Genomic DNA, 44,049 nt, shown 5'->3' with positions numbered 1-44,049 from the left:
GTTAGGAGTTAGGAGTTAGGAGTTAGGAGTTAGGAGTTATCTTTCTCCTTGTCCCCTTGTCCCCTTGTCCCTTGTCCCTTTATCATCCTTAATTGATGACAAACAAACTTCAACCTTGGTACTGGCAAAAACTTCCTTTGAATGAGCGTACTGGTAGTGATGTTTTTGCTCGTTTATTTGTTGCTAATTGTGATATAGCGACTCTTTTAGAAAGTCCTTATCCAATTCAAGAAAATCCCCAATTAGCTCGCTATTCTATTTGCGCTGGTAATCCGCGAATAATTGACGGTGTTCGGCAGATGTGGACACCTAATGTCGGTGAAATATTACCTTTTCTTGAACAACTACTCACAAGAAAAACAGCAGATGATTCTTCTCCCCCTCTTCCGTTTACTGGGGGTTGGTTGGGTTGGTTGGGTTACGATGTAGCTTGGGAAATTGAAGCGCTACCCAGGTTAAAATCTGATACTTTACCGTTTCCAGTAGCTTTCTGGTACGAACCGGAATGTTTTGCAGTGTTGGATCATAAGCAACAAGTTTTGTGGTTAGCTGCGAGTAATACAGGTCAACTTGATGATTTAGTTGATCGTCTTGAGCAAGAATTGCCAAATTCCTATTCTCCACATTTACATGATACTCAACCTAGGCTGCAATTACTTACCTCTCAAGCTGATTATCAAGCGGCTGTTTTGCAAGCAAAGAAATATATTCAAGCAGGAGATATTTTTCAAACTAACTTATCCGTCCGCTTTCAAACTCAAACATCTGCTTCTGGATGGGAAATTTATCAAGCTTTACAAAAAATCAATCCTTCACCTTTTGCGAGCTACTTCAAAACTGCGATCGGTGAAGTTGTTAGCTGTTCGCCGGAAAGATTAGTCCAAGTATACGATCACCTGGCTCAAACTCGACCAATTGCAGGTACGCGCAAACGGGGTACGACTCCCGCAGAAGATCGGGAATTAGCGCAAGAATTGCTCAGTAACAGCAAGGAACGAGCCGAACATATTATGCTCGTAGATTTGGAGCGTAACGATTTGGGACGAGTTTGTGAATGGGGAAGCGTCAACGTAGATGAATTGCTGACAATTGAGCGCTACAGTCATGTGATGCATCTTGTTAGCAATATTAAAGGGTCTTTAAGATCCAGATGTACTACAATCGACTTGATTCGTGCGATGTTTCCAGGTGGTACCATAACTGGCTGTCCTAAAGTTCGCTGCATGGAAATTATTGAAGAATTAGAACCTGTAAGACGCAGTTTATTTTATGGTTCCTGTGGCTATTTAGATCGAAGCGGTAATTTAGATTTGAATATCTTGATTCGCACCTTACTAGTGGCTCCCGAAGCAAAGAAGTCTTTCAACCCTCTTGCTCCATCGGAAATTACACCATATCATTTATCTAGCTCCATCCAAGAGGTCAATCCTCAATCATCCAGAGTAAATCTACACTACCCAATTAATTCTGTTTGGGGACAAGTTGGAGCTGGTATTGTCGCAGATAGCAATGCCGAAAAAGAATGGGATGAATCTTTGCAAAAAGCGCAAGCACTTTTCAAGGCATTACAACTCTAAGGTAATAGTCGCGCTTTTATGGTTCTGCTTGATTCTGAGCATAAATCCATCGGTCAGTTAGTCAGTTACCCGGAGAGTAAATAGTAATGGCTATCGTATGTTGTTAATTTATTGTTAATATTTTGTACAAAAAATAGCTAGTAATTATGGCAGGATTAGTAGAATAAAGGCTTTTTTTTTGTGAAAAAAAGTTGCAAGCCATTTATGATTTCATTTGCTGTCTGATGGCACATAGATGCGTTTTTGTGCAAATAAATACCGTACCTGCCCCAATTTTAAACATAGGAAACAAATTTTTCGGCAATATCTTATTAGAGAAAGTCCGACTTTTTGTTTTTAACGGCGAAAAGATATATGTACTCGTACCTTGACTACTAAATGAACTCAGAAACCTCCGAAACTTACTTGAATCATCCAACTTGGGGACTGCTCTACAGAATTTGTATGGTAGATCAAAGCCAAGAACTTTTTACCACACTGTATGCTCAGCGGCTATTTTTTCTTGTGGCACATGATGAAAAAGGCATTAAGTTCCAGCCAGTAGGGCGGACAGAGGCGAGAATGATGTTGGAAAATCGGTTGCGTAACCTACGTCGCGGCGGACAATCTATTGAGTACGATCAACTCACTAATATTTTTAAACGCACATTCCAATGACTAGTTCGATCGCCGAACGTATCCGTAAGATTCAAGACTCGCTTCCTGAGTCTGTAAAATTGATTGCTGTTAGTAAGAAAGTTTCGGTTGCAGCTATGCGCGAAGCATATGATGCTGGTATCCGAGATTTTGGCGAAAGCCGGATTCAAGAAGCTGCAAGCAAAATTGACGCGCTACAAGACTTATCGGGTATTACCTGGCACTTTATTGGACATCTACAGAGCAATAAAGCCAAGAAAGCGCTTGCATATTTTCAGTGGCTTCATTCCGTAGATAGCCTGAAATTAGCACAACGCATAAACCTTTTGGCACAAGAGTTAGGAGTTAGCCCCAAAGTTTGCTTGCAGGTCAAAATTCTCCCCGATCCGGGTAAATCTGGCTGGACGATACAGCAACTATTAGACGATTTAAGGGAACTTGACCTTTGCAAAAATTTACAAATTGAAGGTTTGATGACAATTCCGCCATTGGGATTAGATAGCTCGGCAGTTATGAATGTGTTTAATCAAACACAACAATTGATGCGAGAAATTGGCGATCGCAACTTGTCAAACATCAAAATCAAGCAGCTTTCAATGGGAATGTCAGGAGATTATCAGCTAGCAATTCAATCTGGTGCAACCATGATTCGTTTAGGGACAATTTTGTTCGGAGAACGGTCTGTATAAGTCACGACATTTAGGCAGAAAAAGCTAAAAACCTTGATATTGTTCGGTTTTAAGCTGGGAGAAGAAAAATCTGCTTTCTTCACAATTAATCTACCTTTTGATAGATAAGCCGCGATTCGCCAGCACTACATTTAAAACTGGCGAATGTCTATCATAGGGCAATTATTCGTCCGTAAACCCCATAGAAAGCATTGTCATTTGATACAGAATAATTATTTAGTACGCTAGTTGCAAAAGCAACAAAAGATATAGTATTTAGCAAATAATAAAAAATAAAATAAGGGGTAAAAACAGCTTTGCATTGTATAAATACTAGGATATAATCTTGACTCATCATTATACGTAGTTAGAGTGATAACGTTGCTGTGACGTTATGACAATCCAAAACCGCGTAAAATATGCTACAAATAGCGATGAATTGTAACAATTATTTTCTATTTGTAGTGGTAAAAGTTGACAAAAGCAATTTTTACCTTCTCAATGAAAGATGATTGGCACCAGGAGCGTAACAATGAATAACATATTTTCCAGATTGAGAGACTTTGTTGGCTTAAACGAACCAGTAGAGTATGAGTATTACGAAGAAGAACCAGATGCAGATGGTTATGAAAATCTGTATCAAGAGCAGCATCAAACATCACCTGCTCCTCAACCAGAAAGTGTTGCAGTTAATCGACGTTGGCGCGAAGGAGTGCCTACAATGGGAAGCGATGTAGCGTCTTCTTCTACCGCAAAAGCTATGAATAATGTTATTGGTATGCCGGGAGTATTAAACGGTATTTCTGAAGTTTTGGTGCTAGAACCACGCACCTTTGAAGAAATGCCCCAAGCGATTCAAGCATTGCGCGAACGTAAGTCGGTGGTACTAAATTTAACAATTATGGACCCAGACCAAGCTCAGCGTGCTGTAGATTTTGTTGCAGGAGGTACTTACGCCCTTGACGGACATCAAGAGCGCATTGGCGAAAGTATATTTCTGTTCACACCTAGCTGCGTACAGGTCAGTACTACTGGTGGAGTACTTCACGAAGTTCCTCAACCTCCAGTGCGTACCCGTCCTAATCCGCCAAACCAAGCTTGGGGAAACGAACCGAACCACATGGCACAATAAAGATAAACTAGTCATTAGTCATTAGTCATTAGTCCCTTTTCTGCCTGATGACCAATGACGAATGACCAATGACGAATAGTGGGCAATGACAAACAAAAAATTTGGCTTAATTGGCGGTGGGGTAATGGGTGAAGCATTATTATCCCGGATTATCAGTTGTGGAATATATCAACCATCGGAATTTATTGTCAGCGAGCCACTTTCCGAACGTCGAGTTTATTTAGAGCAAGAATACAAAATTTTAGCGATCGCCGATAGCAGCAAGGCGTTTGCTCAAGCCGCAGAAGTAGTATTTTTAGCAGTAAAGCCTCAGATATTCAGTGCAATTGCCCAAGAGTTGGCAGGGGTGATGGAAAGTGGTAGTAAACCATTAATCATTTCTATTTTGGCAGGAGTACCATTAAATCAATTAGAAGCAGCTTTCCCCGGTTTTCCGGTAATTAGAGCCATGCCCAACACCCCCGCTACAGTAGGTGCGGGAATGACTGCAATTTGTAACGGTGCTTACACTAAAACCAAACATACGGAAATAGCAAAACAAATTTTTGAGGCAGTAGGACAAGTAGCAGAAGTACCAGAACATCTAATGGATGCAGTTACCGGGCTTTCCGGTAGCGGTCCGGCTTATGTAGCATTAATGGTAGAAGCCTTAGCTGATGGTGGAGTTGCAGCAGGTTTACCAAGAGCGATCGCCAGTCAGATGGCATTACAAACTGTATTGGGAACGGCACAATTGTTACAAGACAGCCAAATGCACCCAGCAGTATTAAAAGATCGAGTTACCAGCCCCGGAGGTACAACAATTGCCGGGATTGCCCAATTAGAACGAGCCGCATTTCGTTCTGCATTAATTGAAGCAGTCAAAGCCGCTACTAAGCGTTCTGGGGAATTAGGAAAGTGACGAATTGGTAATGGGTAATGGGTAATGGGTAATAGTTAAAAATTTTATTTTGTTTCCAATTACCAATCCCCAATGCCCCATTGCCAATTCCTATTAACTTGTTTTTTACGAAATGTCGAGAAAGTTATTCAAATTCGATGCGGTATAAGTATAATACGTGTAAGTCATGTAAGAGAGATTGATTGATTCGTGCTTAATACGATTTAAATCATATAATTTAAAATCAGTTTGGATGCAATTAAAATTTGAGTGAATTATCCTGCTTTAACCCCAGATGTTGACCCGAGTTCCGTTTTTTCTTTTCAACTGGATCAATTCCAACATGATGCGATAGCTTCTTTGAATGCTGGACGTTCGGTTGTTGTATGTGCGCCCACGGGTTCCGGTAAAACTTTAATTGGGGAATACGCGATTTATCGGGCGTTGGCCAGAGGTAAGCGAGTATTTTATACTACTCCCCTCAAAGCGCTGTCAAATCAAAAATTACGCGATTTTCGTTCCGAGTTCGGTTTGGACTCGGTGGGGCTGTTGACTGGAGATGCTTCTATTAATCGAGATGCTCCAATTTTGGTGATGACTACGGAAATTTTCCGTAATATGCTCTACGGTACGCCGATTGGACAAGTGGGTACTTCTTTAATCGATGTGGAAGCGGTGGTGTTGGATGAATGCCACTATATGAATGACCGTCAACGAGGGACAGTTTGGGAAGAGTCGATTATTTACTGTCCGGAATCAATTCAACTTGTAGCTCTGAGTGCAACTGTTGATAATAGCGGTCAACTAACTGATTGGTTGAATCAAGTTCACGGTCCAACGGATTTGATTTATTCGGATTATCGTCCGGTTCCTCTAGATTTTCATTTTGGCAATAGTCGGGGGCTGTTTCCTTTACTTAATAAAGAGAAAACTCAATTAAATCCTCGGCTCGTAAAAAGAAAAAGGGAAAGAAGCAAACACGTTGCTAGACAAGAATCCCCCAGTATCAGCTTTATTTTAGATCAGTTGCGGCAAAGAGATATGCTGCCAGCAATTTACTTTATTTTTAGTCGCCGGGGTTGCGATCGCGCTGTGGCTGATGTAGGCGATTTATGGCTGGTGAATGGAGATGAAGCCCAAAGATTACGTCCTCAAATTGATGATTTTCTAGCTCGTAATCCCGATGCAGGTCGTGCCGGACACGTAGGTCCGCTGTATCGAGGAATTGCCGCTCACCATGCCGGAATTTTACCCGCTTGGAAAGGTTTAGTAGAAGAATTATTTCAACAAGGTTTAATTAAAGTCGTATTTGCCACGGAAACTCTCGCTGCTGGTATCAATATGCCTGCAAGAACAACCGTAATTTCCACACTTTCTAAACGTACCGATAACGGACATCGTTTACTCAATCCTTCCGAATTCTTGCAAATGGCAGGAAGAGCCGGTCGTCGGGGTATGGATGAAGTCGGTCATGTGGTAACGCTACAAACGCCCTTTGAAGGTACGAAAGAAGCCGGATATTTAGCGACATCTAAACCAGATCCTTTGGTCAGCCAGTTTACACCCAGTTACGGCATGGTGTTAAATTTGCTACAAACCCATACATTGGCGGAAGCGAAAGAATTAGTCGAACGCAGTTTTGGGCAATATTTAGCGAATCTGCATTTACAGCCGCAGTATAACAAGATTTCTGAGGCGAGACAGCAATCAGCAGAAGTTCAGGCGCAAATTGCTCAAATTAGTGACGAAGAAGTCGCACAATATGAAAAGGTGCGTCAGCGCTTGAAAGTGGAACGCAAGCTACTGAAAACTTTGCAAGAGCAAGCAGCAGAGTCCCGAAAGGAAGAATTGAGCATGATGCTGAGTTTTGCCGTTTCAGGAACGCTATTAGGTCTTAAAGGTAATGTTGATTCCACACCAGTAACGTCAGTATTAATCGGTAAAACCCAAGGTTCCGGGCAAGCACCTTTCTTGGTATGTTTGGGACGGGATAACCGCTGGTATGTAAGTTCTGTTAATGATGCGATCAATTTGTACGCTCAGCTACCCCGCATTGACGTACCCCCCGATTTGTTACCACCAAAGTCATTGTCATTGAAACCGGGAGAATCCTGTCGTGGGGATGAGATTACAGCCGCGATCGCCGCACAAATCCCCCAGCCAGGGGATGATTTATCTATGGCTCCGGAAGTGTTAGAACAGCTGCGTTTGGTAACGAGCTTGCAAGAACAAATGGAAAGCAACCCTTTGCATGAATTGGGAAATGCTGCAAGCGTATACAAACGTCAAACCCGCGCTGCGGAATTAGAAGCCGAACTCGAAGAATTGCAATCCCAAGTAGAACAACAGTCGGAACATCATTGGGAAGAATTTATTAAATTAATCGAAATTCTGCAATACTTTGAAGCTTTGGATAATTTAGTACCCACTGAATTGGGGCAAATGGCGGCTGCGATTAGGGGAGAGAATGAATTATGGTTGGGTTTAGTGTTGGCTAGCGGTAAATTGGATCAATTAGACCCCCATCATTTTGCAACTGCGATCGCGGCTTTGGTCACGGAAACTTCTCGTCCCGACAGCAGGGTATTTTTTGAACTTAGCGGTGAAGTTGCCGATGGTTTAGCTTCATTGCGATCAATTCGGCGTAAGGTGTTTCAATTACAGCATAGATACGCCGTGGCTTTACCCGTATGGTTGGAGTTTGAATTAATTGCCTTGGTTGAAAAATGGGCGTTAGGAATGGACTGGGTAGAACTATGTGAAAATACTACCTTAGATGAAGGAGATGTAGTAAGAATTTTACGTCGTACCCTAGATTTGTTATCGCAAATTCCCCACGTTCCCCATTTACCACAAGATATTAAGCGTAATGCTAAACGTGCGATTCAGTTAATCGATCGGTTCCCGGTGAATGAAGTGGTTGAGTAGATTGGGGATTGGGAATGGGTAATTGGGAATGGGTATTAGGTAATTATTTACAACTAGTATTTACATTTCTCTGTTTTTTGTAATAAAAGTTATGGAATTTTGTAATATTTATTGAGTTAATTAAAGGGTTTGTGGGTGTGAAAAAAGAGCTAAAATTATGGCTATGCACTCTGAATGTCGAATTGATAAAGTGTGGCTAGCTCTATCTAGAGGGGAATTTATCTGCTTTCCCGTTGCAAGTTTGTAGTGTTTATGGTTTATTTGATGCACCTAAAATCCGCAGTGTTTCTTGTGTCGCTGCTGTTAAACCGTTAGCACTTTGAATATTCATTTTTTCGTAAGGTTTAGGAATTTTTAGAGTTTTGATGCACTTGAGTGTAGTAATATTCCAAAGTTTGATGGTTTCGTCTTCACCGCAGCTGAATAAAACATAGCTGCGTAGCTGCTTATAAATAAACCTCTGGATTCTTCACACCAGAGGTCAATAAACATTAACTTAGATTATTATGGTACGGACAGATGCTTAAACGAACTATTTTTCAACTGCTGATTTAAATCCTCAGCATAAGCATCAAGTTGTGAAGTTGTCATTGCTTTTAGAACACGCTGATTACCAGAAGGAATTTTAAGCTGATCAATCAACCGCATAATGTCTTGCATTAAATAACCACGTCTCTCATCATCTCGTTTTGCCTGATTATATTGCTCAGTTGTCTTGACTAAAGCAAGAGCGACTTCCAAATGTTTAGTTTTTTCAGGCAGAGAATCAGGAAGATAGGTAACAGCTTCTACTAGATTAACAGTCCATGAGCTATCATTAATAGATGTAGTTTTCATTTTTCGTTTATTCTATTTGAGTACGAGTTTTGAAATTTTACTTACGAGCAATTTAATTAAATGAAGTTAATAGCTTGTCTTAAAAGCTATCAAAAAGGTAAGTGAAACTAAGGGCATTCCAATGGAGTTGGGTGCCTTTTCTATTATGTACAAATACTAATCTGAATAAAAATAAATATCAATAAGCATTTTTACTTATTGCTATTTGTTATCCTATAAAGGAGTATACAGCTACAGATGTATACTAAAACTATGAAGTAACTTATGGTAAGTCAAAAAGATATCGAGCAACGTTTACAGCAGTTAGATTGGACGCTTTACAGGCTGGCAAAGGAATTTGCTGAACTTCGTGCTAATCGTGCAGGGGAAAAAGAAGCCCCTCCTGCATCGCGCTATCACACCTCCCTTGGCAAAGCTATAGATAATCCAGGTACATCCAAACTAGAAACCATTAAAGATATAGTTCAAGTTCTCAACGGAGAGTTAACTATTTTATGGGAATCGGGAAAAGTAGTTACTATTCGACTAGAAGATGAAACCATAGATGCTTTAAAGCTGAGAGCCGAAAATGATGGGAAGACTGTTAATGAGATAGCCAAGCAACTTTTGTTACAAGCATTAACAGGATTTACTGGGCAAAAGTCAAAACAACTCAATTTAGTTATGGCTGAAGAAGCCAAGATTTATCGCTCTTTTCATCCCATTATTGCATCTGCTTATTCTGCTGTAGATCAATGGTTGTCAGAAATCCCAGAAGCAAAAGGATACAAAGAACTTGATTACTCAAAGGATATTTCACATTCATTAGATAAAGCAGATTTAAAAAGTGCAGCATTTCAGTTTTATGCTCTCTTTGCTCGAAACTACTTTGAAGCGATTCATATTTTAGATAATGTCATTCATTCAACTATGCTACTTCATAGCATTAAATATAAACCACGCATTTACTTGGTAGATATTGGTTGTGCAATGGGTGCTGCTACCGCAGCTTTTATTGAAAAAATTTTAACTTTGCCAAAAGAAAGAATTAAATCAAAAACTATAGAAATTTTTTGTGTAGGTATAGAACAAAATATTTATAGCTATGCCATTTATCAAAAGTTGATGCAGGAACTCAAAAAGAAGATTGAGCCATTTAATATTTCATTAACTTTTAAGGCAATTAATGAGCCTTTTTCCCAAGCAATTTTAACTACGATTAGTCTCTTACAAAATAAGTTAAATAATAAAGATTCTTCCGTAAAAGTTTTATCTAATCTTTTTATAACGCAGCTAGATACTGCTTCATGTATTGGTAAATATGATGTTCAGAAAAGAGAAAGAGATAAAAAACTCAAAGCTTTAGGATTAGAACCAGGAAATGATTCAGAAATAGAAAAAGAATTTTGGCAAGATGAAGCACTTTCTTTAAAAAGGTTATTAGAGGAAGTACCTGTTGAAAAATTACATTTGATGACAATAGGAACAAAAAACTTAGAACAATCTCTTCAAAAAATAATTCAAGTTAATGACATCAATCAAGGAATCAATGCTATACACACATCTGTTAACAAATTTATTGGTAAAACCCATAATATTTCTTCTGTTATTGAAGGTAAACAAGTAGTTTATTTTGAAAATCCTGTAAGTAGTTATTGGCAAGATCAACATATTTTAAATCATACTGCACAATTCTATGGTGTTTGTCAAACAATCAAAAATCGCGAACTTGAAGAAGACAATGAATGGAATAGACTAATAAGTCTAGAAAATATAGAGTTAGCTTGGGTCAAAGCAAGAAATAACGTGTTTAATGAATCTTTTTATGATGAAATAGAAATACGCTTGTTTGAAAGCAATCTTGATGAAAACTTACAAAGTCTTGTTGATAACTTAGTTGATAAATTATACTCAGATAATTTTCTTCCTTTTAATCAAGATATAGATTATAAATTTGTTAAAGGTAGAGCAAAAGGTCGTCCAAAGCAGCTAACTCGTTTAGAAGAAGAGATATTAGCTATTGCTATTTTACAAACTATTGGGCAGAAAAATAACTTTGAATTTAATTCATATAAACTTAAATTAGAGCAAACAGAAGATTTATATGAGGATTATTTTCCTAAGTATAAACAGTTTTTAAAGGCATCAGAAAAAAGCGCTAAACTTTATCAAGATGGTGCTGTTTTAAGAACTGATATACAATCATATTACGTCACAGTTATTCAAGAACAGTTAATTGATATTACTGAAAGAGAATTACAAATTAGTAGTATACGGATTCAGTGGTTACTCACTAAACTTCTCAAACAAAACTTGAATAATGGACATCAAGACGGAATAGGACTTAAACAAGGAACTCTGACATCAGGTTTTTATGCCAATTTATATTTAAAAGTTGTTGATGATTATTTTAATGACAAGGAGCGGAAAAATAAAATACAGTACCACCGTTATGTTGATGATATTATTGCAGTTTCTCGACATATTAATTATATCCAAGAATTTGAAACACAATTAAAAATAAAGCTTGAAGAACTAGGACTTAAACTTAATAAATACAAAACTGAACATTATGAAAACATATCAGAATTTTTGCCTAGCGTAGAACTAGATACCGATCTAGATAAATTAAACGAGGAATTTAACTTTACACTTTATCCTTTATGGATAATGGATTACGATTACCGCACTCAGTTTGAATTAGCTAATAGCAGTTATGATGAACAATCATGGTGGAAGTTAATCAGAATTTATCAGCATTGTTTATATTCATTGGGAATTTATGTCACAGAAATACGTTTAAGCCGCAAAATTCATCAAAAATTAGTTGTACAAAATTTAGATCCTAAAAAGCAGTTAAAGTTAGCATCTTTTCCTAACGAACGTAACTTTATCATTATTTCAAAATGGAGTACTCAGTTTCAAGAACTGAATCGTCCTTGGATTGATAGTAAAAATAAAATAAAGTCTAAAGTCGTGAATCTTTTTCAAGACAGCTTAAAAGAATTACTACAAACTTCAGTATCTATTAAGATTAAAGCTGATTCTATCAATGAAAAAGAAAGACGAGAATTAAATATAAAGCAGAGAAAATTACAAACTCGGATTAGATCATCCGTAAATAAATTACTAATATTAGGTTTCGATCAAGTTTGGCAGGAAATTGTTGACCTAATTTGTAACCCTGACTTATTTGTTATTCGCGATCTATTAGATGTTATTGTTGGTTTAGCTTCTCAAGGACATACAGATGCAATTAAGCAACTGTGGGAATACTATCAAACTAATGAAGTTGCGATGGAAGAATCAAGTGAATATATGCGTGCTATTCTTCTCGAAGCATTTCGCTTTCTCCCAATACTTGAATTAGCTGATTGGCAGTTAATATTTAACTCTTCAACAGCAGCTAAATCCGATATTGAAAAACTTAAAGCTACAGAGACTTGGCTATATTTAGGTAAACTTGCCAAGCCATTTATACAACCACAAGATTTTCAAAATATTATCAATGCTTTAAAAAGTGTACCCGCTCCATTTACTCGGCTTAAGAAAAACTACATATTGATTCTAGGAATGTATAATTACCACTTGCCAGATAATATTCCATTTTCAGATGAAGAGAAAAACGATTACTTAATTCAAGATGCTTTAAAACTTGCAGAATCAGGAAAAGTGTCAGAAATCTTCACACAAATTGAACCAGCAAGAGTTAGACAATATTATAACCAAAATCAAAAATCAGTTAATAAAGATAAACATTACTCACTGTGAATAATAAAGATAGTTCAATTTATCGCTTCAAATGCTAGCAAATAATTTACCAGAATTTGTGATCGCGGCTTTGGATGATTGCTAAAAAAGCCAAAATTGATTAACTTACCCTTTAAAGCGCGATCGCTTCCAACCAACTATCCAAATCGGACATCCCTTGAAAATCAAGCAAAGCTTCCCCCAAGTTTTCCAACTGTTCCAAGGAAAGAGATTCGACACGCGATCGCACTTCTTGAGGTAATTCTCCTACCCGTCGAGTTAATTGACGAAGGATGATTGTTTTGGCTTCTGATTCCCTTCCTTCTTGCTTGATTTCCCGGTAAACTCGTGTCTCTTGAAGTGTAATTCCTAGCATTTCTTCTACCTCCCTTTGGGTTAGCTCAAATAGTAAAGTTGGCGATTGTTGAAATAGTTTATAAAAAATCGAATCTCGACGCATGAAAGTTTTAATTTAAAGATTGCACCTTCTGAATTTTACGTTAAAAGCAAATAAATAACTTAATTCCTCTCTCCCAAATCAAACTGAACTCGTCGATATAACTTCTCGACTGCAATAGAAATTCCTACACTTTCTAAATTTAAAGTATCTCCTTCTCCATAGGTATGCAAAACCCATAAACCTTCATCATTTTTACGAAAGCATTCCACAGCAATTTCATCAGATTCAATCAAAACGTATTCTTGCAAAGTAGTTGATTGACGATAGCGAGTAAATTTTTTACCTCGATCAAAAGCTTCCGTTGATGGGGAAAGCACTTCGACAATTAAGCAAGGATATCTAATCATATCAATCGCTTGTTTATCGCGATCGTCACAAGTGACTACCACATCAGGATAATGATAAGATTTCGATGTGACTTTTAATTTAACATCACATGAATAAATTTCACATCCTTTCTCGATTAAAAAATCATTTAATTCAATATAAAAATTTAAACAAATGCAATTGTGTATTATTGTTTTTCCCATCCTTACAAACACTTTTCCGTCAATGTATTCATAACGGAGTTCCTGAGTTTTTTCCCATTCGAGGTATTCTTGGGGACTCATGTATTGAAATTCAGGATTAGCAACCATTGATTATTTCCAAGTGATGATACGGCTTATATCAATTTTATATATTAATCGCGATCGCAAAGAAAGAATTAACTTTTACTACAGTTTTCCAAGTTCCTACTTCCCTCTCCTTAATAAGGAGAGGGATTGAGGGTGAGGTTTTATTTTTACTAAGAAAAGGGATTGAGAGCGAGGTTTTATTTTTACTAAGAAGAGCCATTGAGGGTGAGGTTTTATTCTTACCAAAAAGACGGATTGTGAGTGAGGTTTATCTCTAATTATTAATCAAACAAGCTTCTTCTAACTCAAGTAATAACTCTTTATCAATCGGTTGAGTAGCAAGAATATCATGTTTTAAATCTCCCCATTTCTTCCCAGATTTAGCTTTATATAAACTGATAATTTCCGGAATTTGCGAAGACACTATGACTCTTGCTGATTCTAATTGTTCTAATAGTCTAGCTCGACGATAATGATGCGATTTTTGTAAAGATTCTTCTAATTGTAAGGCGATTTCTTTCGGATTTAATTTAGCAGTATCAACTAATAAAATATAGTGTTCCTTGGGATATTTTACAGGTACTAAAGTTTTAAAACAGGCTTCTTCTAAAGGTAAAGTTTCTAGAACATCTCGAACAAATTGGGAATGCAGTTTTTCCCCAACTAAATCGCTGACTTCTTTTTGTCTTCCTACAAATTCCAAACAAGGTGTATTTAAGTATGAATGAGTAAAACGCACTCTATCTCCGATCCGATAACGATATAATCCTCCTTTTTGAGAAATGATGATTTCATAGGTGTTTCCTTGTTTTAACTCATGGAGTTGATAAATAAATCCGCTTTCATCTAGGAACTCGAAGAATACTTCATTGAGTAAGGGTACGCATCCCTTTGCGGGAATCAAGGGAATAGTCATTGGTGCTTCTGTAGCGAGAAGTCCTTTTCCCTGTATCAATACTTTAGGAAATAAGGAACGTAAAAAATCAGCACCATCAGCAGCGTTTGCGCTATCCCAACAAGATATTAGTTTTAGTTCGCTCCATAATAAATGCCAAGGTATTTTATCTCTGTTAATTTGGCTTAATTCTTTATTTGTAGATACTTGTGGAAATAAATGAGGTTGTAACAGCATTAACCGTCGTTTTGCTGACATTTTAGTCGCTAATTCTAAAGCCAGTTGCTTGCGGTTATTCTGAATGTAATCAAGGATAACTTTGAGAAAAGTTGGACTCCAAATTGAGATGATTTCGAGATTATCTGAGCTTAAAAGTGACTGAGCAAGTTGATGTTTAAATTCCTCTGCATTGCTTAACTTATTTAATCCAGATGGGGAAACTAAAAACTGACTCATTATCCATTGTAACCAACCATCTAAATATTCGGAGTCGTCTTGTAGAGATGTAGCGGATGGTTTTAAAGAAGATTTATTTTCTCCTAATTGCGGTGAAATACAAAAATATAGTTTTCCACTGGTAAATTTTGGCCCATGCTTAATTAAATCGTGCGTCCATATACAAAACATTTGATTGAAAGAACGTCGTAAAGAATTTGTATAAGGAATAAATTTAGCCGCACCACGACTTCCAGAAGTTTTTTCATAAAAAGCAACTTTTTCTGAGGTAAGTAGATAAGTGTTATCTTCCTGTTGTGTTTGAATCCAATTTTCAATATTATGGTATTCTACAATCGGAATGCGATGCCAGTCGTCAATAGTTTTAACGCGCAAATATCTACCATAATCGCTTTTAATTAAGCTCTTTAATATTTCTTCTCGTACCTTTTGCTGTGCGGATTGAGGATTTTCTAAACTTTGATAAAAATCACGGCTAGCGGATTCAATTAGTTTACCAAAAAGTTGGATGATTAAGCGCATAATTAATAATAATTGTATAAATAATTTATTTGTTAATTTTTATTCTATGGATTTGGTTAATTATTAAAAAGTTTAATTCTAATGTTTAACTTTATTAGACTCCGTATGTTTGATGCTTCCTATTCCCTCGTTTTTTGTAATTCATTTTCTATCACTATATTTGGATACAAACGGCTATCAGCACAAACAAAAGTTTCATCTTGAACAATTACACCAGGAGCAAGATAAGAACCCGCTCCGATAAAGACATTGCTACCAATTTTTACTTTTTTGACATACAGCATCAAATCCTGTTTTTTGGGTTTAATTGCATGAGATAAAATACCGCAGCTTTGACCAAAAACTACGTTATCTCCGATTTCAATTAAGGAGCGATCGGCTATTTCTAATTTGGGAGTCCAATAAACATTTTTACCAACTTTTGCTCCCCATAATCGCAACCACAATGAAAATGTACCGGGAATTAAACGTAATGCTGCTTCTAAAAAGTCGAAGGTGATATATATAGACTGTATTTGATGACTTCCCCACCAAGGAGAATATTCTTTACCTTGTAAATAACTTATTCCTTCTTGAATGGGATAAAAATGGTTGTGGATTTTATGAATTAATAAAGGAAAACCGTATAAACAAAATAAAAAAGTAGCAACGCTAAAAATTCCAGGGGAATAACAAATCCACAGGAAACAAATAAATCCCAGAACCATGACAGCAGATGGAAAAAAGGAAAGTATAGTACTTCTTAAAGTCATAAATTTAAATCTGGTAGTAGTGCATGGTATTTAGTAAATTGAGTAATAATACCAATTCCTTTAAAGGTAGGTATAAATCCGGATATGGATACGTTAGACTACAATGTCTTTACATTTGGTGGCTGTAATATGATGAAATTAAAATGATGAATTATAGGATAAAACCTCACCCTCAATCCCTCTCCTTGGTAAGGAGAGGGAAGCCGAAGGTAGGGTGAGGTTTTGCATTCAATCATTCCAAGGGTAAAAATAGTTTTTTGCTCAAAGATAGAGAACTATTGATACCTAACGAATCTGGGACTTGATCGGATTTATGATAAGTTTTATGAATTTTATCCCATAGCTTTAAATTTGCACCGTAGTTTCCTTGAATAAATTGGGAGTGATGCCAAGCATGGTCTTGGGGTAAAATTAACCACGGGGATAAACAGCGATACAGCCAGGAATTTACTGTTGGACTAAAACTACTGTGTCGCCATAAATCCAAAGCTGAACTCAAACTGATGCCTAGAATATACCAGTTTGGTTCTTGCAGTAAATAGATGAATAACGAATGAATCCATAGATAAACGATAAAAAAGCTCGTCCACAAGGTATTGCGGGAAGTTCCCAAAACATCCATTTCCGTTACGGTATGATGCACCTGATGGATAAACCACAGTTTCCGAGTATGAAATAAACGATGATTCCAATAGTAGAGATAATCTACAAATACAAAACTGAGTAAGAAAGCTGCAATGGGATAAAGATTTAGTGAAGCACGAGTATCTGGCAGCAACAACTGGTAAAGTTGAAAAACTACAGCTATTTGAAAAAACGGGATCGCAATTCCCTGAAAAAATAAGCCAATACCGTCTAATATCCAATCCTCACGACTCTTTTTCAAGATTACAAAGGTTTGTTTGCTATTTGTAACAGTTAGTGCTAGAAGAATTACGAATGTAAAGAAAACCAACATATTAATAAATCAGTTTCAATTTATACGATTTAGATACTATTTAATAGCTATACTTTCTTCAGGTTCTACCTGGGAATTTTTTGGAAGTGGCTGCGCCACTTCTTTTTTTATGTATACTCAGTTAAACCCAAAATTTTACCTCTACTAATTTATCGGGAAGTGTTCTTGGATCTTTCCCTGCTGCAATATAATTGCGAATAGACTCGACAAAAATATGGATAGTGTCAGCGGGTGTATTTGTAAATTGCGTACCATATTTTTCGATGACTTCCCACTGAATCTTTAAAGCTTCGATATCTTGACGAATAATATATTGTGTAGTCCAATGTACAAATGGTTTTACGAGTTTATTCCAAATGCCGTAGTTGTAGGTAATACAGGTGTAAACCAGAGTAGATTCCGTTTCGGGAATGCATTGACTGGTGATAAAAAGTTTTCTGTTGGGTGACATATCGTACTCAACGCTGGTAACATTCGGCATCCTGTAGCTATCGATATGACGGATTTTATAACCTTTATTATTAAGAAACTTTGTAAACCATCCTAGATTAGTCGTTTCATTACGGTACTCTGCAAATACACAACCGTTACGTCTTTCCACAGTCATTTCTAACTGTTGTTGAGTTGGTTTACGAAAGATTCCTGGATGAACGGAAGTGGTATGAGGAACATCGATAAAATTTTCAGCACAGTTAGTAACGTTGTTGTGAAAACGATTGATTACTTTTACAGTTTCCCATCCCGGTTGTTGGTAGTTAGGCATTTTGAAGGGTGGAAATTCCTCAACAGGTGACGACAATCGCACGTAAACCAAACCATCTTGTTCTAAGGTTTGATAAACCTGGGATTTCCGCATTTTGCTTTGACAGAAATTTTTTCCTTCCGAAGGTACGGTGACAACCGTTCCGGTATGATCGTAAACCCATCCGTGATAAGGACATTGAATCTTACCCTGACAAACTTTACCTTTAGATAAACGACTATTTCTGTGAATACACCTATCTTGTAAAGCCACAGGTTTACCATCTTCCCCACGGAATACTGCTAACCATTCACCTAAAATTATGCGTGAAAGGACTTTATTTGGTTTTAATTGGTTGCTTAATGCAGCGACGTACCAAAAGTCTGCAAATTTCATTAGTTATTAGTTATTAATTGATAATTTTAATATAGTTAGTTACCTGAATTTGACAAGCTAATCTTGCGTGAGGATTTTCCGGTGCTAAGATTTCTAAAACTTCTTTTTCTTCTGCTGATGGAGGTGGAATATCACCTTCTATAGTTACAAGACAAGTCCCACAAATTCCGGTTCGACAACCGAAAAGTATTGGTGAATTTTCTATAGTTAAATGTTCGGCAAGATTTTGATTTTGTTCTAAACTAATCGGTGGATGATTTGTGTTTGGGAATTGGATTTGGTAAATATTTTCATTCATAATGTTATTGATTGTAAATTGCCGCTGTATTGAATTAAACAAACTTTTTTATTATACAGATATAAATCTAAAATCTAAAATTCAAAATCTAAAATTTCTTGACCATATAGAAGGTTGAAGCTGATTTACATAATTCATATATTTAACCAGCGGTTCATCAATATTTAAAATAGCGTTAGGATTATAGCGAATGTTGTCATAAATCATGCCGTCTTCACCGCGCAAAAAATAGTAAGCTAATTTTGTTAGTAATAATAAAAATCTACTGATAAACCAACCAAGAATTCCTGCTCTTTTTTTAGTTATATAAATAGGCTGAATTTTCGTTCTACCTTCTAAAGGTGTATAAGCGTAAATCATCCGTAAAGGTGGAATGAATCGCACTTTTTTCATGATAGTTAGTAATCCTATACAGCCATCGGCATATCTCATAGTGTATCCATAGTTATTACCAAGTATTCTTCTAGCAATCTTTTCTCTAAATGTAGTTTGAGGAAATTCACCGCTCAGGGTAAAATCAATCATATTCCCAGATTTATTTGACTGCAATGATAAATTCATTTTAATGTTTAATTTATGTACTGTTTGTAGATGTTGAGCATCAATTCCGTTCATCATACATATGTGGTGATGACAATTACGCTCGAAAGCTTTATCGGATGTTGTCACAAATTGATTTTTTAACTCATCAAATTCTACAATTTCCGGTGCTTTTACATCTGGATAAACCCAAATAAAACCATATTTTTCATCAGTTGCATAAGCCTGTAAATCAGCTTTTTGAGGAATATTTGATTGACAGGGAATATCTTGACATTTACCTTCACCATCAAAAGCCCAATGATGAAAGAAACAGCGAATTAAGTTACCATCAACTTTCCCGATCGCTAAGTCGGTTCCTAAATGTGGACAGTAAGCATCTAATGCTCTAACTTTGTTATCTTCACCGCGAAAAATTACAATTCTTTGTCCGCAAATATTAAAAGATTTCGCTTTATTTATAATTTCTTTACTTGGACAAACTATATACCAACCCTTTGCTACAACATCCCAATTATTGAATATTTTCATTTTAATTAAAGGTTGGGTATTTTGGTTTTGTAATGAATTCATATATTTAAGATATGTTTTTTAACGCAAAGTAATACAGAAGTTTTTTATTCATATATTAAATTATTATCATATATGTGAAAATGATATTTCCCATTTTTTTAAAGCTTTTCTTTGCCGATCCAAATATTTAGAAATCGAATTATCACCCATCAAAGACATTTCACGATTACTTTTCCATAGATAATCTAAAGGTTGCAGATAAGCTTTGTAAGATTCCATCGCTTCATTATGAGTTTGAAAGCTGTTGTGTAACGCTTGTGTCTCTTCCGTAAAACAACGAAGCATCATGTGTTTTGCTTCTGGATCGCTCATATTGAAAATGCGCGATCGCAACACTCGATAAATTGCCGAGTATAGTGCAGCATCGTACCAAAATATACCGTTAACTGCTACAGAACAATGATAATGGTCTTTTTGACAACCTTGTATTCCTAAGTTTGCAACTAGTTTCTCAAATTTTGTCGGAGGTTTAATACAGTCAATTACATCATGGGAAATAATGGTAGAACTATTGAAATGAAAGCTTTCATCCATAAAGTGATAGTAAGAAATTTTCGCGGGGATGGGTGCATTTTCGGGATTGGGATGTTTTTGATAGTAATTACTGAGTTTGTGTTGAACTAACTTACCGTTGAGAGTACGTACTCCCCGCACTGTAAAATATTGACAAGCAAGGAACGTATTATCCGCAGAAATTAATCCAAAGGCTTGTAACTGAAGTTTTTTCCATTGACGCTTGAAAAAGTTTGTATCGGCAAACACCATTGTTTCACTATAAGGTCCGCGCATTGGATAGCTAAATATCCGTTCTCCAAACAATTTTGATTCAACTTCTTGAGAAATAGTTTTAAAAGCGTTGATATGAGCGCGTTCCTGTGCGGATTCTAAATCGAGCATATCGCATATCAGCCGGAAGTCCTCTTGAGCATAGAGTCCTGCTGCACTAGTTTGATTAAAAAAGATCGTCGCAATTTCAGCGGAAATGATTTGAGAATAGTAAGCAACCCAGTAAAGTTGATTGAGAATAATTCTTTGACTTGGGGTTGCTTCCGACCATAAAGGTGTACCAAAAAGTAAGGAAAATTGCTCTGGATTCCAGTATTCATTTTCGCAATCATTGTACTTAAAATCCGCAGTAGCTCGATCTAATAACTCGGTACAGTCTTGCTGTTTATTTCGCTGATAATTAATTTGCAGTTTGCGACAGACTTGTTGATTTTCTAAAAGTGTATTTTCTTTATCAAACATATGGGGAGTAGGGAATAGGTAATAGGGAATAGGGAATAGGAAAGAAGGAATTATTATTAGGACTTACGCAAATGGCATATTTTTCTTGTAGGGGAGGCGGTTGAGGGGGCGTAGATAATATCCCCCTTTATTGCCGTTGCTAGTACACAGACTAATTATCAACCTAGTAATAAGACGGTGAGTGTACGGCACCATCCGAGTTTTGTGACACTTGCGGCCATTCCTGATTATTGTAGGGTGTGTGACTAGGCTGTTGACTCTGTAGGTTTTTGAGTGCTAAAAAATCATCACAAATCCCTCATCTCCAATCTAGCCTAGACCTCACCCCCTTCCCCTCTCCTTATTAAGGAGAGGGGTGTCCGGAGGATGGAGTGAGGTTCAAAATGTTGTGATTATAACTGACATAAAAGTTGCATGAATAAAAAGTAGGAAAATACTATCAAAGTCAACAGCCTAGTGTGTGACGCTACGATAAATTCTGTACGTGGTTATACTACTTGTAGTGTCACGCACCATTGATAGATTGTGATTTCAAGAATATTTTTCTACTCCCTATTCCCTACTTCCTTCTTATAAAACACATTGATTCGCTTTCAAAGGTTGAAAACACCCCTTATTTTGCAGATTTTCAACTATATTTATAGTGTTGGGTAAATGCATTAAACTGCGTAATAGTTTCAAGCGACTTCCACTATGATTTTCTGTATCAAGCTCTGCAAAAATATTGATTTTTTCTACTTTAGATAAATCTCCTTTGACCTTTTCAATTGCTGTGACTACACTTTGAGGTCCTAATTGCACCATCTGCAAAAATATTGCCAGAATATCCACAATGTCTTGACTTAATTTACTGGAAGATATCTTTTCAAACAACGTTACTCCGGTAGCGTGATGACGACTTTCATCTTGTAAAAAACCGCGAATCACCGAACTTAATTGAGGATGTTGGCAACTTTGAGCAATACTGCGGTAATGAGTTAAACCCCATCCTTCTAAAACCACCTGAAGCACAAACAATAAAACAGTTTTATCATCACTTTCCACCACATCTTCCAGCATATTCAAAAATGGGTTATTACTAAGTTTCGGAGTTGGTAAAAAACGCTTAATCTGTGATAAATGACTAACCTCATCTGCTCCAAACAAAGCATAAAGCATTCTTTCCTCAGTGGTTTCCGCGAATAAAACCATTTTTGCCATATAACCCACTCCAGCTTTCTCTATAAAATAAGCTTCCTCCAAAATTCCCAAATTACAAAGCTGTAAAATCGAACTTTGTTCTGCGGGTGTGGACTCACGAAATATTTTAACTTGATCGAGATTGAAATATTCTGCATTCCAGTAGGGGAGAAAAGTTTCAGAAATTTTGCTTTCATCTCCCATCGTTTTTTCAAGCGCTGAAGATAAAATTCGATGCAGTTTTTCTTCTTGATTTACATCAGGTAGATGCAATCCAGCTATAGAATATTGTTGATTCATAATTGATTGATTAATAGTTTTATTTATTATCCACCAGTAAATGTAATTCCCAGTTTGATAATGGATTAATAAAAGATTTTTGATAACTCTTAACTTCTAATTTTATTTACTTTTCTGATTGCGGACAGGTCAAAACAATCATCGGATGGGAATCTGAATCGAAATCCGGATTTTTCGGTAAAACCATTGGATCGGGATTTTCTTGGTTTTGAGATTTCACGGCATCATTTCCTGGTATAAACATCTTTGAGTCTACATTTGAACAGATTTCAGCTTTTTTCTGAGCATTTGCACCACAAGCAGCAAAAATAACTACTAGCAACGAGTTGAAAAGCATCGAACGAATTGTCAAAACTTTTTTCATGATTAAAAATTTGTCTCATGTATTTTTCATAATTCTTGTTCTTAGATGAATTTTCAACTCAATTGTTTCAGTTTCGGTAACGCTCAATCTCCAAAAATGAGAATAGGATGTATCATCATTGTTAGTTGCGATTGCGAAATCAACTCCTAACTCCTAATTCTTAACTCTTTCAGTCATTCGGTTCTCCTTTGGATTTAACCATCTCAGCTTTTTGCTGCTGTTTTTTTTCTGCTTCTTCGTTTACAGCTTCCCAACTTCCCCAACTTAGGGCTTTTTGTTTTTCCACATTTTGAATAAATTGCAATATAGAATTATCTGCTTTAGTTGGTGTTTTCAAATCGAATTTAATCGTTTGAAAAATCTGAGTATCTCCTTTTGCAAAATAGTTACCGACCTGATTTGTCAGCCAAAGTACAACTTTATTAAACAGCCATCCAAAAATCCCCCGACGTTTTTTAGTTATTAAAATTGTTTGTCCTTCCGCTTTTCCATCTTCAATTAAACGCAAAGCAAACATAATATGAAAATGGAGAAAATCGGGACCCAAAGTTACAGTACCAATACTTCCGTACCAATAACACATACTATAAGTAATAGCTTTTTTATAAAAAGGACGGATTAATTTAATCAAAAAAGAATCTTCCCCACCCCATGTAACGTTACTAAAAATAACGGCATTTTCGTTGAGTTGTTCTTTGCGAAAAACAATTTCTAAGGGTAAATTGTGAACCGTATTAAAGTGATGAGCATCAATAGCATTAATCATCAACACGTTAGGATGGCAGTTTTTAATAAACTGAGAAGTTAAAATACTATCGCATTCCTCGTTCTCTAATTCTGGAACAAAAGGTAAAGGCTGCAATGGAGTTTCACCCGTCCAAACCCATACCATGCCGTACTTTTCCGCAACGTGCCACGTTTTTAACTGTAGAGGAAGCGGTGTTCCCAAACAAGGAACATCAACACAATCACCTTTGCGATCAAACTTCCAATTATGAAACAAACAACGCAATCCCCCACCTTCAACTTTACCTTCTGCAAGGTGAGCGCCCATATGAGGACAGTAAGCATCAAAACAAACTAATTCACCCTCAATATCGCGGTAAATTACCAATTCTCTACCTAATAAAGAAACTGCTTTTACCTTTCCTTTTCTAAGCTTTCTCGAAGGGATAGCCCAATACCAGCCTTCAATAAAACGTCTTGATCGATTAAATATTTGGGTGTAACGATATGAACTAATATTGCTTGATACAGCTTTCATGTAATTTTTACTGCCGGATTTTCGGGCTTCTAAATAAATTGTATTTAAAGGCTTTATACCAAAAATAAATAGTTTTTATTGTGTTGAAAGCATCACCCCGAAACTATTTAAAACTTCCTATTTCAACCCAACTACGTTTTTTATTTTAAACCGGAATTTGATCTACAGAGTTTGTTCTAGCAAACCACATTCTACGTCCGGCACGGGTTAAGTTTTCCTCGCAAATCTCCGTAGAACAAACTAACTCATCACCATCAAAATGACCGGGGTTGAGCGTCTGGAAAAAGCGAATGTGGGGGTCTTGCAATCGCTCAGCAGGTATACCCCGCAATCCATCACGCAGTATGTGAGGATGAGCAAAACGAACCACACCCGTTTTAATATCGTAATTTTCGCCAAAACGTTTCACAGCCAAATTCTGTATCAAGCACAAAATATTCTCTGGAGTTGCCGTATCGTACCGAGGATAAAACTGCTGCCAAAATAGCGGTAAAAAACGATAGGTGCGATAACCCCCAGAAATTAATAGCCAGTAAAGTCTGCCTTTACAGTATTCCCAACGCAGCTTATTTATCGAAGATATCCAGCTAGTAGATAGCGCCGAACTTGACCAAGCACTAGGGTCTACAATCGTGTCTCCTGAAAACACAATACTAATCGTTTCACCTTCAAAACAGGTGTCATACATTAGGAGTGTAGAAAAACCTTTTAACTCATTTGTTTGCTCATCTTTTATCAAGATTACCCAGTTTTTATCATCTAGATCGTTGTTAAATACATCTCTTTTCACTCCTTGGAAATGATTGCTTAAAAGTACAAACATTTCCTCTACATCCAGAGGAGATAATTCCTCAATGCGAATTAATTGGCTATTCATTTTTATCAATATATATTTGTATGCCCTTATTCTTAACTATAGATTTATGCTTTGCAAATTGATGAACTGTATGTGTCAGAAAACTATCTGTCTGAGGTATTTTCTCAGGAGTTGTTATCTGCAAAAAGAGCTAAAATCCTCTTTGTACAAAAACTTGATTGGATACGCATTAAAATTTATATAAAAAAAAATAGCTTATTAAAAGCATGAAATATTGTAAACTTCTATCTACTTCATATTGCTTCATCCTCGTTCGCTTATCTTTCATTAATATCCGCTCAATTGATGTACTAATTGTTTATATAACAAAAGCCTGATTCCACCAAGAAAAAACCTCTATATTAGATTTGTAGCCAAACGATCGCAGCAACAAGTAATAGGAGTTACAGCCCGGTATGTTAAGCCATGCAAATCAAACGCTATTAATAGGTAAAGTACAGAAACTTAGTGGAGTTCCAATTCGGACAATTCGCTATTACGAAAGCTTAGGTTTGATTAAATCAGCGGCAAGAACTGAGGGTGGTTTTAGATGCTTCACCGAAGATATATTGACTCGTTTATCATTCTTAAAAGCGTTCAAAGACTCGGTTTGACTCTAGAATAAATCGGGGATATTCTCCAGATTTGCGATGGTGGTAAACCAGCTTACGATGAAATACAGCACAAATTATGATCGACAAATTGGTGATTTATTAACATTGCAGGGTGAATTAAAAAGCTTACTTTTGGCATGGAAAAGCTTGTCTAAAAAACCCAAAGATGCAATTTGTCCAAATATTCAATAAATATCTTTATAGTTTAGTATTTGATGCTACGGTTGATTACAAAAGTAAAATAAAAACACAAATGCATACTAATTTACGAAAATGTCTATCCCGTGTAAATTGCGCTACAATAATTGCAGCTTTAGCTGACGACATAATTTAACTTTCAATCGTAAGAAGTCTCACACCTACCCGTTAGGGAGGTGTTGAGATGAATTACGAACCGGGTTTAGATTGTCCTTCGATGTATTTCCGCAAAGTTGAAACAGTTACACCGCCACAGGAAGCTACGAAATAAGAACCGCTCCAAAATACTTCTTTCCAGTAAATATCAGCTAGGTGTTCTGAGTATTCTTGACGCAGTTTCCTGGACGACACTGATTTTAGATTATTGACTAACTTGCTCAACTCAATGTCTGGGTGATACTGAAAAAGACAGTGTATATGGTCATCTTCTCCGTTGAAATCTACAAGTTTACAATCCCATTTTTCCAATAGTTCTTCTATGATGACGTGAAGTCTATCTAACATCTTTATAGTAAAGGCTTTACGCCGATACTTTGTGACTAAAACCAGATGAACTTTTAGGTCACTAACAGAACGTCCTTTAGAAACAAAATCATTTTTCATAGTAATTTTGGAATATTTGCACCAATAGGTGTATACTCAAATAGTAACACTGACCAAATAACAAGGTGGTGATGAAGAAGTGCGTACATCGTATCAATACCGATTAAAACCGAATAAACAGCAGCGAGAAATTATTGATAACACGCTCGATATGTTGCGTTGTCAATATAATTATCAGCTTGCTGAAAGGTTTGATTGGTATGAGCGTTGGGGTTGCTCAATCGATAGATGTCCGCTTGTTTGTCATTTACCAGAATTAAAAGATAAAAAGAATCGCTTTAGTCAACAAGCTTCCTTAAAACAATTAAAAGTTGACCGCCCTTGGTACAGACAAATTCATTCTCAAGTATTACAAGAAGTACCTAAAAAAGTTGAGATTGTTTTTGATAGATGGCTGAAGGGCGACGGTAATGGTAAAAAATCAGGTCGTCCAAGGTTCAAACGTGTAGGGAGATATAAAACTTTTACTTATCCCCAATTTAAACAACATCATTTTGTAGGTAACAAAATTACGTTATCCAAAATTGGTGATGTAAAGGTAATTGTTCATCGGCCTATGCCGGATGGATTCGTGATTAAAACCGTATCTGTCACCAAAAAAGCTAACGGTTATTATGCAACTCTGAGTCTTGACAATAAAGAAGTGCCAACAATTAAGCCAGATTTCAATGCTGATAATATTGTTGGAATCGATGTAGGGTTGATTGATTTTTATGTTGCTTCTGATGATACCCGGATTGTTGCACCAAAATATTTACGCAAAGCTGAACGTAAATTAAAGTCAGCACAACGTAAAGTGTCTCGACGTAAAAAAGGTTCTAATCGTCGTAAAAAGGCAATTAAAAAGCTAGGCGTTAGACACAAAAAAGTAGCTGATACCAGAAAAGATTTCCACTTCAAAACAGCAAAACAATTATTTTCTAAATACGATGTAATTGCTGTTGAGAAATTGAATGTAAAAGGACTTGCTAGAACGCGATTAGCTAAATCTGTAAATGATGCCGGATGGAGTCAGTTTATAAATATACTTGAGTTCAAAGCCGAAAATGCTGGATTAAAAGTAATATTTGTAAACCCAAATGGGACTAGTCAAGAATGTTCTGGTTGTGGTCATAAAGTAAAGAAACCATTATCCCAAAGAGTGCATCGATGTCCTAATTGCAATATCAGTTTGTGTAGGGATCTAAATGCTTCTATAAACATAAAGGAGCGTGGGACGCACGCCCTAAAAGCTCAGATAATGTCTTCAAAGAAGAGTCTCTGAGAAGCCTACACTCTATCTGTACTCAGATGGGTGTGGGTATGTCACGTGCATCTACTCTTAATATCAGGGTAGCATCTTTTACCTTTCATCAAAACCATTGCTGAGCAAGCTTTTAAGCCACCGCTGCGGAATTGCAAATTATTTTCGATTATTCGACTAATTCTATGTACTACTTAAGTATTACGATGGTAGTATAAAGTAGCGGCGAAGGTTGGTTGTTTAGGAATCTGACTTTTTAGATTGCGATCGCAATTATCGGAACTAGTTTTAATCGATTTACTTGTAAAAACGCACTTTTCCACTGGTATCCGTACAGATGCATTAAAATACATTTCAGTTGGCTTACAAGATACTGAGTTCAAAATTATAGTACATATAATTAACTTCAGCATTTAACCAATATTGAAACATATTATAAAGAATTTCTTCGTATCGCTTAGGTGTTAGCTCTGCGGGTATATAATCTTCAACTATAAATAGATGGTAGCCATGTTCAGTTTTGATCGGGCCAACCAACTGTTTTTGTGGTGCATTAAATACAAGCGCTACGATTTCTGGTGAAATTGCCCATCGATACATCTTTCCTTCATATCCACATTTGTATCTACGGTTTTCATCAATATCATGAACGCGAGCTGCTTGATAAAAGCAAATTTCACCTTCTTCAATCTGATAGTACAATTCTTGAGCTAGCTTTTCATCTTTGACCACAAATTGGTACAGAATCACTTGCTCAAACTCTAAGCGATTTTGCATAAAAAACTGTTCTACTTCCTTCGCAAATAGTGCTAAAGCTAGCTTTTGGGTCAGCAGACGGTTACGAATCCCCACTTCCCAATCTAATGGGGCTAACATTTCTTGCTCAAGCCACCTAACTGTATCACTAGCTTTTTCCAAACGCTTTTCTCTACGCTGACGATCTGCTTCAATTTCAATTTCTTCTGTTGTAACGTTTATACCTTTTTCTTGTGCAACTTTTTCGATTATTTTTTGGGATGCAATATTTATACATATATCTTTTAATTTGATTTCGCTTTTGAGGAAATTTACAATCTCTTCTGGTTCCATCAGTATTTTTAAATGCTTATTCATGGGAATCTACTCTACAAAAAAAACTCTTATAAAATACAGCTATTGGCTCTAAAATAAACTAGAAATATTTTAGAAATAATCTAATTAATATACTCGTATAACGAATGGCACTACTAATGATTTTTAGCTTGATTTCTCAGCCAAATCCATCAATAGCATCATTTTTTCATTATTAAGCATTTGAGTATTTTATTTTTATTTTTAGCAAAATAAATATACTGCCTTATAACGATCGCGCATCTTGTATCAGATGTTTCATTTTATTGACTTCCTCCTAAATCTCTTGGTAATTAGCTCCAATAAAAATAGCTTCTCTCAAATTTGTATCTCAAACTTAATAAATATCAACTGTAGAAAATACTGAAAGATTAATAAATAGTGATTATATTAAATAACTAAAATATTTGAAGATATGTAGAGAATACCGAAAAAAAACTGGAAGCTAATTAATTTTGTCAGCTTCCAGGTATTAAAATTATAAATTATCAGTATATTTCAGGAGAAATGATTCGAGAAAAGGACACTTACACTTTTCTATATATACATAGATTTATTAGCGATGAAAATACTTTTATCCTTACTTATTCGTTTTTCGCTAAGCCAATAGGTCTCAAATTTTATTAGCTTTAGTTAAAAGAAGTTTTGCAATTGTTAAAGGTTTAGTAGGGGGGAGGTAAAACTCTAACTAGATTAGATTGGGGAAATTCGCCGCTCTAATTGATTTGCTTACTCTTCGTGAAAAAAGAACCACCATTAGTAACGATAAGCTATAAATATCAACTAATTTCGTTATATGCCCCGTTGATTGATTGCCTGCTCAATCAAGCTAGCTATTTCTAGTTTAATAATTAGTCATTACTTTTAACCTCATAAACAAACTTTTTTTAACCGTCTTGATTGTTGCTATTTATAATTTAATGTATAAAAGAGAATATTATTTGCCATTTTGGCAGATTTATTCTGAAGTAGCTATGAATAAATCTCTAATAGATCTAGCTATTTACAATAGATATGATCAGAAAAATAATCTCAAATATCTATCTCTAGATACTAGTAACAAAAATATAAAAAATAAATAAACTGCTTTTTCAGTTATCTATTTAGAGTCGATTTGCCCTTAAAAATGCTTCTTTAGTACATACAGCAAGCTGTGTGTATCGGCAAAAAACAATGATTTAATTACTGTGGCATAATTATTACCTTTTATAACTAGAGTTGTTTACGCGGGTCGTCTTTTTCCTCTGTTCCCTATTCGCTGTTCCATCTTGTACGGCTATAGGGTTAAAATAATTCGTAATTCGTAATTCGTAATTGAGTTTTGCAACGGGGATTTTACCCCGACGCAAAACGTGCTGCTTGTAGAAGCAGGGGACTTTAACCCCCAAAGTTGGTTAAATATTTAAATTAGGAAAGCATCGCAAATTAACAATATATTTTGTCATTACGCGACTTACTAATGACCATCGATCTACTTGATATATTGGCGAAATTACGATAACCCAGATGGATTGTCATACTGCTGCTATTGTTTGCGTGTAACTTATTCAAATCAAAAAAATATTTTCTTGATAACTTGATATTTATCCTTTGATTTTGAAGATTTTAGTGCTACAATATAGAACCCTACAAGAAAAGATAAATTTAAGTCCGAAAAAACTTTATGAAGTAAATACGCTATCTATAGAAGAGTCTAGTAGATAAAAGAAAACCCGTCATCTGGATAGTAAGTCCATGACAGGTTATGAATAACTATTGTCAATACAGATTGTGTATTCCCAGAATTTAATTAATTAAATTCGCAAAAATTAAACTGAAAATCTCGCCTTTCTTCCGGCTGAAAATCTGATTTCATTGATTGGTACTCGCGGACTTGGTTTTCTAACCATCCAAGATTAGAGCCACCACGAATTTCTGTCTTCTGTTTGCCAACTACCTCAAGATAAGCTAAGTCTTTAATTTTATTTAAACAACTTGGCGACATATTGCCATCTTTTCTGGTGTTTGGAATCTGCTTTACTATCTTTCTATTTTCATTGTGTTGCGTGCTTGATTTTTTGGGCGAATGTTCTTTAATCAATCTATTGTAAGTACGGTAGGGAATGTAATGTAGAGGATTGTAGCCAGCAAAACGCAGCATCAAAACACAAGCCCAAGAATACTTACCTGCTAAAATTGCCTCAACTACTTGGTCAAATTGTTCTGGATGTATTGTCTTATCTAAATTGCTACTAATGCCAGAAAGGTCTTGATTCATGGTGTTAGTTGTCTCGAATTAAGTAAATTAGCCCGCTTAAGTTGATTTGGTTGAGCAGTCAAAAACAATTTTGAGTTGTTAAAGGAGCATCCGGACAAAATGGTGCCTGACAATGAGTACATCAACTGCATTATTAGTTTTTAATAAAACAGCTTGCTTGTTATTAGCCATGTTATTAGTTATTGTCTACCCCACCATAGCAATTCAACTTGATAAGATTTTGCGACTCCACGCATGAACTTACAACCATTATTGCGATCAAGTGCAAGTTTAATTTCAACTTGTGCAGGGCAATAATATGCTTACAACAATGCATGTAAGAATCGTGTTTTCCAATTGCTGCTTTAAATGCCAGCAAAATATTACATTTTGTATTTGCCGTATCTAGAAAAGCCTCTATTAGTGAGGAAAAATTCATCCCCAAAGCGTTCTGGGGAGCTAAATGTCCGCTAGGATGCAAACTATGCTGGTTCATCCCTACAATGCCCGATAGGCAGAAAATTTCGACTGCATTTAACCTGATGATCCTTTCCATTAATTGAACCTTTGACCAAAAACCCGATTTTCCTGCGACCGGAACGGATGGTTGCGACGGCTGAAATATCTAAATTTCAGTGGCAGTAAGTTAGTAATATTACTACCATGTTTCAACATCTACTTAAAGTCATTTCAGATGACTGGTAATAAAAAATTTACGATAATTACGATAATGCACTTAGTAGATGCTTTGTCTGCTTTTTTCTAATTCCCTAAACTCCTAATCTTTTTACTTTACCCTGATAATATTTTGTATAAATAGGAACTACTTTACTTTAGGAGTATTTATGTGAATTTTCTTGTTTTTAGTATAGCAAACAAAAATTCTTCATATTTAACCATTGATCGTAACATTAGTATTTTTTGCTCCAAATGTCATCTGCCTAGGAAATCAATTTCATCCACTAAATTTACTTAATATAATTATACGAATACTTAAGTATTGTGCAACTTTAATTTTTGTCCCTTACTTATTAGTTAATGAGGGGTGTAACCCCCTATTTTTCTACAATATAAAAGCTGTAATTTTTCTGAGATTTCAATTTAGTTTTTGTAATTACCTTCATACAACTGGCTAAAGATTGTTGAATTTACATAGTATTATAATTATCAAAATTTAGCTATCTAATTAAGTTTTTTTTTAGCAATATCTTCATTTTCCATCTAAATTTTTGGAGCTAAATCTATATATAGAAGTAGTTATAGCCGATGAATCTATTGACATCATTTTTAAATTTCTGATAAAGTTTATTTCAATTACTAGCAACTGAGCGGGATAAATAGTTGCAATCAATACAGTTTGTTGGTATTATCTATCAAATTGAATATAAAGTTTTCATATAACATCATAAAATACACTTAACCAAAACGTAAGTCTAGTATAAAGCGATGTGTTTTTGTCCACATAATTTCACGTAACTATAGAATAGTTAACGTTTTTTATGTGATGCATGAAGATTTTTATTTGCAAAAGATTTGCATTTACTAATTAATTATTAGTCATTGATATGGGCAATATTAGCTATTTAATTGCTGCTGTACCAAGCTGGGATAAACTGTAGTTTTTCTCATTAATTCTTCATGAGTGCCTTGGTTGATTAGAACACCTCGGTCGAGAACCAAAATAGTATCGGCATTCAAGATGCTGCGAAGATTCGGAGTCACGATAAAAGTAGTGCAAAATGTGGATAAAGTATCAGTAAAGGCAGGATTAGGGCGAGCTAAATTTTGGTTAAACTTATACAGTGAATCAACGGAACTACTAACTTCATCCATAATTAAAATGCGAGGTTTTTTGATTAAAGCCCGAGCAACAGCTATTTTTCGCTGCTGTAACCTGTCGAGACTCATTCCTGCTTCTCCAATGATGGTGTTGTAGCCTAAAGGTAGTTCCTGGATAAAAGCGTGCGCTCCAGCCAACTTTGCGGCATTTTTAACTTCTTCGAGGCTAAATTCTCGATTGTACAAAGTGATATTTTCTTGAATAGTTCCAGAAAACAGGAAAGTTTCTTGCGGTACTACACCTAATTGATTGCGTAAAGAATAGGAAGATACCTCAGTGGTATCATGTCCATCAATGAGAATACGTCCGCTATCGGGACGATACAAACCAGCAAGCAATTTAATTAAAGTGCTTTTACCAGAACCGCTTGCTCCAACAATCCCGATGGTTTGTCCGGGTTGAATGTGAAAAGAGATATTTTGCAAAATTTTCTGGGATGGGTCTTGGGGATTACAAAAATTCACATTCTCAAAATGAACTTCACCTTGAATAGAAGGCAATGTTCTTAAGGGTTTTTGCGGATTCTCTGCGGATGGAGTAGCCAAAATATCATCAAGTCTTTCAACAGAAATTAATACTTCCATGAATTCATCCCACAGCTTTACCAATGCCAACATTGGGTTTATCGTATTGCCAGTCAGCATATTAAAAGCGATAAATTCACCTATGGAAATTTGAGAATTTATTACCATTTGGGTGCCGTACCACAATACCGTCGTATTACCGAGGTGATTAATCGAACTAATTGCCAGTTGCAAACTATTACTTAACTTTTGACCTTTTTTACGTATCTTGATCGCGTGGGTGAAACGTTCTTGCCAACGCGATCGCAAATTATTCTCAGCAGCAGCTGTCTTGATTGTGACAATACCGGCGATAATTTCTACCATTGCCGAGTTTTGAGCGGCAGAATCAGAAGAATACTCTCGCTGCAATTTTTTCAAAAATATATTTGTACCGGCACTTAAACACATCATCAGTGAAACGAAACTCACCACCACAAAAGTAAGTTGCCAACTGTAATTAGCCATCAACCCAAAGTAGATAATCGTCATTAACCCATCCAAAATAGTACTTATGGCTTCACGAGTTAAAAAACGGTGAATTTTAGGGTTTTCTTGAATTTGGCTGAGAATGTCTCCCACTCTGCGAGACCCAAAAAAAGATAGTGGTAAATTCAAAGTATGACCGATGGAATCACCAATCAAAGTTAAATCCAAGCGATTAGATAAATAGTCAAGCAGATGCCGACGGACTGCTGTTAAAGCGATACGTCCAAAGCCAAACACAAGAAAGCCGAGGGCAAAAAGATTTATAAAATCAAGCTTAGAATCAAAGCCTTTAACGGTTACGACTGCATCAATTACAGTTTGAACTATTATTACTGGAACTATTCCTAAAAGCGATAATAGGATCGAAACAATAATTATTTTTCCTAATACAAAACGATAATCCCTAAAAGATTGCAGCAAACGATTCAAAGAGATTGTCTCGCTTTTGCGTTCGTAAAAACGCTCGGTTGGAGATAAAAGCAAAGCATATCCTGTAAAATTTTTGGCGAATTCCAAACAAGAAATCCATTGTTTATTTACAGATGGGTCTGAAATTAATACACGTTTACCCTTAACTTGCCAAACAACTACATAGTGATTACCCTGATAGTGAGCTATCCAAGGTAATTTTTGAGACGCTAATTCACTAAAAGCACCTCGTACTGCTAAAGCCCGATAACCCAAGCTTTGAGCCGCATCCGCTAAATCGTTAAGCTCCGCACCCATACAGTTGATGCGTGCTATAGAACGCAGAGTATTCAGGCTAAAACGCTTACCCCAGTATTGACTAATAGTTGCGAGACTTGCTGCACCGCAATCTGATGAACTTTGCTGTTGAATAAAAGGGTAAGTCCGAAACCACCGTCGGGGAGGAAGTCGATCGCAAAATTGTTCGTACTCGGTGCAATTTTCCTCCTCAGCTTCCGACTCAAGATGATTCTCTAGGTTGTTTAGGTGTGGCTGTACTTGTTCATTTTCTTGCTTTAGCTCCGGTACAATCTCCGCTACTAAATCGAAGTGTTCTTTTGATAGATAAAACAGCGATAAATTGGTTATGGATATCAAATCCGGTGGGATCGGATCGGGATATCCCCAACACTCACCCACAATTGGCAATCGTTGTTTATCTGAAGCGCTACCAATTTCACCCTTAACCAGCCAAAAACGACCCTCCGACGGAGATGATGCGATCAAAGATGAACCAGCAGTAATCTCGATATTGACAAAATAGTGCAGTAATTTTTGCAGAGTTGGGGTATTTTGCGATCGCAATTGTGTCAGTGTCTTAAAGAAAATTAACGCTTGACGCGATTTACTTAGTTGCGAAAAATAATTATATAAAGCAGGATAACGCTGCAACCAAATATCAAGATTTTGTAAAGAAATTTGCGCTATAATTCCGCTACTAGATGCAACAGCCCGATACTCTAAATCTTGTTTGCAGAATGCACGATCTCCTCCAAAAATTTGATTCGGATTGAGCAATTGAATCGAAACTTCCTTTTTTAAGGATGTATCAAACGCTAGCAAGCGGACTTTACCCCGACAAACTAAATAAACAGCACCATCGCTAACTGCTGAATCCTGGTTGCAATTGTACTGAGTCAGTTCATCACCTAATTTAAACTCACGAAAAATCCAAGCTTGGTTAAACTCAGATGTACAATTAATATCCCCAACAGCTTGCTTCCAAAGTTTGTCGATCGCAGATGAAACTGCAAGGGATATATTACTTGTATCAACGTCGGCTTCCTGAACTCCCAACTGTGGGTACGAGTCCATCGTTTAATCTCTAATTAATGGTAATTTTATTGACTCTAATTAAATCTTGTAGCAGTATTTTGAAAGAAGCTCTAAATACTTTCACTATCAGGTTTTATCCTAACTTTAACCACTGGATAAGCTCTTTACACTCGTATTAATAATCACTATTTATTCATTCATTTTGCTGATATTAATATTTAGTGGTTCGTACAGCGACCGAAAGTAAAACATTTTTTTTACCAAACCCAAGTTATTACTTTAGCAGAGTATTGATTACCATTAAATGCGTTCTGATTAAATTCAGCCCCTACCTTCAATAAACATCTTATACTTTATCAAAATTTTACTTCCACTTTAACTTAGTGTTAATTCTGTTAAGTAGATAATTATGTATTTTTAGGTACAAAGTTTAGTTAGAGAATAATTTATGATTAGATACTTTTGGCACAGAAAATCTTGGTAAAAATACGATTTTTTAATCAAAAATATTTCTTTAAGTCGGGTTTTTTGTTACAAAACTTGTTGAATGCGAACATATAGCATGAGTTATTAGTTGTGTTTATGATTAAAGCTAATATCATTTGCTTTTTAAACATGAAGATTTCATATTGAGGATTGGGCATTTTTTTCCTCAGAAACAGTAAGGGAACTGCTCGGCTCCCACTACAGATAAATTTATAATTTCTAATATGATTTCTTGATAATGCGCTTAATTCAGCCCACGCAGGTGGTGAATCCACCCCCGTGCGCGGTGAGTGCTGTTGGCGGTGTCGGTTTCCGTCCCGCCAAACTGCCGAACCCGAAGGGGTTCCCCACGTTGAGGGCTAGGCGTTATAGTTTGGGTAGCCCCACCATAGCCAGAGTGAGGGTGATTTAGCGCTCATACAGAATTGGTATAACTCCTAACTCCTAAGCTGATGTGCAGCTAAATTGGATAATGCGAAAATTTGAAAAGGTTGTAGTGCGAGCATCTTGCTCGCTAGTACTATACAAATTAAATGCGTAGCAGCTTAATCAAGCATCAAATAAATTCCCCAAATTGCCATAGCTCGTAGATAAACACAAGCGCGAAATGTACCAACGGCTGTAATGGCTTCAGGGGTGCGGAACTGCAACCCGTTTTCGTAAATTTGATTTACTACAACTTCTGTTAACTTAAATGCTTCTGACTTCATTCCCATCTGGATTAAAAAAGCAGCAATTCCAAAGTTGATTCCCGTCCAAACTTCTAAAGGATGAGTTGCATCGGGATTTTCAGGAGAACCATCGGCAAGCAAACCGTTAGCAGCACCAAATTTACCGTCGTTGAATTTGAGGAAGCAAGCATCATAAACGCTATTCAAAGCTGAAAGAGTACATTCGTTGGGTACAATATCCGGTAGCTGCAACAAACGAGCGTAAAATTGTCCGCATAATTGATCGGCCATGACCACATCGGAACCGCTTTCACTATCAAGACGATAGAATTTTCCATTCCAGAGCTTTTCTTGATAAACGGGACGAGATTGTTCTAACCAAGCTTGGTAAACGGATTTTTGCGCGGCTAAATTCTCGATTTGTACTTTATTAGTTAATAAGACTTCGCTAATCGCGATCGCCGCTTCTAAAGCTGCTAACCATAACCCCCCACAGTAAGCGCTGACACCTTGTAACCGCCAATCGTCAAAGGTTTGGTCTGGGGCCCCGGAATTTTCTGGAATCCCATCTTCATCCCGATCAAAAGCTTTGAGATAGTTTAAAGTTTCCACAATTGCATCCCAACAATCCGCGAGAAAATTAATATCGGTACTACCCGTAAAAATAAAATCGCGATAGACCTGTAACACAAAATCGCTACCTAAATCTTTCCACTGATTGCAGTCTTGGTAGCTGGTGTAATTTGTTTGAACCCAAACGTGTTCGTTGGGTGCGCCCAAATCATGGGGTGTAGCACCGGCGACTTTACGGACTGCCATCGGGCTTTCTGCACCAATGGTATAGTAGTAGCCAATTACACGAGTATTTTCATCGCGATCGGGAATAGCTCGCGCAAAAGCACGAATTACAGCTTTCTCCAGTTCCGGAAACAACATCAATAAAGCAAAAGAACCATAAAGCCTTACATCCAAACTTTCGTACCAGCGATAGTCCAAACACTCAAGTACGGCAAATTGACCTACAGGGTCGCGAGTGGAAGCCGCACTCCACAGAGTACCCCCAGCAGTAAGGTGATAGAGTTCGTTAAACAAAGCCATTTTGAACCAATTGGGCAAATCTTGACGTTCAATAATTGGTTGTTGCCAAGCTTGAATTTGAGAAAGCCAACTTTGATATTCCTGGAGAGCAGTAGTTGCGATATTTAGAGCATTCTTGCCATTAACGCCAAAAAAATCCGTATATCTGCGCCTATATGTAACTCCAGAAGCAAATTCTGTTACCGGGAAATCCCACGCAATCGCAAAGGGAATTTCTAAAGTTTCTCCCGGTTCGAGAGTGAAACGCACTGCGATCGCTGCCGCAATCTGTTCGTTTTCAACTGCGGGAGTTTCATCGGAAATATTAGCTAAAGAACCATTATCGGCAAAACTTCGCCAAATATCTTCGCCAGTACTTGTAGGATTCCAGCGATTATGGTGGAATATTTCGACTCGCGGATGTTTTGAGGTGGCAATACACCAAGTGCCTTCCCCTTCTGCTGGTTCGGTAATACCGACTTTATTTAATACACAACCAATGTATTCAGAATTTGTAATTAACTGATTAAAATTATCTTTACTTTGGTCTAAATTGGGTTGATAATCATAAACCGGACTACCATCATCCCGCATTTCCACTTCGGGGGACTTGACAGTATTAGTAAACCACCCCACCATATTTTGCCAAGTCAGCATAATACTTAGAGTAATCGGTGCCGAAGTAGGATTATGAGCATTCCAAACAAACACTGCTACCGGGTAACTAGATTCTTGGTAATTATCAGCCCAAATCGGAGAAAATTGCTCGCAGCTTAACTGTGCTTGAAATACATTTTCGTATACAAACCAACTGCGGGGATATAAAGCATGATAGGTTCCGGTAGAATCCGCTGCGGATTTGGATTGAGGATAAAAATTCCACGCTGACAAAGTAGCATCATGATTTGCTTCGGTAGATAATGCATAAGCAAGATCTTGATTATTGCTACTTTCAAAAACGCTAAACTGACAAGCAGGGATATTTTTCCAAGTATGTTCGCCACCATCGATATGCCACAGATTAAAATCTCCCCGTGAAGAACGACCCATACAGCCAGCACCAAAACCACCGAGAGGCATTCCGTGCCAAGGTCCATCATCAATATTACTAGCTTTGCGAACGGTATAAGGCTGTTCCCAACCCAAACCGATAGCACGATTCCAGGCACAGTTCGGAATTGCTTTATAGGAAAGATTTTTCATCATGTAATTTTTGCAGCATTCAGTCACGACCATGAAGTATGCCGTGATGTGCGATTTTTCTCAAGCCCCAGTTCATACTAATGAGGGATAGGGAGATGGGGAGATGGGGGGATAAAAAGAATTTTGACCTTTGACCTTTGACCTTAATTATTCTCAATCCAACATTCATTGACCCGCAAGGGTCTTCTCGTAGAGTAATTAAAATCAAAAATTGGAAAAGTGCGTTCTGAGCTAGAAATACGTTAAAATTAAATACCATATACAATAAGCAATCCAATCTATGCCATCCATTATGTATTGCTCTAAATCCTTGGATATAGTCCGGATAATAAACGATATATATTTTTGGCAAGTGAAAGCTATAAATTAAAAATAGTTTGGTAATTCAAATGTAGAGGCTTAATATTATATTGTGTCTGTACTAATAGTAATTAGTCAGCTAAAAAATAAGCAAAAATTATACTTAGTCCATACAATGCTTTGAGAAGGGAGGGGAATAAAAGTGGATGTATACGGGCAGCCCCTACAACTGATGGTTAGTTAAAGTTAGAAAAATTCTAGGGAAGTGTTTATAAATTGCCTTCTATATAGATTTAAAAAAAACTTGAGCTTGCCAGAGTCAGTCCGAGCCTAGGTAGGATCAAGACCAGGAGTTGCCGTCTTAAATTATTTTTTTATCCCACCATCAACCGTGGGGGTATCAAAAAAATACAGGTTAAGCTAGAGGAGAGAGTTCGCGTATGCCTAAACCTAGGCTAGGCAAAAAGCAATACTCCCATTCCTCAAATCCCCGAATTGTCTCTAGGAAAGCATAGTCCTTACTCCATGCTGCGAATTATTAATCAGCAGGCAGACGTTATAGCAGAATTGCAACGTATCTGCGATCGCACTAATGACGAACAGGTGCTTCACAAAGAAGCCACGGTGCGGGAAGTACTGCAAGCGGTGAAGCGTCAAGGCGATAAAGCAGTACTACATTACACTGCCGAATTCGACCATCAAATCCTTAATTCTGAAGAATTACGAGTAAGTAAGTCGGAAATCGATGCAGCTTACAAAAGTACCTCAAAGGATTTATTAGAAGCAATCAAGTTGGCTTGCCACAATATAGAAACATTTCACCGACAGCGAGTTCCTAAAAGCTGGGTAAACTTCGGTGAGGATGAAATTGTTTTAGGTAAAAGATATACTCCTGTAGATACTGCGGGATTATACGTACCAGGTGGTCGAGCTTCATACCCAAGTACCGTATTAATGAACGCAATTCCAGCCAAAGTGGCGGGAGTCCCGCGTCGGGTTATGGTGACACCACCAGGAAGTGAAAAATCAATTAATCCAGCAGTACTGGTCGCTGCACGAGAAGCCGGAATCGAAGAGATTTATCGTGTTGGAGGGGCCCAGGCGATCGCCGCTTTAGCTTACGGAACTCAGACAATTCCCAAAGTTAATGTAATTACTGGCCCGGGAAACATTTACGTCACCTTGGCGAAAAAGTTAGTTTACGGAACCGTTGGCATTGATTCGTTAGCAGGTCCTAGCGAAGTACTAATTATTGCTGATGAAACCGCAAATCCCATACACGTTGCAGCAGACTTATTAGCCCAAGCAGAACACGACCCAATGGCAGCAGCAATATTGCTAACTACTGACGCTGGTTTGGCTAAAGATGTGCAAGTCGCATTAGAAAGGCAACTAATTGACCATCCAAGACGGTTAAATACGGAAAAAGCTATAGCCCACTACGGCTTAGTAGTAATAGTAGAGTCCTTGGAAGTAGCCGCCAAATTATCCAACGAGTTTGCTCCCGAACATTTAGAGTTAGAAGTATCCGATCCTTGGGCATTACTACCTTTAATTCGTCATGCTGGAGCAATATTTTTGGGTCATTCCACACCAGAAGCCGTAGGAGATTATTTAGCTGGACCAAATCATACTTTACCCACTTCCGGTGCAGCCAGATATGCTTCAGCATTAGGAGTAGAAACTTTCTTAAAACACTCTAGTATTATTCAGTATTCGCAAACTGCATTGGGTAAAGTCGCTAATGCAATAGATTTATTAGCTACCGCAGAGGGCTTACCATCCCATGCTGAATCGGTAAGACGACGAGTACAAAAAGATCAGTAAGTTAAGGCGATTGGGTATGAGGCATAGAGAATAATTCGTAATTAATTTCTCCTTGTCTCCCCATATTCCTATCTCCTTGACTTAATTATTAATTTTTTCTGCTGATTTTGATAAAAGCTAATTGAACAGGTCAAACTGAAATTTATAGGTTACAAAATCCAAAATGCTTAATTAAATGTAAGTGAGCATGAAAGATCTACGTAGCCGTACATTTCTAAGTGTTGACTTTGTGCGGGAGATAATCAGTGCTAAAAACTATTGTGGCAGCTTTGGATGGTTCGGAAATGACCGAACGAATAATTGAGTTTTTAGGGAAATTGGTGCTGCAAAAAGAGAGCAAAGTTGTTTTATGTCACGTTTTTGCTCCACCCCAATCAGAAATGCAGTTAGCCGCAGACCATCCTCAAAATATATCTGAGATTTCTTATCTACAGATAGAAAAACAACTAGAATACTATCAGCAACAATTATCTATAAAAAGCGATTTAGAATTGGTGATGGGCGACCCTGCCGAAGAAATTACTCGCCTTGCTAACATTTATCAAGCTGATTTAATCGTAATTGGCAGTCGTGGGTTAACAGGAATGAACCGAATTATTCAAGGTTCTGTTAGCTGTCAGGTTACGGAAGATGCTCATTGCTCGGTCTTGGTGGTAAAGCCTTAATAAAACATTACTTCTAAAAATAATATTCCTCCCCGAATCATAGGACTTTAACATTTAACCGTTCATCAGATCAGCTTTAGGGAAGGAAATATAGCTCTTCCGCACAAGGGGATGCTATCTAAATAGTCGTAAAAAGGCAGAAGGCAGAAGGGGAAGAAGGAAGGCATTAATAAATAATATTAACTAAATTGTTTGGAATCCTAATACAGTAAAGGTTTGAGTGATTTACCCCTCAAATTTAATATACTAGGTACTGAAGAGCGTATTCACTTTTGAATGCTAATCGCAATTGGTTTCTTCATTTACGCTATCTTGCAAAGCAATTTCAAAATTCATTCTTTGTTCTGCGTTTCTCAAGAAATAACCACTAATCATTGCTGATGCTAAAAGCTTACCCAAACTTTCGCGACTAGTAGAAATATTGATATTAAAAGGCTCTGAAGGCAAACTTCCAAGAAGCCCTATAATATTGCGCTCTATTACTCCAAACACTTCAGAAGAAGATGGTCTAGATAATTGTGTAACTGCTTCAGGGCTTAGGGAACTAACATATTGCCACAGTGAGTTAGAACTTTGAGATTCGCCATTAAAGAACTCTGAAACTTTATTTGATGAGTTATTCACGCTTTTTCTCCTTATATATTAATTAACATAAGTATAATAAATCACTTTTCTTCTTAATATTGAGTGGCGTTTTTAACTTAGAATATTGATGATTTGTATACGTGGTACTAATGTAACAAATATATTATTGATTGAAAATAGTTGTAACCGTACCTTGGAGAGGTATTTTCTTACCCATATAAACAAATAAAAAAATTAAGAGAGAATTAGTGGTCTGTTTCAATTGGTTTCTCCACATTTCCCTCTCATAAAGTAGCGATAAATTTATAATTAGCTTGGCTGTAACTATTGAATTGTTAGCTAGCCAAATATTCATTCATATCACCTTTAGACTTGCGAAGTTTGTTTAGGGCTTCTCGCTCAATTTGCCGTACTCGTTCCCGGCTGATATTAAGTTGTTCGCCTATTTTCACAAGTGTCATTGCTCTTCCATCCTTCAAACCAAAGCGCAAGGTAATAACCTGTTGCTGCTGGGGAGTAAGTTCTGAAATTAAAGACTCTAATTCGTAGGATAATGAAGATTGCATGACAAAATCTTCTGGAGAAGCATTTGGGTCTTCTAACATTTCTCCTAACTCAGTATCGTAATTATCTCCCAAACGCAAATCTAAAGATAAAGGAACCCGCGCTCTTTCCAAATACTCTCGTACCTGCTTGGGGGTTAATTCTAACTCTTGTGCCAATTCCGAAACCGTCGCAGCGCGTCCGAACTTCTGAGATAGTTGACGCTGTGCTTTCTTAATTTTATTTAGCTTTTCGGTAATATGGATGGGCAGACGAATAGTACGACCTTTTTCGGCAATTGCGCGGGTAATTGCCTGACGAATCCACCAGTAAGCATAAGTAGAAAATCTATAACCTTTTGTGGGGTCGAACTTTTCTACACCCCGCTGCATTCCGATGCTGCCTTCTTGAATCAAGTCAAGTAAATCAACATTGCGTTTAATATATTTCTTTGCAACTGAAACCACAAGCCGCAAATTAGCTTCTACCATTTTGCGCTTAGCTATTTCGCCTTTTTCTATTGTTTCTTCTAATTCATATGGCTCTAATCTCGTACATTCAGCCCATTCTTCTAAGCTCGGTTGACGTTTTAATGTGATGGCAAGAGATTCTCTCACAGATTGCAACACTGTTGCATTATGTACCTGCTTACCGTAGAGTACTTCTTCCTCGTGGGTTAAAAGTGGTACGCGACCAATCTCACGCAGATAAGTCCGCACGAGGTCTTTGGGTGTCTGAGCGGTCTTCATAGCGCTAGGCATAAAAGGTAGTAAAAATGAATTTTAGCGGTAAGTTCACAATTAGATAAATTCATAGACCGGGTATACCTCAAAAAAAATAGAGAACCCAGATTGTTCAAGGTGCAACTCCAGCATTCTAGAAATTTAGCATCATTGACATAAGAACAGTACTTTTAAATTTATGATTATTAATTGCTAATATTTGCAGATTCTAACCATGCTTTACAAGTACCTACAGTTAGATAAAAGGTAATTAATTAAACATTTCTTGTATTTTTCATATTGTAAACAATTGTAACATTTATGAAAACTAATTGACTACCATCAAATTCTTTTCTTCATTGTCACCTGTCAGATCGGCAAACAAACTTAAAATTTTCCTAAAGAATATATAAAAAGTTTTAATTTAATCCACTTTTTTGTTAACTTAAGTAAAAAAAATCAGTACACAAATCATAGCTATTGATTTTTTATTACAAAGTGGCATGGAAAATAGTTAGGAGTTA

Annotated in this window: 31 protein-coding genes and 2 pseudogenes; 12 read left to right on the top strand and 21 right to left on the bottom strand. The window is 36.8% G+C overall.

From position 1 onward, the window contains the following. Nucleotides 1-95 precede the first annotated feature (95 nt). From VB797_RS08305 to VB797_RS08280, 6 genes are all read left to right on the top strand, one after another. Nucleotides 96-1,577, top strand: a complete 1,482-nt coding sequence (locus VB797_RS08305) for an anthranilate synthase component I (RefSeq protein ID WP_323237203.1) — start codon at nucleotides 96-98, stop codon at nucleotides 1,575-1,577. Between the two features lie 378 nt (nucleotides 1,578-1,955). Next, complete coding sequence (gene pipX, locus VB797_RS08300) at nucleotides 1,956-2,234, top strand: transcriptional coactivator PipX (protein WP_323237202.1); 279 nt, start codon at nucleotides 1,956-1,958, stop codon at nucleotides 2,232-2,234. Next, the gene (locus VB797_RS08295) at nucleotides 2,231-2,902 is read left to right on the top strand and encodes a YggS family pyridoxal phosphate-dependent enzyme (protein ID WP_323237201.1); all 672 of its coding nucleotides are present in this window, start codon (nucleotides 2,231-2,233) and stop codon (nucleotides 2,900-2,902) included. The genes pipX and VB797_RS08295 overlap by 4 nt, the downstream gene beginning before the upstream one ends. Nucleotides 2,903-3,413: 511 nt before the next feature. Then, on the top strand, nucleotides 3,414-4,013 hold the full coding sequence (locus VB797_RS08290) for a cell division protein SepF (protein ID WP_323237200.1): 600 nt from the start codon (nucleotides 3,414-3,416) through the stop codon (nucleotides 4,011-4,013). 85 nt (nucleotides 4,014-4,098) lie between these two features. Continuing rightward, entirely contained in the window at nucleotides 4,099-4,914 is an 816-nt protein-coding gene (proC, locus tag VB797_RS08285; protein WP_323237199.1) for a pyrroline-5-carboxylate reductase, read from the top strand. Between the two features lie 249 nt (nucleotides 4,915-5,163). Next, nucleotides 5,164-7,821: an RNA helicase gene (locus tag VB797_RS08280; protein WP_323237198.1), complete on the top strand. Its 2,658-nt coding sequence runs from the start codon at nucleotides 5,164-5,166 to the stop codon at nucleotides 7,819-7,821. Nucleotides 7,822-8,325: 504 nt separating this feature from the next. Here the strand turns inward: VB797_RS08280 and VB797_RS08275 are convergent. Next, nucleotides 8,326-8,658, bottom strand: coding sequence for a hypothetical protein (locus VB797_RS08275; RefSeq protein ID WP_323237197.1), 333 nt, complete (start codon nucleotides 8,656-8,658; stop codon nucleotides 8,326-8,328). Between the two features lie 264 nt (nucleotides 8,659-8,922). Here VB797_RS08275 and VB797_RS08270 point away from each other — a divergent pair, with 264 nt between their 5' ends. Beyond that, entirely contained in the window at nucleotides 8,923-12,408 is a 3,486-nt protein-coding gene (locus tag VB797_RS08270) for an RNA-directed DNA polymerase (RefSeq protein ID WP_323237196.1), read from the top strand. A gap of 112 nt (nucleotides 12,409-12,520) precedes the next feature. Here VB797_RS08270 and VB797_RS08265 read toward each other — a convergent pair. The 13 genes and pseudogenes from VB797_RS08265 to VB797_RS08205 all read right to left on the bottom strand — a co-directional run. Continuing rightward, nucleotides 12,521-12,784: pseudogene (locus VB797_RS08265) on the bottom strand (DUF4351 domain-containing protein); the annotation flags it as partial. Between the two features lie 122 nt (nucleotides 12,785-12,906). Then, a complete protein-coding gene (locus tag VB797_RS08260) occupies nucleotides 12,907-13,485 on the bottom strand; it encodes a Uma2 family endonuclease (protein ID WP_323237195.1) in 579 nt (192 codons plus the stop codon). A 253-nt stretch (nucleotides 13,486-13,738) separates the two neighbouring features. Beyond that, complete coding sequence (locus tag VB797_RS08255; RefSeq protein ID WP_323237194.1) at nucleotides 13,739-15,337, bottom strand: GH3 auxin-responsive promoter family protein; 1,599 nt, start codon at nucleotides 15,335-15,337, stop codon at nucleotides 13,739-13,741. 119 nt (nucleotides 15,338-15,456) lie between these two features. Beyond that, nucleotides 15,457-16,089, bottom strand: coding sequence for an acyltransferase (locus tag VB797_RS08250; protein ID WP_323237193.1), 633 nt, complete (start codon nucleotides 16,087-16,089; stop codon nucleotides 15,457-15,459). 232 nt (nucleotides 16,090-16,321) lie between these two features. Continuing rightward, entirely contained in the window at nucleotides 16,322-17,047 is a 726-nt protein-coding gene (locus VB797_RS08245) for a sterol desaturase family protein (RefSeq protein ID WP_323237192.1), read from the bottom strand. Nucleotides 17,048-17,168: 121 nt separating this feature from the next. After that, nucleotides 17,169-18,185 carry an aromatic ring-hydroxylating dioxygenase subunit alpha gene (locus VB797_RS08240; protein ID WP_323237191.1) on the bottom strand — a complete coding sequence of 339 codons (1,017 nt, stop codon included), beginning with the start codon at nucleotides 18,183-18,185 and terminating at the stop codon, nucleotides 17,169-17,171. A gap of 13 nt (nucleotides 18,186-18,198) precedes the next feature. Next, entirely contained in the window at nucleotides 18,199-18,483 is a 285-nt protein-coding gene (locus VB797_RS08235; RefSeq protein ID WP_323237190.1) for a 2Fe-2S iron-sulfur cluster-binding protein, read from the bottom strand. An 81-nt stretch (nucleotides 18,484-18,564) separates the two neighbouring features. After that, nucleotides 18,565-19,596, bottom strand: a complete 1,032-nt coding sequence (locus VB797_RS08230) for an aromatic ring-hydroxylating dioxygenase subunit alpha (protein WP_323237189.1) — start codon at nucleotides 19,594-19,596, stop codon at nucleotides 18,565-18,567. Between the two features lie 66 nt (nucleotides 19,597-19,662). After that, the gene (locus VB797_RS08225; protein ID WP_323237188.1) at nucleotides 19,663-20,844 is read right to left on the bottom strand and encodes a P-aminobenzoate N-oxygenase AurF; all 1,182 of its coding nucleotides are present in this window, start codon (nucleotides 20,842-20,844) and stop codon (nucleotides 19,663-19,665) included. A gap of 570 nt (nucleotides 20,845-21,414) precedes the next feature. Continuing rightward, nucleotides 21,415-22,323 (bottom strand): ferritin-like domain-containing protein, encoded by a 909-nt coding sequence (locus VB797_RS08220; RefSeq protein WP_323237187.1) that lies wholly within the window; start codon nucleotides 22,321-22,323, stop codon nucleotides 21,415-21,417. A gap of 106 nt (nucleotides 22,324-22,429) precedes the next feature. Next, a complete protein-coding gene (locus VB797_RS08215; protein ID WP_323237186.1) occupies nucleotides 22,430-22,687 on the bottom strand; it encodes a hypothetical protein in 258 nt (85 codons plus the stop codon). A 169-nt stretch (nucleotides 22,688-22,856) separates the two neighbouring features. Next, entirely contained in the window at nucleotides 22,857-23,951 is a 1,095-nt protein-coding gene (locus VB797_RS08210; protein ID WP_323237185.1) for an aromatic ring-hydroxylating dioxygenase subunit alpha, read from the bottom strand. Between the two features lie 145 nt (nucleotides 23,952-24,096). After that, nucleotides 24,097-24,828: a hypothetical protein gene (locus tag VB797_RS08205; RefSeq protein ID WP_323237184.1), complete on the bottom strand. Its 732-nt coding sequence runs from the start codon at nucleotides 24,826-24,828 to the stop codon at nucleotides 24,097-24,099. A 395-nt stretch (nucleotides 24,829-25,223) separates the two neighbouring features. On the opposite strand from VB797_RS08205, the pseudogene VB797_RS08200 reads away from it, so the two are divergent. Next, a pseudogene (locus VB797_RS08200) lies at nucleotides 25,224-25,613 on the top strand (MerR family DNA-binding transcriptional regulator). A 195-nt stretch (nucleotides 25,614-25,808) separates the two neighbouring features. Here the strand turns inward: VB797_RS08200 and tnpA are convergent. Continuing rightward, nucleotides 25,809-26,222: an IS200/IS605 family transposase gene (gene tnpA, locus VB797_RS08195; RefSeq protein WP_323237183.1), complete on the bottom strand. Its 414-nt coding sequence runs from the start codon at nucleotides 26,220-26,222 to the stop codon at nucleotides 25,809-25,811. A gap of 79 nt (nucleotides 26,223-26,301) precedes the next feature. Between tnpA and VB797_RS08190 the strand changes: the two genes are divergently transcribed. Next, complete coding sequence (locus VB797_RS08190) at nucleotides 26,302-27,486, top strand: transposase (RefSeq protein ID WP_323237182.1); 1,185 nt, start codon at nucleotides 26,302-26,304, stop codon at nucleotides 27,484-27,486. Between the two features lie 342 nt (nucleotides 27,487-27,828). Here the strand turns inward: VB797_RS08190 and VB797_RS08185 are convergent, their stop codons facing one another. Further along, nucleotides 27,829-28,578, bottom strand: a complete 750-nt coding sequence (locus VB797_RS08185; protein ID WP_323237181.1) for a peptidylprolyl isomerase — start codon at nucleotides 28,576-28,578, stop codon at nucleotides 27,829-27,831. 1,786 nt (nucleotides 28,579-30,364) lie between these two features. Then, on the bottom strand, nucleotides 30,365-30,832 hold the full coding sequence (locus VB797_RS08180) for a HetP family heterocyst commitment protein (RefSeq protein WP_323237180.1): 468 nt from the start codon (nucleotides 30,830-30,832) through the stop codon (nucleotides 30,365-30,367). A gap of 112 nt (nucleotides 30,833-30,944) precedes the next feature. Here VB797_RS08180 and VB797_RS08175 point away from each other — a divergent pair, with 112 nt between their 5' ends. Then, a complete protein-coding gene (locus tag VB797_RS08175; protein WP_323237179.1) occupies nucleotides 30,945-31,070 on the top strand; it encodes a hypothetical protein in 126 nt (41 codons plus the stop codon). A gap of 1,316 nt (nucleotides 31,071-32,386) precedes the next feature. On the opposite strand, the gene VB797_RS08170 is transcribed toward VB797_RS08175, so the two are convergent. Both VB797_RS08170 and VB797_RS08165 read right to left on the bottom strand, forming a co-directional pair. Next, a complete protein-coding gene (locus VB797_RS08170) occupies nucleotides 32,387-35,485 on the bottom strand; it encodes an ABC transporter transmembrane domain-containing protein (protein ID WP_323237178.1) in 3,099 nt (1,032 codons plus the stop codon). A gap of 992 nt (nucleotides 35,486-36,477) precedes the next feature. Further along, entirely contained in the window at nucleotides 36,478-38,883 is a 2,406-nt protein-coding gene (locus VB797_RS08165) for a GH116 family glycosyl hydrolase (protein ID WP_323237237.1), read from the bottom strand. Between the two features lie 825 nt (nucleotides 38,884-39,708). Here VB797_RS08165 and hisD point away from each other — a divergent pair. Continuing rightward, complete coding sequence (gene hisD / locus VB797_RS08160; RefSeq protein WP_323237236.1) at nucleotides 39,709-41,010, top strand: histidinol dehydrogenase; 1,302 nt, start codon at nucleotides 39,709-39,711, stop codon at nucleotides 41,008-41,010. Between the two features lie 245 nt (nucleotides 41,011-41,255). Further along, nucleotides 41,256-41,675 carry a universal stress protein gene (locus VB797_RS08155; RefSeq protein ID WP_323237177.1) on the top strand — a complete coding sequence of 140 codons (420 nt, stop codon included), beginning with the start codon at nucleotides 41,256-41,258 and terminating at the stop codon, nucleotides 41,673-41,675. Nucleotides 41,676-41,954: 279 nt separating this feature from the next. Here the strand turns inward: VB797_RS08155 and VB797_RS08150 are convergent, their stop codons facing one another. Then, nucleotides 41,955-42,299: a DUF760 domain-containing protein gene (locus VB797_RS08150; protein ID WP_323237176.1), complete on the bottom strand. Its 345-nt coding sequence runs from the start codon at nucleotides 42,297-42,299 to the stop codon at nucleotides 41,955-41,957. Nucleotides 42,300-42,595: 296 nt separating this feature from the next. Next, the gene (locus VB797_RS08145) at nucleotides 42,596-43,552 is read right to left on the bottom strand and encodes an RNA polymerase sigma factor, RpoD/SigA family (RefSeq protein ID WP_323237175.1); all 957 of its coding nucleotides are present in this window, start codon (nucleotides 43,550-43,552) and stop codon (nucleotides 42,596-42,598) included. Nucleotides 43,553-44,049 lie beyond the last annotated feature (497 nt).

The sequence above is a fragment of the Rivularia sp. UHCC 0363 genome (genome assembly GCF_034931125.1).
In the GTDB taxonomy this organism is placed as follows: domain Bacteria; phylum Cyanobacteriota; class Cyanobacteriia; order Cyanobacteriales; family Nostocaceae; genus Rivularia.
The sequence above is the reverse complement of the archived record's forward strand: the minus strand, read 5'-3'. Positions and strand labels throughout refer to the sequence as shown.

Bases quoted from the DNA above. Each gene is read 5' to 3' on its own strand.
- VB797_RS08305 (WP_323237203.1), top strand. From the start codon at position 96: ATGACAAACAAACTTCAACCTTGGTACTGGCAAAAACTTCCTTTGAAT.
- pipX (WP_323237202.1), top strand. From the start codon at position 1,956: ATGAACTCAGAAACCTCCGAAACTTACTTGAATCATCCAACTTGGGGA.
- VB797_RS08295 (WP_323237201.1), top strand. From the start codon at position 2,231: ATGACTAGTTCGATCGCCGAACGTATCCGTAAGATTCAAGACTCGCTT.
- VB797_RS08290 (WP_323237200.1), top strand. From the start codon at position 3,414: ATGAATAACATATTTTCCAGATTGAGAGACTTTGTTGGCTTAAACGAA.
- proC (WP_323237199.1), top strand. From the start codon at position 4,099: ATGACAAACAAAAAATTTGGCTTAATTGGCGGTGGGGTAATGGGTGAA.
- VB797_RS08275 (WP_323237197.1), bottom strand. From the start codon at position 8,658: ATGAAAACTACATCTATTAATGATAGCTCATGGACTGTTAATCTAGTA.
- VB797_RS08270 (WP_323237196.1), top strand. From the start codon at position 8,923: ATGGTAAGTCAAAAAGATATCGAGCAACGTTTACAGCAGTTAGATTGG.
- VB797_RS08260 (WP_323237195.1), bottom strand. From the start codon at position 13,485: ATGGTTGCTAATCCTGAATTTCAATACATGAGTCCCCAAGAATACCTC.
- VB797_RS08255 (WP_323237194.1), bottom strand. From the start codon at position 15,337: ATGCGCTTAATCATCCAACTTTTTGGTAAACTAATTGAATCCGCTAGC.
- VB797_RS08250 (WP_323237193.1), bottom strand. From the start codon at position 16,089: ATGACTTTAAGAAGTACTATACTTTCCTTTTTTCCATCTGCTGTCATG.
- VB797_RS08245 (WP_323237192.1), bottom strand. From the start codon at position 17,047: ATGTTGGTTTTCTTTACATTCGTAATTCTTCTAGCACTAACTGTTACA.
- VB797_RS08240 (WP_323237191.1), bottom strand. From the start codon at position 18,185: ATGAAATTTGCAGACTTTTGGTACGTCGCTGCATTAAGCAACCAATTA.
- VB797_RS08235 (WP_323237190.1), bottom strand. From the start codon at position 18,483: ATGAATGAAAATATTTACCAAATCCAATTCCCAAACACAAATCATCCA.
- VB797_RS08230 (WP_323237189.1), bottom strand. From the start codon at position 19,596: ATGAATTCATTACAAAACCAAAATACCCAACCTTTAATTAAAATGAAA.
- VB797_RS08225 (WP_323237188.1), bottom strand. From the start codon at position 20,844: ATGTTTGATAAAGAAAATACACTTTTAGAAAATCAACAAGTCTGTCGC.
- VB797_RS08220 (WP_323237187.1), bottom strand. From the start codon at position 22,323: ATGAATCAACAATATTCTATAGCTGGATTGCATCTACCTGATGTAAAT.
- VB797_RS08215 (WP_323237186.1), bottom strand. From the start codon at position 22,687: ATGAAAAAAGTTTTGACAATTCGTTCGATGCTTTTCAACTCGTTGCTA.
- VB797_RS08210 (WP_323237185.1), bottom strand. From the start codon at position 23,951: ATGAAAGCTGTATCAAGCAATATTAGTTCATATCGTTACACCCAAATA.
- VB797_RS08205 (WP_323237184.1), bottom strand. From the start codon at position 24,828: ATGAATAGCCAATTAATTCGCATTGAGGAATTATCTCCTCTGGATGTA.
- tnpA (WP_323237183.1), bottom strand. From the start codon at position 26,222: ATGAAAAATGATTTTGTTTCTAAAGGACGTTCTGTTAGTGACCTAAAA.
- VB797_RS08185 (WP_323237181.1), bottom strand. From the start codon at position 28,578: ATGAATAAGCATTTAAAAATACTGATGGAACCAGAAGAGATTGTAAAT.
- VB797_RS08180 (WP_323237180.1), bottom strand. From the start codon at position 30,832: ATGAATCAAGACCTTTCTGGCATTAGTAGCAATTTAGATAAGACAATA.
- VB797_RS08175 (WP_323237179.1), top strand. From the start codon at position 30,945: ATGAGTACATCAACTGCATTATTAGTTTTTAATAAAACAGCTTGCTTG.
- VB797_RS08170 (WP_323237178.1), bottom strand. From the start codon at position 35,485: ATGGACTCGTACCCACAGTTGGGAGTTCAGGAAGCCGACGTTGATACA.
- VB797_RS08165 (WP_323237237.1), bottom strand. From the start codon at position 38,883: ATGAAAAATCTTTCCTATAAAGCAATTCCGAACTGTGCCTGGAATCGT.
- hisD (WP_323237236.1), top strand. From the start codon at position 39,709: ATGCTGCGAATTATTAATCAGCAGGCAGACGTTATAGCAGAATTGCAA.
- VB797_RS08145 (WP_323237175.1), bottom strand. From the start codon at position 43,552: ATGAAGACCGCTCAGACACCCAAAGACCTCGTGCGGACTTATCTGCGT.